A 57,671-nucleotide genomic window follows, 5' to 3' on the forward strand; every position below is an offset into this window, starting at 1 on the left:
CCATTTGGCCGAGACCGAGCTTTTGATTTCGCACTGGAAGATACGTCACCATGCCATTTATGTACCTGTATGCCGCAGGCCTCGCATAGTTCCTCCAGCCTACGAAATTGATCATTAATCAAGGCTTTCAGGGGGCTAACATACATAAGCGCGAAGCCGTCATACGTATCTTTGGCCAGTATCCTTGTGATAAGCGGCAACATCGCTGCTTCGGTTTTTCCAGCCGCCGTCCGTGCCGATACAATAACATCGCCACCAGTCAAGATCGCTGGTATTGCCTGCTCCTGGACGTTCCGCAGTTGTTTCCATTTCTGTTGCCAGATCCAACGTTGGACTTGTGGGGCCAGTAGGTCAAAGGCGGAAGGATGAGAGCTCGTCATTTTCGTCAATCGCCGTTTCTGGCAAAACCAGATCACTTTGTCCCTGATTGTCTTCAGGAAGGTCTACAACCTCAATCAGATCGGACCATTGAGTGTCGGGGTTCTGTTCTATGATTGCTAGCAGATCTACGAAGGCTTTGATCGTGTTTCGGGGTGTACGGAAATACGCATCGCCGATTGTATTCGCACAATGATCCATGAACACGGCAAGTGCTTCGTCTGGAACCAAGTAGTTTTCTGACTGACCACTCGCAAAAACGTCGCGGAGCCGCTCTAACAGGTGGTACATCTCTTCCTGTGTCAAGCTTGGCAACCGAATGACCGGACCCGTGTAATCAGCAAGATTGCTCGAAGCGAAGCTGTTTTCAGCAAGTCGGCTTTGGAGAGCTTCGTAAGAGTAAAGCCCACGTCGCGTGTCTAGGAGAAACTCAGGGGTTCCGCCCAAGATAAACCCGATGCCCTCCGTTGTGCCCTGCAGAACGTCATTTAAGATTCGAAGAATTTGCTCGTAATTTTGCTTTCGTGCCTGTGAATTTTGGAGTTTGTAGAGATTTACAAGTTCATCAAGACAAACCAGAAGGCCACCAAATCCTGCAACGCGGACAAATTTTGCAAGCAGTCTTAGCGCGTCATAGAATGAGGCATCATCCAGAATGGTGCGAACACCGAGATCCGCACGCGCCTCGGTTTTTGTTGTGTATTCACCACGAAGCCAGCGCAGAGCAGAGTCTTGCAGTTCACCATTCCCCTCTTCGTAACCTCGGGCGTACGCGGCTATCACTGATGCGAAATCATAGCCTGCAACCATTTCACGGATATCGGCCAACCCATCTTTGATTGCAGTTTCAATCGGAATCTTCTTGGCGAACGCAACCTCATTTGCTTTCTGGATATAGCTTTCAAGAATGTTTCTTAGTGCGCCGCCTTCGGGAGCTGTGCGTGTAGCCAGACTGCGAACCAATTCCGCGTAAAGCGAGCGCGCCTGCCCGTTCGTCGCATGTATACGTCGATCTGGCGACAAATCGGCCTGACATACCGCTAGTCGACTCTGCAACGCTATCTGTCGAACGAGGAATAGAAAGAAAGTTTTTCCTGCTCCGTATGATCCGATCACAAAACGAATGCTCGATCCACCCTCTGATACCCTCCGGATATCCTTGATCATAGCCTCGATCTCACGCTGACGACCGACCTGTATATGCTGAAGGCCCATGCGTGGAACCACCCCTGCCCGCAGCGCATTGATGATCGTATCGCGATCACGAAGCTTGATCAGTGGCTTGCTTGTCGACATGAACTCTTCCTAACTCGATATATGTAATTCAATTGCCTGAGGGCAAAACGTCTACGTTAATCAACACTGGGTCGGTACCTTCAATGATTAATTCATCAAAGGTATCCAAACTCCATTCGTTAAGTGCTTCCTTCGCGGCACCTGGCAGCATTCCAGCCTGACGTATCAACACTTCAAAATCGGCAGCCGACCACGAACTCTTCTGTGAAAGTTCAGAGAGCAAAGTGCCATATCGATGTTCAAGCCCTTCAAAAATCTCGCTTTTCTGCTTTGTATCCGAGGTTGAAATGTCATTCTCGGTGATCTCTTCTTCTTCGAAGATGTCGGATAACACATTCGACGTAATCGTGGTTTCAGCACGAATACGCTGCAGCCTATTCAAATCAATACCTCTGCTTGGTGCATCAGCAACGGCAGATTTTGACTCTCTGGAGGAGTGGACATTTGTCGACGTGCCATCATGCAACTGAGCGTAAAGTTCGTTGGATGAAATGCCCATACGCTTGAAGATGAGTTCAAGCTTCCGCACTTCTTCTTTATGCAAGCTTCCGTCAGCAGAGGCAGTAGCAATAAGTTCTTCAGCAACAGCGTTCTTTGAGGCTTCAGGTATATCTTTAAGGCGCTTCAACCAATCATCCAGACGAGAGGGGTTTCGTTCGGCCAGACGGATTTCAGCCGCTAATCGGCAACATTCATCCTCTTGGATATTAACGTCCTTTTCGATCTGCTCTATGAGCAATGCATGTTCCCTTTGATGAAAATGTCCATCTGAAAACGCAACAATCATACCAAGCATTACACTGAGTTGTCTGGTACGATAAGCAGTGCTTGCCTCTGATAACCTGTCGTTGATTTGCGAGAAAACTAAAACTTCATCCGTCAACGTACCGGTTTTAGACGTGAAACCAGGATCGCAACTTATCCCAAAACCAAACGAAGCGCATACTGCCGACAATTCGCGCAATTTCGCCTTCGATACTGTGGACCCAACATCTACACCAACGGTCTCCGCGAGCGCCTTGATTGTTGTTGGTTCCTGCTTCAGAGCAAGTGCTTCAATTAAATCGAGCGGTCGACCTTCAATAGTGAGCGCCATTTGCCGTCGGATCGCGTCCGGAAGCTTGGACGCCGCTAAAAGATTTGGCTTTTGATCTGCAATCCGTCCGAGAGCCCTGCTGTAATCGTCGAGTGCTTCGGTACACTTTTCCAAAACGTCGCGCGCTGTCGTAAGGGGTTCCGCCCGATCAGACACATCAGGAATCTTGCCACCTCCTATGTCAATATCACAGGAGAATGTGCCACTGCACGCCTGATATCTCTTTTTCAAGCTCTTTGTGCGGCCCGGCTTAAGAACATATCCGTTCGGAAACAGCCGATTGATTTCTTGCGCGTAAAGGAGTGCAAGTTCCTGGAACGCCCTCTTCGCTGGTGTGCGAACCCGCGTCTCAGGATGACTTATCGCAAAACGCAGTAGCAAATCTGGTTCAAAAGGCAGGCCGTCTCTTACTCGTAGTCCAAGGCTAATCTTAATCGCGGTTGGAACTTCATAGCCATTTGCCTGCAACCCCGAAGGAACGTCAGCAAAGTTTCGCCCCGACTTTATTTCGACGACGGATAACAAATCAGACGCATATCGGCGGAAGGAATGATTGGAACCGAAAATATTCAAAAGACGGTGAACTTCGTCGGCCACGACATCAAAATCAGCGTTTCCATCATCCAACATCAATCGGCGTTCAAGCCCGTAGAAGTAGAGGAAAACATAGCCAATATATGTATCGGGGTCCGAGCGATCACTTGCGAGCCAAGCCAAGTATGAATGACGCGCGGAAGGTGACATGTATTCGTAAGACGGCCAATACCCCATAGTTTCGCCGAATGCGTCACCAACATTCGCTATCTGATGAGACGGGTCTACCAGACAGTTTTCCTGTTCGTATCTTTGACCGTGCTTTGGCAGGTATTTTCCAAAGTAGAACATGCCATTAGTTATTTTGAACGGGCCTACCTGCACCTCTGTACCAGGCCGCACCCAATTGGCGACGCGAGGCACGGTAGTTTCGGCGGTCCGGAGACGTCTGTCATCCACTTTCGAAAAAGTGCCGTTCAGTACATTTTTATTAACCCACTCGTGAACACGGCGATTGTGCAGATCAATAGGCGAAGGTGATGGAATTACCGGAGACGAGTTTTGTCGCTCTGACGGTTCAATGACCATAACCAATTCATCATTATAATTGGCATTCACCTTAGCTTTTTTCATCATCGGTTCAGTTCTAACAGATGCCGCAGCCGAAAATTGCGGATCAACGTCATTCAACCCCGCCATTTTGTGTCTACGCTTGCGCGCCCATGCCCAAAAAGCAGCAATCGCACACAAAGCGAGGAATACTTTAAATCCTCCGTTCGTCTCGACTGTGTTTTCAGGTAAGCGTACAACATTGCGCCCAGGCTCCTTCCAGTCTCCTGATGACTGCAACGGCTGTGAATTAAGCGTGGGTTTCGGTTCAATTACTTGCAGTCTGTCTTTCTTCGTTGCAGCTTCGTCCCCTGAAACAGTCGGGGGCGCAGACGTTCCTGCGACTGGTTGCACTTCTTTTGCAGGAAACAATGCTTCCAAAGTTACTGAGTTAATGACGCCAGTAACAGAAAGTCCCTTCTGTGATTGAAATGCTTTCAAAGCCTCGATGGATTTTTTACCCCAAATCCCATCAACGCTTCCTAAGCTATAGCCCTGCTCGGTAAGCGCCGCCTGAATCTCTTTAGGCGTTTTTGATTGTGCACTGGCCGAAAACCCAGAGCCGCAAAGAAATCCGACTATTACCAATAAGCAAAAAAAAGCCCGCACAAACGACTACCCCATACCCGCATGAACGCATACTATACACGTCGAGGATGCAGAGCCAATAGGTGTATTCTCGTGGTCGATGCTGATATTTTATTCGACAGGCGCGGAAAACTATAGCGGTCGCCGGTCATCACCCGAAGTTGCAAATCTAGGGTGTTAATCCAATTTTTCACCACTCTCCAATGGCCCACCGCCGATCAGTATATCTTTGACCTTATCAGCGTCAGCGTCTTCGACGGATTCTATTCTATAAGTTTTCCCATTCGCCACTAAAAACTGCGGACCACTTAAAGCGACAGAAGACAGAACATTACTCGCATCTGAAATGAACTCATCAATCGTCCAAAGCTTTCCAGTCTTCATAAGAAGTACATCCAACGGTTCATAGCGATGGCATTTTCAATGCCATCGTTCAGGAATACTAATTTTTATTTTACAAAATTCCTGTCAATTGCCCCGATACTAGTTTCCATTAACCACGCTTGCGAGTGCTGTATGAAAACGCATGAGCGCCTGCTACTAGATACCTGTATCATAAGCCAATTTGCTTACAAGAATCCTCCGCATCAGCTTATCACATGGATGAAGAGTTTTCCGGACAATTATTTTGTGATCTCTGTTTCGACCGTAATCGAGATACAGAAGGGAATAGAAAATCTCCGGCTCTCGGGTTCGCCCCGCGCGGATGCATTGGAGGAATGGCTAGACCGATTGCTCGCTAGTGACCTCGTTTGCCTTGATCAAGACGTCATCACTGCAAGAATAGTCGGACAGATGATCTCTACGCCAGCCTTGAAATCTCTGTGGGTCCCAGACGCAAAATCCAAGAAGCCGAAATTTGGTCAAGACCTGCAAATAGCAGCGGCTTCCATACGTCACCAAATTCCGATAGCGACAGAGAACATCAGCGACTTCCTTCGCATTCATCAATGTTACAAACTGCCTGGACTGTGCAATCCTGCTACAGGTGAATGGTATGCTGGATCGAAAAAAGCAGAAATAGTGCCTTGACTCCCAGATTTTGTTCCTGTTATGTTCCCATCATGAAACACGCGCTCACCCATTCCCCATTGCTGACTATGCTCCCTGTTGAGCTTGTCGCCTGCGCGCGTCGAATACGTACCTTCTGAGTTTTTGAACCCCGCAGTTCATAGACGGCTTGCCGTCCTCAGGAGCAATGCAATGTTCCATTCCATTAATGATGTCCTAGCTGACGCACATCTTCGTGCGGCCAGCAACTTATTTGCACCTTCAGTTGTTTTAAAGTGCAGGGGCCGCGCGCTCTTTCGATCACAGAAGGCTCGAAACCTAGCTTGCTATTTTGACCTCAGTCCCGACGTATTGGCATGGTCGTGCCTGCCGATCCTGGTCGGCTCAACACAGACATTTCACATCCCAGACTTCGCAGTTCAGAGAGTGGATGGCGACTACCTTGTCGATGTCCATGACACACCGGAATGGGCTCTTGCGGCGGCAGAGGATGAAGGCTGGTTCTATGACCAGCACACCTACAAAATGATTGAACAAACAATCATTTTTAATGCCGTCGATCTCGTTCCCTTTGCCTCATCTACGGTTTCGCTCGGAGACCGACTTCGACTACTTTCCGCGTTAGACGATGACGGTCCTCTACCTCTTAAACATTGCTGCCAGTTGGTGCGCAATGCCAGCGAACCGATGAGCGCTTTGGCCGCGCTCTATTTTTCTGGAGAAGTTTCATTCGACCTGAATGAAAGAATAAGCCCGGAAACTAGGGTTTCGAGAACTTAATCTCACTTCAAAATCAGAATTATCCAAATCGGCATTCGACGTCCGATAACGAGGAGGCTTACCATGAGCAATCTGAATTATTTAGCTGAAACGATTAATACGCTCGAAAAATTGGTCAATGATCTCAAGATTTTACGCGAGGGCAAACAACCGGACCTGAACCTTCTGGATGACAGCCCACTTCTTAACGACTGGGTTCGAACAACACGCGCCTTGCCTTGCCTGGAGGGAATGGTTCTAGAGCACCCGAAGCTGGGTAGCCGCAGACTGATTACGACTAGCGAACTGTTTTATGTCGATCCGCAGTTGCACTTTGCGCGGACGTATTCCCGATTTTATCGACTTGGTAAACCCGCCAAAGTCAGAGGTCTGCGTTAATTTTTGAGGGCGACGTCTATGACAATGTTTCGAATATCACACTGCAACTGCCGGTCTCCATCTTTCAATGCTGTGAAACCTTGTGAGAAAACAGAATGCAGAATTTTCAACAGACGCCAGAAGCTCTGGCTTTGCGCCTTGCAGTGGCGCATTTTACTCGGCAAATCAGAAGGCGCGGTCTTCAAGATTTGCTCGCGGGCCGGGTGCTCGACCTAGTTATCACATGTGAACATGCCGATGACCTGGAGCTCTTTGAGAAAGCACTTGGTCGGCTGGACTATTACAATTCGAAACGGCCGTCACAGCGAAGCGTTATCCAATTAACTGCCCAAAAGCGAGATCACGTTGATTTTGGTGATGACCATGTCACATACAAGCAGACGGTCTATTTCGCACCACAGGTAACTTCGTTACCACAACAAGTATTGGACTCCGCTGACGATATCATCGAAATGAAGCTCGATGGCTCCCTGTGTGAATCGATTGCGAAAGAAAATCTTCGAACTCCACCTCGTTTTTCCCATCTGCCTGTCCCTGCCCCGTTCTCGTTACGCATTCTGGCTTCGATGATCTGTCAATCATGGAGCGATCAGGACGTTCAACACAAGCTTGATCGCGTGACCAGACGAGCAAAGGCGATCCGCACAAATAGCGAGATCAACCTCGACAATATCGCTGGATATGGGGAAGCAGCGTCTTGGGGAAAAATGCTTGCAGAAGATTTATCTCTCTTCGCCAAGCGAGAACTGGACTGGGAGGATATTGATCGCGGCGTGTTACTCTGTGGCCCTCCAGGCGTCGGCAAAACGCTTTTTGCTCGTGCATTAGCTGGAACCTGCAGAGTACCCTTGTTTGCGCACTCTCTAGCCCAGTGGCAGGCCAAAGGTAGCTTAGACGACCTCCTCAAAGCGATGCTTCGTGCATTTGAGCAGGCGAAACGGGAAGCGCCATGCATCTTGTTTGTCGACGAAGTTGACAGTTTCGGAACACGATCTCAGCTTTCTGGAAGAAATTCCAATTACGCGCGGCAGGTTATCAATGGATTTTTGCAGTGCTTGGATGGTTTGGATGGGCGAGAAGGTGTCGTCGTAGTTGCAGCGACTAACGATATCAATGCAATTGACCCGGCGATCATTCGTTCCGGACGAATTGAACGGCATGTCCACATCACCCTCCCCGATGCAGTGGGAAGGGAGCAAATCCTCAAATACCACTTGCGAGACGCCTTGCCAGGGGAAGACATTTCCGGAATCGCGATTAGGCTTGAAGGTGCGTCAGGTGCAGACATTGCCCGACTGGTGCGAGAAGCACGGAGCCGCGCACGAGCGAGGAAAGCCCCTCTAAGCGCGTCAGACCTCGCCATCAATATTCCTTCTCCGCGCCCGGTATGTATTCAAGACATCCGTCGAACAGCCATTCACGAAGCCGGGCACGCTGTCGTTGCAGATGAATTGTTCGATGTGACAGGCATCAAACCGGTTTCGGTTCATCTGAGGCGAACCTTCCGAGACAGTGATTGCAACCTTGGTGGCACACTGATGCAAATTCGAGCAGATAGAATTCTCACAACCAGAGCCGCGTACGATGCTCAGATTTGCACACTTTTGGCTGGGTTAGCCGCCGAGCAGGTCGTGTTTGGCGAGACGACAGATGGCAGCGGCGGCGGCTCTCATTCTGATCTAGCAGAAGCAACCAGAATCGCTATCCGAATGGAAGCCTCGTTCGGCTTGGGTAACGATCTGGCTTTCTCAGCTACTATGAATTTGTGCGACGAAACCCTGCTGCGTCAAAATTCCCATCTCCATCAGCGTGTGAATGAAATTCTTAAAATCCAGTTTGATAGAGCGGTCGGCATCATCGAGAAAAAAGCGAAAGCCGTTTCTTCAATCGCCGCGAAGCTTGAACGTTATTCGGCACTCAATGAAAGACAACTGAAAAGGATCTTCCTGCGAGAACTGTAATATTTCGGCCGAATTGGCTAATGCGTTGTGAAGGACGGTATTACGATGTCGTGCCAATGCCGTCTGATGCGCATCAGCGCGAAACAGAATTAAGCGAAGCACAGATAGAAAAGCTCAATGGTGATGGGAGAACAGCTTGCAAATCGGCATTTTTTGCGTCGAGAAAATTAGCAAATAACATTGACCGTTACGCTTACTGTTTCATCGGCAGGACGTTAGTTATAATTACGAGCTGGCTCTTCACATCACTTCCAAACCGATTATAAAGACCACGCGGTGCCAATCGTGGGAAACTAGACTGCAGCTAATTCCCTATTCCTCGGAAACCCATAAGGGGCGAGCGACCGCGTCATCAAAAGGCCTTTGATGAAGTAATCCAAAGTCATGGCACCGGGAAAGGTGTAAACATGAATTTCATAGACAAACTAGGCGTCGGCCTGCTGGTTTTTGAGATCGTTTATTGTTTCTTAATCTAACGGCATGAACGCCACACACGTGTTCGGTTCGAGGTGACCACGTGTAAAAAAGAAGGCTCCGTGCTGCAACACGGAGCCTTCACTTTTTTTGTGTAACGTGAACCATAGACAAGCTCAAACTCAGGATACCGCATTCTCTTGCCATGAGTAAACAGAGAATTTTGCGTAGACGAAAACTATGCAAAGGGTGGGTCCCAAAATCGACCGCTACCTCTCGCGTAAATTGCATTGGGATAACCGAGCGCCGGATTCAAAACCTCTGTACTCCCCTGTTGTTCCGTTAACCTTGCAATACAAGTAGAAAAAACAGTCTTGATTTTGGCTTCGGGTTGTGAGATGTCATCAACGCACGTGAATTATGATCACGCTTGGAGCAATACAATGATAACAGCCATATCCAAAGTAGCGAAGGACGCGCACAAGCACTAAATCTTTGATTTAGTGATGGCTAATTATCATTTTTTGATGCTCATCCCGTCCTTCCTCCATTTCTAAAACAGCTTAACTGAACATCGTCATTCCGTTGCTCATCGCAATGGAATGTGACTGTTCATCGCTGTCTCTGCTTGGATCCAACAGGAGGGAATATCCATGAACGGCAATGCCATCTATCTCAGCAAGTACGTGTCTCGACGTCAAAATGGGATGATTATCGCGCCCCAACCCTATCTCGGTCGTAGCATCAATACCAAGGGCAGAGGCTGTCACATAGCGAACGCTCTTTTAAGCGCCGCTCAACTGGACGAGCCATTTACATTTCGCCTTCTGTCGCAGACAGAAAGCTTAGCCCGAAGAAATGTGGGTCCCAAATCGGTAGTGTGATCGATCCATTCAGACTTCGTCTTGTGAATTTCGAAAGTCTGCTCGAACGCCAGTGGGCCACCGTGTTCATCGCTCGCTCTGACCTAAAGGAAATTCGTGAGCAGCAATCTTGTACGTATTTCGGCAACAGGCGACATACGTTTGACTTCATCGTTGAACAATTGGATGGAACCCGCGTCGCGTATGCGGTGAAGTATGAAGAGGATGTCACGCCAGAACTCGAAGACATCCTCAAAGATATTGCCTCCGAACACGGCTCTTTAGTCGCCGATGAGTTTCGTATTCTCACTGAAAAGGATTTGAACCTTATTCAGCTGAATAATGCGCGACACATTCTCGACTGCGCCCTGGATTTCGATTTCGAAGCCCAGTCAATGGTCGAACAGTATCTCAATGATGCTCCTCGGTACCTCTGCCTTCAGCAAATCGCTGATGACACTGGTTTGGGATCGGATGGCTATAGAGCAGCGGTCGCAATGATTTTCTCAAGAAAATTGCGAGCAAATAATACTGAGAGGCTCAGCGGGTCTGTTCTAGTCGAAAATACCTTTAAAAAAGCCGCCTAAAATCCATTTGGGGCATTAATCCGTTTCTTAAGATATTCGGATTAATGCTCCAGGGATGGGCTAGCTTTGGGGGAAGCGTGATGGAAAATCGTTCGTTCCGTTTTGATCGCCATGATCGAATTATGATCGACAATGTGTCGTATCGATCAGAATCCAAGGAAAAGAACACGCATTTTCTCCAAGCCATTGTTGATGGTTTTATCGACGATTTTCTTACAGTTAAGACCGACCAGGACATCTCTTTATTGATGAAAAGCGGTCGTCTCCGCGTAGATGCCGGTTGGTTTTCCAAAACGCTGCATCTTCTACGCGTTCGTCACGACAACTCTAATCTGCGTGATCTCTCTGAAGACGACCTTCGCACTGTCGCCTGGAAGAAGGAGTGGTGCGTACGGTTTCTATCGGCGGCTGGAGCGAAAGATAAGCCCTGGCGTCCAAAGATGACGCCAACAGACATCCGGCAATTCATCGATAACATCAAGTCTGAAATGGACAGCTGGTATCTCAATGAATTCGGAATGCGCCGTAAGCCTGGACGTCAGAGAAAGGGGGAGATCAGGAAAGAATTCGACTATCCCGCTCCCAGCACCCTACGAGATTGGCTCAAGCTATATCGGCAAGCCGGATACAGGGCAGAAGCCTTCAGACCCCTTTATGAAAATTGTGGTAATCGGAATCAGCTTGATGAGCGTGTTCGTCAGATTGTTCAAAACGGAGTCGAGAGTTATTGCACTCTTAATCGTATCAAGATGGCTGACGTCTACGAAGACATAGAGGCTCAGCTATTCCTGCACAACAAGAAGCACGGTTCTGAGCTGCAAGTGAGCGACCGCACGGTGCGTCGCCACATTAATAATATTGATCCATTTAAGAGAGATGCGGGACGTTTCGGGGCCGATTATGCATTGCGCAAATATGCTCCTGTCGGGCGCGGAATTGTCCTCGAAAGCCCACTGGAGCGGGTCGAAATGGACGATTGGGAATTTGACCTGTTCGTCCTGTTGAAGACATCATCCGCATGGAAAAAGCTGGATTCCAAGCAAAAGAAACAGATCGAACGCGTTCGGGTCACCGTAACTGTCGCAATCGATTGTGTGACGCGTTGCATCGTCGGATTTCACGCGACGCCTGCCCCTCCGTCGACCGCTGGAGCAAAAACAGCTCTGCGCTCAGTCTTGCTCGATAAGACCAAAATTGCTGAACTCGCAGGAGCGAAGTCCTCGTGGGATATGTATGGACGTCCAGAATTTATTGTGACTGATGGCGGCCCTGTTTTTAGAGGCGAATTCGAGACAGCTGTCGCTCGCAGTCGGATGAACCGCAGTCTCCCCGACCAGGATCCCAGAATGCGAGGAACGATTGAATCCTTCTTTCGTTCATTCAAACGGCTTTGCAGATATTTTACAGGTCAGTCATTTTCCAATGTCATGGAAAAGGGCGATTATCCAGGTGAAGACTACGCCAGCCTGACCTTCGACGTGTTTTACCGCGCCGCAGTTCGGTACATCGTCGATGTATATCATCATCGCAAACATCGCGGCCTCAACAATGGTACCCCATTCAAAACGTGGGAGATTCTGACAACCCAGCGCGACAGAGGCATGGCACCTCCCTTGAATCAGGAGCAGATTGTTGAAGCATTCGGCCTCGAACACAAATCGAAGATTACGCGAAATGGCGTAACTATTAACTCCTTTAATTATGAGTCTTCTGATTTGACCAAGCTGCATCAGATCATGGGCGAGAAGGATGTGGTTTCGATCTTCGACCCGGACGATCTGGGAACAATCCTCGTCAGAGTTCCGAACAAACATCTGGACAGGTTCCACAATGTTTTTGGCAGCTATATCATCGGAAAGTGTACCGACGCAGCTGTTCATGGGCGCACTTATCTCGACCTTGTTGCCGGTAAGCGCGAAGTTCAGGATTTCCTCAAAGCGCAAGCGTTAGAGGGCAACCCCTACCGTCTGACAGCCCATAACGATTTTCAGGATCAATCGGCTCAGGCGCTCAAAGATGCCGGTATTCCAACCCATCAGTTGTCTCAAAAGAAATACGATCAGATCACGGCAGTCGTATCGCAGAAAACACGCGCCGCTTTAACGTCCCCCACCTATTCTGACGACCCAATGTCGGACGATGATCTTCCCGGCTCCGTAATCGCAGTATCGGCGCGCACGAAACCAAAAGCCAAGCCGAATGCCGATGATGGAAACGCGCAACCAAAAGAACGGCCAGCGCACAAGCCATTTAGCCAGAGCATGAACACTTTCGAGGATGATGATGACTGATCAAGGAAAGACCGACCTTCATGATTTCTCGGATGACGACTTTCTCAACGCGATTACTCAGAGATTTCCTTACAAACAACGCGCAATTCGCGATTCCCTGGAGAAAGTGAAAAGCGTTTATGTTCGCTCTCCGCGCGATAAGGTTCTGGAAAAGGACCTAGATCGATTTCTGGTTTCCATGCTCGCGAAACAGGGAGAGCGTCGAGACGACGGCAGAGCGCTTTTCATTACAGGTGAAAGCGGGGCGGGCAAAACCCGTATGATTGCTCAATTGCTGGAAAAGAATGAACTTCTCCAGCCCATGCAAACGAGTTTTGGCATAGTCAATCCTGTGGCAACAGTTCGCTTGATGGGACCGTGCACACTTCGCTTGCTAGGCAAAAACATCCTGGAGACAATCGGATATCCTATTCGCCAGAGAATGGAACAGGGCGAGCTTTGGGACATGCTGCCAAACCAACTTCGGCAGCGCCGTGTACTTCTGATTTACGTTGATGAAACACAGCACATGCTCCGGCATACCACAGGCGATTCAGAGCGGAAGAACCTTGCCAAGGCCTTTAAAGGCGTAATGAATTACGCTCCTTGGCCAGTCAGTTTTATTATGTCTGGAATGCCCGAAACTGTGGAAATGGCTCAACTCGACGAACAGATTGAACGCCGTTCCAGTTTCTGCAGAATCCCAGAAATCGAGATGCCCGAGGGGCGGCCTCTTATCGAGAGAATTCTCATTGAAATGACTTCTGTCATCGACATGGACGCGACCAAGGTCACGCAAAGTGATCTGCCAGAACGCATCGCACATACGGCCCGATACCAGTTTGGCCGAGTGACCCAGGTGGTGCTCGCAGCCATTCAAGTGGCTTTAGAAGCTGGTCGTACTTCGTTGGGGCGCGATGACTTTGCTCGCGCTTATATCCACCATTCTCAAGCGCGTGGTTACGACGAAATGAACCCGTTTTTAGTCGACGATTGGCAACGACTGAATCCGGGTGCTTTCTTGGTTGACAGCAGAGATTAGCCATGAAACAAGCCCTTAAGGAGCTGGCATGGCATCATCGACTGGAGGAAAGAGAACCTGCTATCGGTTTCGCATCTCGTCTAGCAAACCTTAACGGGAGGCCACTTGGTCGTTTCCTGCGCGATATGCATATTGTTCCGCGCAACCTGGATCGAAGTGACGAAGACGCAATAAAAGATGTTTCTGTCCTCGGCAATGCCAGCTTCCTTGCTTTACTGAAATACTCCCCGCGTCACGTGGACGATCATTTCTGGCAAGTGGGTTCACAGAAACTGAAACGCCTGACCGTCAATCGTACATATTTCAGTGTTTGCCCGGACTGCATTCAAGACGATATTGGACGGTTTGACGGACCCAAGAGCGCGCGTCCTTGGCTACGCGTTTCATGGATGCTGTCGCACTATCGTATGTGCAACGCGCACCAACGATTGTTAGTATCCTTACAACCCTGCCGCAAACCATTCGAGCCATTCGACTTCTCGATTACGATTGCCGACAATTGGTCTTACATCCAGAAAGCTTTGCCAGCGAAGCCGCTGGCGAGGTCCCCGTTTCAGGATTGGTTCACCCGGAGGTTAGACGGGATTGTCGACCGGAATAACTGGCTCGACGATGTAGAACTGTATGCCGCCGCTGAATTTTGCGAAGAACTGGGGCTCTCTGCGCTTTACCCGTCGAAAGTTCGATCCACAGATCTCCAACCAGAAGATTGGATTGTTGCCGCTAACGAGGGATATCAACTTGCAAGTGAAGGTAGCGTGAGCGTCGAAAATCTCTTGAAGGATTTAACGGCGAGAGAAAAGCGCTCCAAGGGTACGTGGGGAGCCAGAGATACCCTCGGCAGAGCGTATGGTCTGTTGCAGAAGCACCATAAAAATTCGGCTTATGCAAAATTTCGGGATTTATTCGCAACTTTCACAATCGAGAATATTCCTATTAAGCCAGGCGTCACGGTGCTCGGTCACAAACTCGACGTCCGAAAAGTCCATACGATTCACACTTCCGCCCTTGCGTCAGGTACACACGCTCTGACTATGCGAAAGCTGTTCGAGCGAGAAGGCTTCGCACAAGATCAAGACAACCTGGTTGATCATCGAACGACAGTCGAAGCCGAACAAATTCAGGAAATCGTCGAGAAGCTAAAAACGGCCCTCTCCGCCCCACAGGTTGAACGGATCACAGGTATTCCAAAGTTACATCTCAGAGCCTTTATCAGTCTCGGTTATCTTTCCACGATCACTGGCTCGGAAAAACGCAGTTACGCGAAGCATCGTATTTCACCCGACGTCATCGAGCCCTTCATGACCAAACTGTTCGCTAACGCTGTCGAGGTTGACAACCCAACGCCGCGACAAGTGCCCATTTCGACGGCCCGCCTGATGGCTACTGCACGATTGGAACAGGTGCTGACGCTCATCATGGAGGATAAGCTGAAATGGAAAGGAAGGCCGCCCGGAGAGCGGAACTACAATACGCTTTTGCTGGACGCGGACGAGATCACACAGCTCGTTCGCGGTGATGAAGAAAGATCAGGATTAACTAAAATCGAGCTGCTGGATTTCATTCCGGGCATCGCGCGAGAAGCAGTGAACCCACTAATTCAAGCTGGCGAATTGGAGGTCGTTGAGGAGTTCAGTCCGGCCGCCAGGAGATTGGTGCCGGTCATCTCTAGAAAAAGCGCGGACGAGTTCAAACGGAAATACGTATCGCTTGGTGAACTCTGCCAAGAGACTGGGTTGCACCACAAGCAAGTCCGATCTTCACTCAGAAAAGTCGGTGTCTCAGAGGCCTTGGATCGTGAGAAATTTAGGTGCTTTTTCTATTTTAGAGATGCGGTTGAAGTGGAAGACGGCATTCAATCATAATCACCAGCCTCCTTCGCCTCGTGGTAATTAGCTTTCAATAAAAACACAGAATCGGATAAGGATTTCTGCTCGCAGGCAGGAATTAAATGAGCGCATAATGATCGAGATTTTTAATGGTGTTAAAGGCGAATGGCAGACAATCCCTGCTGTGGGGTTGCCAGCTGGTTATTCGATTAAAGTTTTTGTACCTTCTGGGAAAACTATCGATAGTGTGAGAAACGCTACGTATCGTGCCATAAAAGGCGACAAAGTACTTTATGAGGGTAAGATCAAAAAGCGTGCCGAATTAAAAATACAACAAGACGATGTGGACCAACGTCGTAAAAATGACGACGATCCAAACGAACCCTTAGGCGGACCTAGAATTAAATGATCTTACTGGCTAGGTACGCCATTTTATTCTTCTTAAAATAATCAATGGTTTCAGCACTCAAAATCCCAGCATCAATTCCTGATACTACATCGGGGTGATCCAGATCCAACAAAGCACCCATTCCAAATTCAGCTTCGATTTTTGTTCCATGATCTATAAAATCGCGGATTGCCTCTAGGCGCTTCGCATATTTCTTACCCTTGAAGCCAAAATGCTTCTCCCAGGCTTCGAACAAAGATTTAGTCGAAGTCACATCAGATGTTTCCGCAGCAAGTTCCATCGTTGCTAAAAGTGATTTCTTCTGTTCTTTACGTGTAGGAATATACATAGCTCTAATCCATATTTTTATAGACTAATACTACCTCAGATACCTGTCGGCGCAATATACCTGTATCGCAAACGACCTCAAAACCGTGATAAGGAAATTCAACAACTGATAAGGTGTTCTCAAAATACGGAACTTTGGTTCCGTTAGATACGGAACTTTGAGTCCGAAAAAATGACCCAAAAAAATATCACAACAAATTCAGTATCTTGCAGATAGGGCGATGCGGAACTTTGAGTCCGACGACACGTTTGTGCGCGGACGCAAAGTTCCGTACTTAGGAACCAATGTTCCGTAATCGATATAGGAATATCAATCGGTTACAGAAAAGCATGATCGATACCGTTCTGGACACGCTAACGCGTGTCCAGAAATGGCAATAAGAACAAAAAGTGAAACAATCGGAATGGTAGTACCAAACAAGGATCACTACCGAATTTGTAAAGGGAATTATCCCACGCCATCAGGCAACCCATAATCGCAGATTTTGAGTGAATACCGTGAAGTGCAGTTCATTCAGACGACTACCTGCATGATTTCGCAGTTCACGTACAAGAATCCTTCTGAAGACTTATCATTTGGCTCAAAATTTTTTCGGAAGATTCTTTAGCAATCGTCATCTGACGACCAATGCAGGGCCTTGACGTAACTAATATATCCATTATTCTGGATATATGGAAAAAGAAGAAGCCATAACCGCATTAGCTGCCCTCGCCCAATCGACACGACTCGATGCATTTCGGCTGTTGGTGAAACATGAGCCTGACGGTCTTCCTGTCGGAGAACTCGCTCGGACGTTGCATGTTCCTCAGAACACGATGTCTGCACACCTGGCGACATTGTCTCGCGCTGGGCTTGTGAAAGGCGAACGTCAGAGCCGTTCGATCATCTACCGCGCTGATCTCGACCGATTTCGCGAACTGACCCTTTTCATGATCAAGGACTGCTGTGGGGGTAGTGCTGAACTCTGCGCACCTCTTATAAAAAACCTGACACCCTGTTGCGAACCGAAAACGGCCACCCAGTAACACAAGGCCGCTCAATTCGGCCTTCCACAAACGGACTGATGTAATGAGAGACCAGATATATAGCGTGCTCTTCTTGGGCACGGACAACTTTGCACGTTCAACTTTGGGCGAGGTAATCTGGAATTTGGAGAATAACTGATGTCCACATTCGAACGTTATCTGACTGTCTGGGTGGCTCTTTGCATTGTCGCTGGCGTAGCTCTGGGCCATTTCTTTCCGACACTATTTCATGCAATCGGATCTGCTGAAGTCGCCAGGGTCAACATTCCAGTCGCTATTCTCATCTGGCTCATGATCATTCCGATGTTGCTCAAGATTGATTTCAGCGCCTTGAGACAGGTCACTGAGCACTGGCGTGGCATCGGCGTCACGTTATTTATCAATTGGGCCGTCAAACCATTCTCTATGGCGCTTCTCGGTTGGCTATTTATCGGCTGGTTGTTTCGCCCTTATCTGCCTCAAGACCAGATCGACTCCTACATTGCCGGGCTGATTATTCTGGCGGCGGCCCCTTGCACGGCAATGGTATTTGTCTGGTCCAACCTGACCAAGGGCGAGCCGCATTTCACGCTGTCACAGGTCGCCCTGAACGATGCGATCATGGTTGTCGCATTTGCCCCTATCGTCGGGCTACTGCTCGGACTGTCGGCAATTACTGTCCCATGGGATACGCTCGTCTTGTCGGTTGTCCTCTATATCGTCATCCCGGTAATCATCGCGCAGATCCTGCGCCGAAGCATTCTCGCCAGCGGCGGACAACGAGCCTTCGATGCAATGCTCAGAACGCTACAGCCGCTGTCCCTGATTGCGCTTTTGGCGACACTTGTTCTGCTATTCGGGTTTCAAGGAGAGCAGATCATCGCACAGCCCATGATCATTGCAATGCTGGCCGTCCCGATCCTCATCCAGGTCTATTTCAACTCTGGCCTCGCTTATCTGTTGAATCGCATTTCAGGCGAGCAACATTGCGTCGCCGGTCCCTCGGCTTTGATTGGTGCTTCAAACTTCTTCGAGCTGGCAGTAGCAGCCGCAATCAGTCTTTTCGGCTTCTCATCTGGCGCAGCACTTGCAACGGTGGTTGGCGTTCTTGTTGAAGTGCCTGTCATGCTCTCCGTTGTCTGGATCGTGAACCGTTCCAAGGGCTGGTACGAACGCGGTGCCAATCAAAAGCCAGTCACCGAAACAGGAAAACTCTGATGTCAGTTACGATCTATCATAATCCGAACTGTGGCACGTCTCGCAACACATTGGCTATGATCCGTGCCAGCGGCAAAGAGCCTGTTGTCATCGAGTATGTGCAAAATCCGCCTTCGCGAGAACGACTGGTCGAACTGCTCACTGCAATGCAGATGACGCCTCGCCAACTTCTTCGCCAAAAAGGCACGCCCTATACCGAGCTGGGATTGTCAGAGCCGAAATGGACTGATGATGAACTGGTCGACTTCATGATGGCGCATCCTATCCTGATCAATCGTCCAATCGTGGAAACGCCACTTGGCACCAAACTGTGCCGTCCGTCAGAACTGGTTCTCGACATTCTGGAAAACCCGGTGTCGTCATTCACCAAAGAGGACGGAGAAGTCATCACCTATCAAAGAAAGTCGCGCTGACATGGACCTGCCGAACCTCGACCAGAATTCCTTCGCATTGCCCGACCTCGATGCTCTACGTGCCGACTTTCCAAAGCATAAGCCTCGTATCCTTTTGCTCTATGGCTCACTTCGTGATCGTTCCTATAGTCGGTTTCTGACGCTGGAAGCGCAGCGCCTGCTCGATGCGATGGGTGCTGAAACGCGTGTCTTTCATGCCAATGGTCTTCCTTTGCCAGACGATGGTTCAGCAGAGCATTCGAAGGTTCAGGAATTGCGCGAGGCAATGCTTTGGTCAGAAGGGCAAGTCTGGACCAGTCCCGAACGTCATGGAGCCATGAGCGCGGTCATGAAATCACAGATCGACTGGATTCCATTGCCGGGTGGAGCAATTCGTCCGACGCAGGGCCGAACTCTGGCCGTGATGCAGGTATCAGGTGGATCGCAGAGCTTTAACGCTGTCAACCAGATGCGTATTCTTGGGCGCTGGATGCGAATGATCACCATTCCAAACCAGTCATCCGTCGCAAAGGCATGGCAGGAATTTGACGACTCTGGACGGATGAAACCCTCATCATTCTATGATCGCGTGGTCGATGTGATGGAAGAACTGATGAAGTTTACACTTCTGACGCGTGGCATCTCGGATCATCTCACAGACCGATATAGCGAGCGCAAGGAAGAAGCGGCCAAACTCGAAAAGCGTGTTTCGTTAAAATCAATATGAGCGCTGTCGGTCGCCCTGCTGGCAGGAGGCCTCCTGGCTCCCTGGTTAGGCAAATGGATTGACCGTTACGGCGCAGGTCGCATCATGACGATAGGTTCGATACTGGCCGCCGTCGCTCTCATACTGTGTTCGCTTTCTTCAAATGCTTTGGTGTTTGCAGGCGCGCTAACGATCATCGAAATCGCCGCAAACCTCCTCCAATATGGAGCAGCCTTCGCATTATTGGTGCAACTAGCGCCAAATGTTGCCCAGCGTAGCATCACCTATCTGACACTGATTGCTTGCTTTGCCTCGACAATTTTCTGGCCCATCACAACAACCCTTCAGCATTGGCTCAACTGGCAACAGACCAATTTGCTGTTCGCTTGCCTCCAGTCGTTTCTCTGCCTGCCGGTACCTTATGTACAAACCTCAACTGTTTCGCTTTCTGATCGGCTTCGCTTGCTGACAGCACTCGATGATGATGGACCGCTAGCGCTAAACATTGTTGCCAACTCGTCCGTAATACAGACGAACCAATGGCGGCAATCGCCGCGCTCTATTTCTCAGGTGAGATCGTATTCAATTTAACTGAGAGGATACAGCCGGAAACACGCGTTTCCAGAACCTGATCCACCTTCAAACTTAGAATACGGAACTTTGAGTCCAACGACATAAAGCAAATAAGAAAAGCCCGCATCATGGGATGATCTTCTTCATTTTGATTACCGATAAAGAATAATATTTTCACCAATACTAATTGTTTAACAAGGCAAAATAATTCAAGAAAATCCGGAACGAAATTTCTATTTATGCATTCTGCTTAAGCAACCGAACGTATAAAGGAGATAGTTATGTTCAGAACTACACTTCTGACGACGACGTGTGCATTGCTGATTGGCGGAGCAGCTTATGCTCAGACAACGGCGCCTGCACCTGCTCCCGCAGAGCCACCAGCGGCAGCAGAGGAAATGCCGGTGTCGTCCAAGGACATGTTTGGCAACCCCACGTCAGGCGAGACCGACAAGGTGGGTTTTCTTGAGCCGAAAGACGGCCAGCTTCTTGTCTCCTCCTTCATCGGACAAAGCGTTTATGAAAGTGATGCAGCCGACGCCAAGACTGTCGGTAAGCTGAACGACCTCATCGCCAGCCCAGAAGGCGAAATCGAAGCCGCAGTGATCGGCGTGGGCGGTTTTCTGGGAATCGGTGAAAAGGACGTTGCCGTCAGTCCGGATCAGCTACAGCTTGCTACGCGCAGCGATGGTAAAAAATGGCTCGTCATCAAGGCAACCAAGCAGCAACTGACCGATGCACCGGCATTTGACCGCTCGAAGCTTTTTGCAGACGGTGTTGCCGATCCCGCTGCGGCAAAGGAGACTAATGCCCCGGCGGCTGATGCTCCGGCAAGCGATACGGCTCCCGCATCGCCGCCGCCGGCCCAGTAGTATCGTCTCAATATTCGATAAGGTAAGTCTACCCCGGCCTCTTGGCCGGGGTTTTGATACAATCAATCATCAATCACGATTGAAATCTTCACATGACTGCTTTAATTACTGCTAGAACACAATAAAGGCATCACAGCACAGCGCTCATCCCTCATCAGGTTAATCTTAGGAAAGTCTATTGTCGGAATTTTTTATTGCTCATCCATGGGCGGAAACGCTTATGGCGCTCGGGGGATTATTTCTTTCAGCTTTCATTGCAAATTTTCTGATCAAGGCGATTCTGCTCAAACTGCTTGATCGTATTGTCCAGAAGACCTCATTCGGACAGGATGAAGAGCTCAAAAAGCACGGCGTCATCAGCCGTCTTGCCAATATCGTTCCGGCCTTGATCATTGCCTCCGGGATCATGGCTGTGCCCGGCTTGCCAGAGGGCGCGATCACCGTCATTCGAAATGTTGCGATAGCCTTCATCATTCTAACGCTGGCCTTGGCGGTTAACTCGGTGTTCGGGCTTATCGATACGCTCTATCACCGCCGCCCGGAGGCAAGATTCCGCCCCATGAAGGGCTATATTCAGGTCACCAAGCTGGCGGTCTATATCATCGCGATAGTTCTCATTATCGCGACATTGCTGGACAAATCACCGGTTATCCTTCTTTCGGGTGTCGGCGCCATGGCCGCAGTGCTGATCCTCGTCTTTCAGGATACGCTGCTTTCACTGGTCGCCAGTATGCAGATCGCTTCGTCAAACATGGTCCGTGTTGGCGACTGGATCGAAATGAAGAACCTCGACGCCAACGGCGATGTCACGGAAATCGCTCTCTATACCGTTAAGGTCCAGAACTTCGACAAGACGATCACCACAATTCCGATCCGTAAGCTCATCACAGAGCCGATGAAAAACTATCGCGGTATGCAGGAATCCGGTGGGCGACGAATCAAACGCGCGCTTTACATCGATCAGAACACAATTCGATTCCTGTCGGATGACGAACGGGCCAGACTTGGCACGGTTGATTGGCTGGCGGATTATCTGCCTAAGAAGGCCAAGGAAATCGCCGAGTGGAACCAGAAGTTAGGCGACCGCGCCAACAACCCGGTCAACAGGCGCCAGTTCACCAACATCGGTACGTTTCGCGCCTATGTGGACAATTATCTGCGCAATCATCCCGGTGTGCATAAAGGCATGACGTTGCTGGTGCGCCAGATGGACCCTACGCCTGAAGGCCTGCCGCTTGAAATCTACTGTTTCACGAACACAACCGTCTGGGCATCCTTCGAACAGATCCAGTCGGATATTTTCGATCACCTTTATGCAGTTTTGCCAGAATTTGGCCTCAGCGCCTTCCAGAACCCGAGCGGCAACGATTTTCGCAAGCTTAGGATCAGCGCGCCTGTCGGACAGCTTCAATAACTTTGGCGTTGAGGCGTTGAACATTGTAGTGCGTGCGTGAAGGTGTCAGGCCAAGACGGACTACGGCAAGATGCATCGATGGAACAATCATCACGCTTTGCCCGTCATGCCCTGACATCCAGAATGCATCTTCCGGAATGCCGTCCTGACCGGCTTTCACACCCGCAATCTGCAGCCAGACTTGTGCGGAGCCGTAGCGCCCTTCGGATTCCAGTGTGGGTTTGCGCATAAATGAAATGAAGTCTGGTGGCAGGACGGGCTTTCCATAAAGGTTCCCGCCATCAGCGAGAAATGCACCAAGGCGCGCCCAATCGCGGGCGGTTGCGTACATATAGGATGAGCCGGCAAAGACGCCTGACGCATCCGTCTCCAGAATGGTGCTGCGCATGCCTAGCGGGCCGAAAAGCGCAAGTCGAGGATAGGAGAGAGCCTCTTCACGGCTGTTAAAGCTATCCATGAAGAGCTTTGACAAGATGCTGGCAGTTCCACTGGAATAATTGAACTTCGTGCCCGGCGCCGATTCCAGTGGCAATGATGCAGCAAATCCGGCCATATCGGTCTCCAGATAAAGCATGCGTGTGACATCAGCCACGGTGCCATAGTCTTCATCGAATCGCAGTCCGCTATTCATCGCCATCAGGTTTGCGAGGGAAATCTTCGCCCGCTCATCGTTCTTCCATTCCGGCAACAGCCCGGTGCTTTCCATTGTCATCCGCCCCTCGGCAATGCGCATGCCGATCAGCGTCGCGATGACGGATTTGGTCATGGACCAGCCCAGCAAAGGCGTATCCGCGTTGAAGCCCGAAGCGTAATTCTCGGCAATCAGTTTGCCGTCGTGGATAACGGCAATCGCCCGCATACCCGGACCGGCCAAAGCTTGATCCTCGATCACAGCCTGTACTTTCGGATCGGTCTCAATCTGGATCGGCTCCGCCGGTACCTGTGGACTGGTCGGTAGCTCCAGCCGCAAATCATCCTTGTGAATATTCGCGCATCCGAGTGCTGGCCGATAAGCTGCGGTACCTGGTGCGAAGAAGCCGAAAATCCGCACTGTCACGCTGCTGCTGTTCTTGTCTATGGAAATATTCAGAAATCGTAGCAGCGGATTGCCCGGCGCCTGAACATCATCTGCAAGGACAATATCAGCGTCCCGATTTGCAATGAAAACGTTCGAGCAGACGATCTTGGCGGCATAACCGGTGCCGACACGCAATAGTTCAGGCGGCCTGATCGCCAACCAGAGAATTACTCCCAGTACGATGGCAAGCAGAAGACAAACGACAGACTTCAGAATGCGCTTCATGCTGCCCCTCGCAAATAATCGCTAAGTCGGATCATACCAAGCCAAGATAGTTTGCCAACTCCCGGGCGGCGGCCCCGCCTGCCCTGTTTGCACCAATAGTTGACGCCGACGGGCCATAACCAACCAGATGTATCCGGGGATCGGCCGCCACTTGTGTTGCCAGACGACCGGTTATGAGGATGCCACCTTCCGCATTGCGCAATTGCAGCGGTGCAAGATGATCGAGCGAACTGCGAAATCCGGTGCACCACAAAATCACATCGAAGGATTGTTCGATTCCGTCGTCCCAGCGAACACCTGTTTCGGTGATTTCGCTGAACATTGGTAAACGGTTGAGCACGCCCCGAGCTCGCGCCGCTTCGATTGCAGGTGTCAACGGCAGGCCCGTCACCGAAACAACCGATCCCGGCGGCAAGCCCCGGCGTACTCGCTCCTCAACCAAGGCTACGACGGCACGGCCCAACTCTGGCGAAAACGTCCCTTCCCGAAAAGCAGGCTCTTTGCGTGTGACCCATACGGTTTCCGTCACGCGCGATATTTCATCCAGAAGCTGTACAGCCGAAATGCCTGCACCGACGACCAGAACGCGTTTGCCCCTGAAGGCTTCTGCCGTCTGATAATCACGCGTGTGCAACTGTTGGCCCTTGAATAGTTCCGCACCCGGATAGGGTGGGATATAAGGTGACTCCCACGTGCCCGTCGCATTGATGATCCCGCGAGCGGAATAATCTCCGTGATCCGTCTCCACACGAAGCCGCTCACCGCGGTCGCAAACAACTTTCACAGTCACGGGACGATGCACGGGAAGGTTGAATGCATCCTCATAAGCGCGGTAATATTGCGGGACGGCAACCGACGCGCGCACCTCGCCATTGGTCGTTTCGACAATATCCTCGAATTTCATACCAGGGAGATCGTGAATGGCGTTGGCAGTTCTGAGCGTCAGAGAAGGCCAGCGGAACTGCCATGCTCCGCCCGGTCCTGCGGCCTTGTCGAGAACCACGAATTGCCGTTCGCCGACGAGGCCGAGCTTGCTCAAATGATAGGCCGATGAGAGCCCCGCCTGCCCTGCTCCGATGATCACAATATCAACCTTGCGAGCGATCTTGACATGGACATTGTCTGTTGGTTGCTGATCAGCGGGCTGTATATCTGACATGATGCGCGATAAGCTTTTCGAAATATGATCCGTATCCGTAGATATGTACTGGACGACGTCGCTAAAAGTCCGTCTGCTAGATCGTGACGCTACGTAGTCGCTTGTTGCGCCCTTCCCATATACTCACGACCAGCATGATAATCGTCGTTAATACGCCCATTTCCAGTAAATCCACCGCGTAGCCGACCGGAATTGCTGCCAGCAGTGCCAGAACACCGAAGATATGTGATACCGGAATGACGCCGTACACGTCCTTCTTATAGATGGCGCTACCGATCAAATAGATCGCAGGCCCGGCCACAAGAACAAGAACATATGCCGTTTTCAACGGATCGTGCGGGTGGGCCATTACAAGATCATTTCCAACTGCGGTCGCAATGATCCCCGCAACCAGAAGAGCGTGGACATAATGAAAATAAGCACCGATGCGCCCTGGATCAGCCGAATGGGTGATTGTGTCTGTTGCATCCTTGCTGGAAGTACCAAAGTAGAGCCACCACATCGCAAGCGTGCCCAGAAATGTGGCCAGCAGAGCCGACATGAGGGCCAAATTCCAGGTCTCAGCATTTGCAAGTGTGGCGCCGGTAGCCAAAACCGTTTCGCCGAGCGCCACGATCACGAACAACTGGCAACGTTCCGCCAGATGCCCACCCTCGATAGTCCAGTCACTGGTATGGGAGCGTCCAAGACCCGGCAGTGCAAAACCGAACATCGGCGATAAATATTCGCAAAGCACGGCTATAAGCCAAAATACCATACGAGCTTCATGTTGGACGAAACATCCGGCGATCCAGAAGACCGCGGCAATAGTGAGCCAACCGAGCATTCGCCGATAATTGGCACCAAGCGGATGTTTTCGACCGAGCACAAACACCACATAGGCGGTCCGGCCAACCTGCATTGACACATATGCCAGTGCGAATATCCAGCCTTTGTCCGCAAAGGCTCCGGGAATTGAAGAGGCTATAACGAGGCCCAGCAACATGACGCAGAACAAAAGGCTGCGTATCTGTGGTGTTTCAGGGTTGAACCAATTGGTCACCCAACAGGTATATTGCCAGCCCAGCCATACCGCGAACCACAGGGTCAGCGTTTCGATAACACCGGTCAGCGTCAGATTATGCAAAAGCTCGTGGCTGAGTTGCGTAACCGCGAACACATAAACCAGATCGAAGAATAGTTCTTCGAATGTAACCCGTGCATGGTGCCCGTCTCGTTGTCTCAAAAGCGGATGCGCGGTGACGGCAGAAGCTGTATTCATGCGAATGTGCCTTCCCCTCAAACGGCAGGTATTCGATGCCACTCTTCTGCAGTTTAGCTTGCAGTCGGCCAACCGTATATCCGAATGTACTGATTTCCACTTGAAGAAGTCAGGTGTGGATCATCTCGCCCTGCGCGTGTTCCCGGCTTTGATCCATGCGTCGATTCCATCGGCCGCAGCACAGCCCATCGCGAAACAGGCAGTAAGAAGATAACCGCCGGTCGGAGCTTCCCAATCGATCATTTCCCCAGCAACGAAAATGCCAGGAAGCTTCGGTAACATGTAGCTTTCATCGATTTCGTGCCAACGAATGCCACCTGCTGAAGAAATCGCTTCGCCAAGCGGGCGTGGGCGAAGGAGTGGAATGGAGCAAGCCTTGATCGTAGCGGCCAGCGCTTTCGGGCTTCTGTCACGCGTGTACTCCGTCACCAGAGCAGCTTTGACGCCCGTCAGGCCGCCAGCTTTGCGCAAAAGATTGCCAAAACTCAGCTTTGAATCCTGCCTCGCAATATCGCTCTTCAGCCGTTCGAGAGTTCGACCCGGCACAAGATCGAGCGTCAGAAACGCTTCGCCACATTCCTGCAAGCTGTCGCGTAACGCTGCGGAATGCGCATAGACGAGGCTTCCCTCAATTCCGCCGCGTGTAATGACAAATTCGCCTTGCGTCGTGCCTGCACCGGACGTTGCAGTGACTGATTTCACCGGTTCGCCGGCAAAACGCTCAGCAAAGAAATTGCTCCAAGCAACATCAAAGCCACAATTCGCGGATTGAAATGGCGCTATATCAATTGACTTCTGTCGAAATTCATCGATCCAGAGACCATCGGAACCGAGCTTCGGCCAGCTTCCACCGCCAAATGCAAACAGAGCAGCGTCACATGCAATCGTCTGAACGCCATCTGGGTTCTCGATACGCAGACTATTCCCATCGAAGCCAAGCCAGCGATGTCGAGTGAGAATAATAACGCCTTGATCCTCCAGTCGTTTTCTCCAGGCGCGCAGAAGTGGCGACGCCTTCATCGCTCTTGGAAAAACACGCCCCGAAGAGCCGACAAAGGTGTCGGCACCCAATTCATTCGCCCATGCACGTAATTCGGTTGAACCAAAAGCGGCCAAGGCTGGCAATATACGGTCACTGCTTGAACCGAAACGCTTCGCGAAAGCTGCGAAATCCTCGGAGTGCGTAATGTTTAAACCGGACTTGCCAGCAAGCAGAAGCTTGCGACCAACCGTGGGCATCTGCTCATAAACTGTCACGCTGTAGCCCCGCGCAGACAGTCGTTCGGCGGTCATCAGTCCGGATGGGCCGCCTCCGAGAATGGCGATATTGCCATTAGGCATCATGGTCGAAGCCTCGACGAAGCATTAATCCTGCTTCTCCAGCATTTCCTTAACTGTGGTAGCCAACTGTTTGAGCGAAAACGGCTTTGGCAAGAATCCGAACTTGGCATCGGCTGGAAGATTGCGTGCAAATGCATCTTCCGCATAACCCGACACGAAGATGAACTTGATGTCAGGATACGTCTTGCGCAGTTCACGCAGAAGCGTTGGACCGTCCATTTCGGGCATGACCACGTCAGATACGACGATATCGACCTCGCCGCCAAGCTCTGCCATGACTTCAAGTGCCTCAACGCCGGATGCCGCTTCGTGGACCGTATATCCGCGCGACTGGAGCGCACGCACGCCGCCCATACGGACTGCATCTTCATCTTCCACCAGAAGGACGGTTGCCGAACCGGAAAGATCGGTTGCTTTCTCGACCTTCTTTTCCTTTACAACGACTGGCGCATCGTCGGCGCGTTTTTCCTCTATGAGACGCGGCAGGAATATCTTGAACGTCGTTCCTTTTCCGACTTCGGAATCACAGTAGATGAAGCCGCCAGTCTGCTTGATGATGCCATAGACCATCGACAGGCCGAGTCCGGTGCCCTTGCCCACTTCCTTCGTCGTAAAGAACGGCTCGAAAATCTTTTCAAGCACTTCTGCTGGAATGCCAGTTCCGGTATCTTCAACTTCAAAGACCACATAATCCGCTTCTGGCAGATCGCGATAGTGAAGCCTTGCGGTCTCCTGCACCGGCACATTGCGGGTGCGCAGCGTGATTTCACCACCCTCCGGCATGGCATCGCGGGCATTGACCGCCAAATTGACAGCAACCTGCTCGAACTGTCCAAGATCGGCCTTGACCGGCCAGAGATCGCGTCCATGATCGATCTTCAACTCGATATCCTTGCCGACAAGGCGCGCCAGCAGCATGCGCAGGTCTGCGAGAACATCTGTCAGATCGAGCACTTCTGGACGAAGTGTCTGACGACGCGAGAATGCCAGCAATTGGCGCACGAGCGAGGCCGCACGGTTGGCGTTCTGCTTGATGTTCATGATATCAGGGAAGGACGGATCGGATGCGCGGTGATTGGTCAGCAACAAATCCGACGACATGATGATAGCTGTCAGAACGTTGTTGAAGTCGTGTGCGATGCCACCAGCAAGCTGACCGACGGCCTGCATCTTCTGGCTTTGCGCCATCTGGTTTTCGAGGGCCTTTTGCTCGGTCGTTTCAACAGCCGAAATGATCGCCGCTTCTTCTGCCCTTTCTCCGCCAAGGTCGGTTACGGGGCTCATATAAAAGCGTATGTGCCGCTCCTCGTTGCCAGGCAACACCGTATCCACGGGTGAAATGCTTGCCTGTCCTGCAAAGGCGGCGGCTAGTGCTCTGTTAAATGTCTCACGGTCGCGTTCGTGCACGACAATCTCAAGCTTCGCATTGCCGTCAATCGCATCGCGATCAACGACGGGAGCGAAAATATCGAGGAAACGCGCATTGGTGCGCAGTATATGCCCGCCGGAATCAACGGCAGCGATGGCCATCGGAGCCGAATTGAAGAAACGCGTGAAGCGTACTTCGGCGGAGCGCAGCGCCATCGATGAATCTTCACCCTCCGCACGATCCAGAACGATGGTACGGCTCGTACCGCGCGTTCCATCGCGCGCGGCCTGAACACGGTGATAAAAACGGACTGCAAGGCTCTGACCGTTACGCTTGATGAGATCAAGATCGATGACGGTGTTGCGGCTTGTGCCCGGCTCGGCTTTCACCGCTTTGATGAGCGCCATTCCGCTACCCGCCACGATATCATTGAGCGTCAGCGATCCCGGTGTGAACTGGGTCAGATCGACACCGAGCCATTCGGCAAGAGTAGCGTTGAGATAGATGATCCGGCCCGAAGGATCGGCGGAAAAGAAACCCGCTGGCGCGTGATCGAGATGATTGATGGCTTCCTGCAGTTCCTGAAAGAACCGCTCCTGCTCAGCACGCTCATCGGAAATATCTGCAATCTGCCAGGCAACGAGGGGACTTTTGAACTCTTGCCCCGCCTCGATAGGGCGTGCCTTGATGCGATACCAGACCGGCGCCAGCGAACCATGTCCCTCGCGGGAGAGACCACTGGCAAGACGCACTTCCTCCTGTGCTGACAAACCGTCGCGAACAGCATTTGTCAGACGGTAAATGGCATCGGATGCCGCCGGTTCTGCGGTCAGCACATTATCAAGCGAGCGAACCCCCTCGGCATTGGCAACGCCGGTCATCACGGCATAAGCCTCATTGGCGTAAACGATCTGGCCACGCGCATCGGAAATAACCGTGCCTTCCGGCTGTGAATCCATGAAGGAATGAGCGAGATTCTGCTCACCGTTCTTCTGACTGAATTGAATGAGACCGGTTGCTGCGCCAAAAAGGTAAAATACGCCGACCATTGACAAAACGCCCATGAGAACAAGGGCAAATCCATCTCCAAGCTGGTCACGAAACAGAAAATAGGCAATTGCGGCGACCGTAATCAGAATACCGACGACCAGTAGTCGAAGGGCTCCACTGCGGTTGCGCTTGGGCATTACAAGCGGTTTCGGGTAAGCGTTGTCCGTCTGTCGCGACATCAAGCCATCTGCCTTTTCATGTTGCGTGGCTGGGTATCGACGGGCATCGAGATGCCGTGCGTGTTTTCGATCAGCCAAGACGTCATTTCAATCATCCGCATATCCGATTTTCTCGAATGCACTTTTCTGCACGCTTCAGCTATCGCGTAGAGAACGCACAGCCAATATGTCAGGGTATATCCGATTCGCAGAATGCGTTAATCGGCGCACAGTACAAGCATTGCTGCACTGAAACGGTGCAAATTGGACTTTTTTGCACCGTTTTGCCTGGGGATCATATATTTCCCGCATTTCCAAGGAACATTCCCAAGGCTTACAAATTCAACTACTGTACCAACTATGTGATGATGCGGAATGCTAGGGGAAGCGCAGTCTCCACACATCGCAGGTTTTAGTTTATTGTATAAAGAGGGTATCCGCATGAAGGAATGGCTCAGCGGCATCGTTGGAGAGAGCGCGGCTAATATTGTCGGCTTCATCCTAATATTTGCGATCATTCTTGGCGGAATTTTCGTTGTTCTCAGTATCATTCGCCGTTTCAGCAGCGGGACCTTCGTCTCCAACGGACGCACGCGGCAGCCCCGCCTTTCGGTAATGGATGCCGCAGCCGTCGACAGCAGGCGTAAGCTTGTTCTTATTCGCCGCGACGATGTGGAACATCTGCTGCTCATTGGCGGACCGACCGATGTCGTGGTCGAACAGAATATCGTCATGGAATCACGCGCCCATGCGCGCGTGCAGACTTCGCGCATAGAGCCTGAACAGATCGAGCGCTTCAAACAGCATGAAGCAGCCCTAACCAACGACAAGGCAGAGCGCCCTGCTCTTTCATTGCAAACACCGCAATCTGAAGAGAAGGATGAAGCGATCCAGCTCACGTCCGCAATCGAAACGCCAGTTTATCGTAAGCCTGAACCAGTACGTGAAGAGCCGGTTCAGCCCACTGCATCGCCCGCGCGCGTTCCGCCACAAGCCCCCACCGCGCCAATCCCACCACGAGCGCCTGTGCGGGCTGAAGCCACTGCCACTCAGTCGGCTGCTCCTCATCAGCAGCCGCGTCAGGTACCGAACTATCCAACGCAGCCACGTACAGTGTTGCCGCCGCGTCCCGCTCAACCGCAGCCGCAATCAACACGTGCACATCCGGCGTACCCATTGAGCCAGGTTTCTCGTGGTGTTTTGAGCTCGACTTCGTCGGGTGCGAGCACCGCTGCTGGCGTCGCAGTAGCAGCATCGGTTGTTTCTGCAAATCTTGGCAGCATCGTCCCAGAGCGTGAAACGACGACTACGGACAAGTCTTCAACACTTGATGTAACCGGCCCGACAGTTTCTTCGACAGCAGCTCCGGCATTCAGCACTCCATCAGAACCGAAACGCGTCGAGCCTGAAATCACGGTTACCGAGCCAAAGCGGATAGAACCCGATACTGCTGCAGTAGAAACGCCGGCCGATGAGTTGGCGGGGCTCAGCGGTGCTTTAGACGACGCAATCGCTGCTGACGGCAATGTGAGGAGCCCGACTGACAATGATGTCGAGGAAGCGGCCTCATTCGATACCGAGTTTTTCGAGAATGAGCTTTTGAATTCACTTGATATTTCCGCAACGGATGACTCTGTTGAAGACAAGGCCAAGGACGATATTGAGGACGAGATGGAAAAGCTTCTTGGTGAACTGACCAAGGATGAAATTCGCAGAAGTTGAGATTTGAGTTAGAATTTATCTCGACACAAAGAAAATAGGCTGCGGAAACCGCAGCCTATAATTTTTCAAACCGTCTCGAAGCTTGCCGCATCGATCCAAAAATCAGACCGATTTATGGAACGTACGATGCGAAGATTCAATAACCAGAGCGTATACGCTTTAATCGTCGCGATAGACTTTTTCACGACGCTCATGGCGCTCCTGCGCTTCGATGGATAGCGTCGCAATCGGACGCGCATCAAGCCGCTTCAAGCTGATAGGTTCTCCTGTTTCCTCGCAGAAGCCGTATGTTCCTTCATCAATGCGGCTCAGTGCTGCGTCGATTTTGGAGATCAATTTGCGCTGTCTGTCGCGAGCTCGTAGCTCAATTGCCCGATCCGTTTCGGAGGATGCCCTGTCCGCCAGGTCGGGATGGTTGGCATTTTCCTGCTGTAGCGCTTCAAGCGTTTCACGCGCTTCTCGCAGAATATCATTCTTCCACGCAACCAGTTTCGTGCGGAAGTAAGACTTCTGCCGTTCATTCATGAACGGCTCGTCTTCAGTGGGCCTATAGTCAAGGTCAATCAATTCACTCATTCTGAATTACCCCACATCTAGGAGACGCGAGCGGTTATATAGTTCCATAGCAACAAGGACACAACATCAAACAAGCGTACTTCACTACTTTTTAGTTCATCAATTTTGTATGATTTTGCATTAAAATTATGCAATTCAAAACAGCACGCGAAAAATTTCTCTCTAGACTTCCAGAATGACTTCAATCAATTACCAATAATGTGAGTGTATTTTTCAGTCAAAGCCAGCAACAACATCGAGAGGCAAATACCGCCTAATAATTAAGCAGACCACACCTGTGAATATTGCTGACAGGCATCAAAAAATCGGGAGAATGAGCAATCAGGGTGCTCATTTGCGCTCCAATTATGGCAAGAAATGCCACAAAAACACAGCTTGGAACGTTACAGATGAGTCGTTTACTTCTCCTAAGACATGCCAAGGCCATGTGGACAAAGCCTGGAATGAAGGATTTCGACCGCCCGCTGGACCAGGAGGGAAAAGCTTCGCTCGACCGGCTTGCAAGGACGATGAAGTCATTGGAGCTTTATCCAGATCTGGTGGTCCTTTCCGGTTCATGCAGAACCAGGGAAACCGCGTTCGGCCTTATTGAGCGTCTGGAAATTGAGGTCGAAACAATCATTGATGACACGATCTATAGCGGCGGTGCCGCCGACTATATGCAATCCATCCGCAAACATGGCCATGCGCCGACAGTCATGCTCGTGGGGCACAATCCCAGCATGGAGGATCTGGCTCTAGCCTTGTGTGGTGATGGCAACAAGGACAGCCTCCTGAAACTACGCGCAGGCTTCCCAACGGCCGCACTGGCGAATATCAACTTTCCGGCTTCGCTTGATGAACTCGAACCTGGCGGCGGTTATCTTGAAAGCTTCCTGTTTCCTCAGTAGTTTTTTCAGAAGTCCCGCAACATTCCTTGCCAAGACTACTGACGCAACCCTATCTATATCGCTGATAGATCATTGAATTCGGCGAGGGATAATTGGCTAAGCTGACAAGTATTGGCGACGAAGCAAAGATCGCACTGGATACGTTGGCAGATCGTGCGACCGGGCTTTTGTCTCCGTCATTGCGGCTCGGCGTGACCGGTTTGTCTCGCGCCGGAAAGACAGTCTTCATTACAGCTCTCGTGCATAATATGCTCCATGGCGGCAGGTTGCCGATGTTTGAAGCCTATAAATCCGGACGTATTTCACGAGCGCTGCTCGAACCGCAACCGGACGATGCAGTCCCTCGCTTTCAATATGAAGAGCATCTATCGGCTTTGATTGATGAGCGTATCTGGCCGGACTCAACGCGTGCAATCTCGCAATTGCGTCTGACGATCGAATATGAATCGGCTTCTGCCTGGGGACGATGGCTGTCGCCAGGCAAACTCTCGGTTGATATTGTCGACTATCCCGGCGAATGGCTGCTCGACCTGCCCTTGCTTGGCAAATCCTATGCCGAATTCAGTGCAGATTCTTTTGCTCTGGCCCATGAGCCGACACATAAGGATCTGGCTCAGGCATGGATTGCCGAATCCGCTCTTGTTGACCCCTCTGAAAAAGCCGACGAGCTGACCGCGCGACGGCTGGCCAAGAGCTTTACGGCTTATTTGCGCGCGGGAAAAGCCGATGAACGAGCGTTGTCGACCCTGCCACCAGGGCGTTTTCTGATGCCTGGCGATCTTGAAGGTTCACCGGCACTGACATTTGCTCCGCTGCCTGATCTAGAACCAGACGATCTGAAGGCCGGCTCGCTGGGCGCAATGATGGAACGGCGTTATGAAGCCTACAAAACCTATGTCATCAAGCCATTCTTTCGGGAGCATATCGCCCGGCTCGACCGGCAAATTGTGCTGATCGATGCCATGCAGGCGATGAATGCTGGTGGCGCCGTCGTTGCTGATCTGGAGCGTGCACTTACCGATATTCTGTCCTGCTTCCGACCGGGACGTTCGAACCTGCTGACTGGATTGATCCAGCGCCGTATCGGCCGCATTCTTGTGGCTGCAACGAAAGCCGATCATCTTCATCATGAAAGTCACGACCGTTTGCAAGCCATCGTGCGGCGTCTTGTGGAGCGGGCCATTGAGCGAGCCGATTTTTCAGGCGCGGATATCGATGTTCTCGCAATGGCTGCGGTCCGTGCTACCCGCGAGGCCACTGTGACGCAGGGCAAGGAAACTCTGCCTGTCATCGTCGGCACACCGCTGAAGGGTGAAAAGATCGACGGCGAAGTGTTCGACGGTGATACAGAAACCGCTATATTTCCCGGTGACTTACCTAAAAATCCCAATGCAATCTTTGAAAAGTCTTTTGCACAGGATGAACCCACCATCCGTTTCGTCCGTTTTCGTCCACCGCGGCTTGAACGTACCGCCGAAGGCGTAACTCTTTCCCTGCCTCATATCAGGCTGGATCGCGCCTTGCAGTTTCTGATTGGGGATCGCCTCGCATGACAGAGAAGACGCCGCGTAAACCTGCTTCATTCACAATCGGCCAACCGTCCATCAGTCCAGAAACAGTAGACGATGCGCCGCGCCGCCCCCGCGCAGTGCGTGACCTTGATGTCGTTGTCTCGCAGCCGGATGTTTTCGCACTCAGTGAAGAAGAAGCTGCAGAGCTGGAGGTACTCGATCCGTCGTTTGAAGCACCTGAACGCAAGGGCTGGTCGCTCAGTAGAATACTTTTCGGGGCGCTCGGCATTCTTGTTTCATTCGCCATAGGCATCTGGACGGAAGATCTTATCCGAGCATTATTCTCGCGCGCGGATTGGCTGGGCTGGACGGCTTTGGGTGTCGCTATAATCGCGCTTGCAGCCTTCATTGCCATCATCGTTCGCGAACTGATCGCGTTGCGTCGCCTCACTTCTGTGCAGCATCTTCGCAAAGACGCCGCAGACGCGGCGGAACGGGACGATATGGCTGCGGCCAGAAAAGCGGTGGACGCGCTACGCTCTATTGCAGCGAGCCTGCCCGAGACAGCGCGTGGACGGCAACTTCTGGATGGACTGACCGACGATATTATTGACGGGCGGAACCTGATTCAGCTTGCCGAAACGGAAATTCTTCGACCTCTCGACCGAGAAGCACGCGCGCTCATTCTGAATGCGTCAAAACGCGTTTCAATCGTCACCGCAATCAGCCCGCGTGCACTGGTCGACATCGGTTATGTCATTTTTGAATCGGCCCGGCTAATCCGTCGGCTTTCACAACTCTACGGCGGTCGTCCCGGTACACTTGGTTTTCTGAAGCTTGCCCGCCGGGTCATTGCACATCTGGCCGTGACAGGGACGCTAGCTATGGGAGATAGCGTTATCCAACAGCTTGTCGGCCATGGCTTGGCATCGCGGCTTTCTGCCAAGCTCGGCGAAGGTGTCGTCAACGGTCTCATGACGGCGCGTATCGGCATTGCTGCCATGGACGTGGTGCGCCCGTTTCCGTTCAACGCCGAAAAGCGCCCCGGAATCGGAGACTTTATCGGCGATCTTGCGAGGATAAGCGGCGAGCGGACCGACAAAAAGCGCACTGGAAAAGAGTGACGTGTTTCCGAAGCGTTAACCATTCGCGACGATTATGAGCAGATAGAAATCTGCGCCAGAATCGAACGATGCGGTGTATTGGCACGCCCCCAGAATTGTGCCCTCCCCCTTCAATCGGCTTATGGCAGCGTCGGATTATCCGACGGTTTGCGAGGCGCGACTAGCTTTTGGTCGTGACATGCTGAAAAACAACGATTAGGAATGACGTCCGATCAAGGTCGTGAATCCGGGACAGAGCTGAATATGAAGAATTGCATCGCCGCCTGCCTGACGCTGCTGCCCGTGTCATTTTCTGCCGCGCCGGTTTTGGCCGCCGACAAAGACAAGCAGTTCTTTCAAACGATCGAAGGCCAATGGTCAGGACCGGGCGAAATCGTCGCCGGAAAATACAAAGGCACGAAATTCGTCTGCAATCTGGCCGGATCGACACCAGATGAAAATGTTGGCATGACGCTTGATGGCACCTGCCGCGTTGGCGTCTTTTCACAACCGATGAAGGCCACCGTAACGCGTGTTGGCTCCGCTTATTCCGGCAAGTTCAATGACGGCGCTGCGGGCAAAGGCCTTGATGTTACGTCGGGTTCCGTCAGTGGCAATAAAGTTGTTTTCGGCCTGAACCGCAAGCAGCTCAACGGCGCCATGCTGGCACGTGTATCCGATCCGAACACGATGAATGTGACGGTTTCCGTTCGCGTCGATAAGGAACTGGTTCCGGTCATTGGCATGAACCTGAAGCGCGTCGATAATATCGCTGTCGGCAGCATCGCCAAGAACTGACGAAATTTTTATTCGCGCCACCAGCCCGCATTCGTGCGGGCTTTTTCTATTCCGGATTGTTCGATATCGGCATTCCAGGCCGCAACTGTTCTACCCGCCACTTCAAGAGACGGTGCAATATCGTTCAAAGGCACGAGAACGAAAGCTCGCTCGTGCATACGCGGATGCGGAAGCTCCAGGACAGCATCTGTCATGACGACAGCCCCTCCTGTTTCATCCTGCATTGCAAGTATATCGATATCTATGATGCGCGGGCCCCATCGTTCCAGCCTGACACGCTTCAAAGAACGCTCCACATCGAGACAGGTCGCAATGAGTTTCAATGGTTGCAACGCGGTTTCAATTTCAGCACAGGCATTGTGAAACCACGCCTGATCCGTCTTTCCCCACGGGGGCGTGCGATAGACCGCTGAAACTGCGATGATATCCGTGTCTGCTCGTTCGTCCAGTATGCGCAAAGCCTTGCCCATCGAGGCGACAGGATCATCGATATTGCCGCCGAGCCCCAACCAGGCCCGATAACGTTTTTCGGCAATCACTGCGGATAAACCACAGTTACTTCAACATGGTCCAGCACACCTGGAACAGGCGCATTCGGCTTGCGCACAGTGATTTCAGCACGCTTCACCTGCGGAAACCGCGCGGATAGCGCTTTGGCAACGTCGAGAGCCAGCGTCTCGATCAGATAGCGCTGACGGCCCGTGATGATGTCCTGAATGACCGCGAACGCGATACCGTAATGCACAGTGCCGTCAATATCGTCATCCTCCAGCGCATTCCCCGGATCGACATCCAGAATTGCATCGACGTAAAAACGCTGACCGAGCTTGTGCTCTTCATCGAAAACGCCGTGGTGCGCAAAAAATGCGCAGTTCATCATTCTAATCGTGTACACGGCTTCACTTTCTATTTTCACTGCGCCTGCATTGCAGAATATCATCTGCAACGGCAAGTGCATCTCTATTAAAAGCGACATTGTGAACACGGAAGATGTCGGCGCCTGCCAAACGCAGCGCGACTGACGTTGCTGCTGTTCCTATGTCGCGGTCGAGCGGATTGTCTCTGCCGGTCATGCCGCCGATAAAACGCTTGCGCGACGTACCGACCAGCACGGGAAATCCGAATTTCTGCAATTCCCCTGCTCTGGCCAACAGCGCGACATCCTCATCCTTGTTCTTGCCGAAGCCAAAACCCGGATCAAGCACGATACGGGAATCTTCGATACTTGCCTTTTTTGCTATATCCAGAGAAACATTGAGGAACGAGAACTGATCTTCGATAACATCGGCAAGAACGGGACGATCCCTGCTGGTGTGCATGATGACCAAGCCCGCGCCGCTGCTTTTAGCGACATGGGCGATTTCCGGTTCGCGTTGCAAACCCCAGACGTCATTCACGATATGCGCCCCGGCATTGACCGCAGCTTGCGCCGTTGCTGCGCGGTATGTGTCGACGGAGATTATGCAGCCATATTTCTCGACCAAAGCCTCGATTATCGGAACGACGCGAGCGATTTCCGTTTCGGAATTGACTGCAGCAGCTCCGGGGCGTGTCGATTCTCCACCCACATCGATGATCGTCGCTCCGTCGGCGAGCATTTGACCCGCCACATCGACAGCCTTTTCAAACTCATTATGATGGCCGCCATCGGAAAAGGAGTCCGGCGTGACATTCAATATGCCCATGATAACGGACTTGTCTCCCAGGCGAAGGCTTCGTCCGTGAGCAAGATGCCATTCTTTCGTCATAGCGAAATGTTCTTGTGCCATTTCCCCGTACCATTTCATTGCGGCGTGGATGCAACCAACCCCGCCTGAAGTCATTTCGTGAAGGGCGTTATAGTTCTCTTGACGATTGCATGCCATGCTCGCGGCAGCAAAAAGCGAATTTCTTACCGGTTTTAGAAAGAGGTCCAGGACATGAATTTGAGGAAGAAGGTTCTGGCTCTTGGCGCAGTTCTTGCCATCGTCGCTCCCCAGGCGGAGGCGGCCGCGATCTATCGGGAGTTCAGCTACTATAATGTCAGCGGTAAAACAGCAGCCGACCTCGACAAAGCTCTTTCCCGTAATGGCCCCTTCCTTAAGAAGACTGGTCAGCATCATCCTGGTGCTGCAGAAATCCGTTTCGATGCAAAAGTGCGTTACGGTCGTGAGTCCGGAAAAGCATGCAAGGTTCAGGATGTCTATGTTAATGTACATGCAAAGGTTTCCCTGCCGCGCTGGAAGCAGCGTCGCAAGGCCACGCCGGAACTGGCCTTGATCTGGGATACTTTGCTACAGGATATTCGCCGTCACGAAGAAAGCCACATCGTCATCGCGCGCAGCTTTGCAAGCCAGATGGAACGGGACATACGCGGATTACGCAGCCGCACGGATTGTGCCGTGCTTCGCACTGACATTGATAAAGTGACTGCGCGTCTCATGGAAGCGCATGATAAGGAGCAGCAGCGGTTTGACCGTGTTGAGACGATCAACTTCGAAAATCGTTTCTCACGTTTGCTGACGTATCGCATGGAACGTGCCCAGCAGGCTTCCAAATAACGCGGCAGCACCAAAACTAGCGCAATTCGCGCCGTATGGCCTGCGTCATCAAAGCGGCTTCATGAAATCCCGACAGGATCAGCTTCAATTTTCCTGGATAGTGGCAGGAATCTCCAATCGCGTAGACCTTCGGACTTGAAGTTCTGAAGGTCTCTGGATTGACGGTCAGCATATTCCCTGTCTTCAGCAATGAAAGCTCGATCAACGGGTCGGGACGGATAACCTGCCCGTCCACTGCAAATGCACCGAGACCTGACGCAATCACAGCCCCGCCTGCTTTGAATCTACTACCACCACGCGTAAGAACAACGACCCCGTCGCCATCGACAGAGATGCCATCCACCACCTGATTGAAATGAAAAACCGGATTATATGGCTCGATCTGTTTGAGAAGCCGTTCAATCAGCTCCTCGCCCATAATTTCAGAGAAACCGGGTACATCATAAATAGGCTTGTCGGCATAGAGCGCCGTACATTGACCGCCCGGTCGATCACGGGCGTCTATGAGATGGCATTTGAAACCAAACAGTCCAAGCTGAAACACGCAAAAAAGTGCGACAGGCCCGCAACCGATTATGACAATATCATTCTGCGGTTCGGCGTCCATCGCACTACCATTTCTTCAAGGGATTAGTTCTGGCGTTCAGGCACCTGCACGATGAGACCATCAATATCGTCGGATACCCGGATTTGACATGAAAGGCGCGAGGTGGGGCGAACTTCATAAGCGAAGTCCAGCATGTCCTCTTCCATAGCGTCGGGGCTGCCAACAGTGTCGATCCAGTCCTCATCAACATAGACATGACAGGTTGCGCAGGCGCAGGCCCCACCACATTCCGCATCGATACCGGGAATGCCGTTGCGAATGGCAGCTTCCATCACGCTGGATCCGTTGTCGGCTTCAACTTCGGTCCGGGTCGCACCGTCGGATGATACGAATACAATCTTCGTCATTTTCATTCCTTGAAACACGCAAATTTCGCGCGATCTCTATCTTCAGCGTCTGTCGTCGCCTCGGCAGGAAAACGCAAATAAACTCGAAATGGCAGATACGGCGTTCTGTAAATAGTTTCAACCATGACCGCATCCATGCCTGCAACTGCGCCAATATGCCGTGCATCTTTCGATGTGTTTCCATACCTGACAAACCTGACAGTTGTCCTGATGACCGGAAAACTCGTCCTTGCCGTTAGCGGAAATTGCATCATATGATGTGAATGGGGAGAGAGTGAAGAACAATGGATAGAATCCTGCACTGGCGACAATGCAATCATAAGGTGATAAAATCGCCAATAAACACGCATTAAGGGCTTTTTTATTAATAAATTCGCAAAGCTTTTTCGAGCGTGAGAAACAGCCATAATTGATTTCCACAACTTGCTGGTAAATGCGGGAAGCCCGGAAATGTCGAATTTTTATGAATTGAGCCGATTTCCGTTAACCTTGTATTTAAAGTTTTAGGTATCGGCGAAAGACGCCTATTTCCTTAACAGGCGCGAGCCGATACGATGCAAAATGGCGGAGAAAGTTTTGTAACGGCCTTTTTATGGTCCGGCCGTCGCAGTAATGAGTACGAGGTAGGCGAACAATGGCTTCCAAATCCAAGGCACAGAAGCTCGACCTTGAGGTTGAAAAGGCACTGGAACAGGCACTCGATATCGATTTCGGCGACGATCTTGATATCGACATGGACTTGAGTGCGTTCGATGAAGGCTTCTCCGTCGATGATCTGGAAGAGCAGATTTCGCGCGCCGCAGAAGAACTGGTTGCCGAACAGAAGACCAAGACGGTCGAAACGCCTGCTGTTTCCCCTGTGGAAACTGCTGCGAAAGTGGCTACCATCACCACCGCGTCTGTGATCGCTACACCTGCTGCGCCACCGATCCCTCCAGTCGTCAAAGCTGCCGGACCAGTTTCGCAAACTACTGCCAGCGTTCAGCACAAGCCCGCCAACACCTCGAAAGCTGCGATGCCAGCGCCTGAGCCTGTCAGCAAGCCTGTTTCCGCTGCACCTGTTACGACCGCTGCCAGCGGTGCATCGTCTACCTTCACGCCGGCAAACGACGATTCCCGCAGCGAGAAAGCGATTATCGCAGCGCCACGCCGGGTGACAGAAAGCTCGTCGAAACTTTTCTGGACAACAACCGCAATCAGCGTGCTTTGGGCCGCTGGCGGTGTTGCGCTGAGCAAAGCCATCAATCCCGATGTCTTCTCAAGCCTGCAAGCCACCAAAGATTTCTTCACTTCGCCCGCCGGTCTTGGCGTTGTTGCGGGCGTAGCATTGCCGGTCGCCATGTTCTGGGGCTTCGCACAGCTCGTAAAGCGAGCGCAGGAAATGCATACGGCAGCACGCAGCATGTCGGAAGCTGCCATGCGACTGCTCCAACCGGAAGCCGTGTCTGGCGATCGCGTTTCGACACTCGGGCAAGCCGTGCGTCGCGAAGTCGCCGCCATGAACGAAGGTATCGAACGTACGTTGGCACGAGCTGTCGAGCTCGAAACGCTCGTTCAATCGGAAGTCAATCAGCTTGAACGTGCCTATAGCGACAATGAAGTTCGTATCCGTTCGCTCGTTAGTGATCTGGGCAACGAACGCGAAGCCGTTGTCAGCCACGCGGAGCGCGTACGTTCCTCTATCTCCGGTGCACACGAACAACTGAAGGAAGAGCTGTCGAGCGCTTCCAACATCATCCGCGACAATGTTCTCTCCGCTTCGCAGCAGTTGAGCACCCTGCTTGGCGAATCCGGCGAACGTCTTATCGGAAGCATTAATGAAAGCGGCGGCGCCATTGCCGAGGCCATTGAAACGCGCACAGGTGACATCGGTTCCCGCATCACTACATCGGGCGAAGCCTTCGCAAACCTGCTCGACACACGGATCGCAACGCTCGATGAACAGTCGCGCACTGTATCCGACCGTCTAACCGAGGCCCTGGACGAACGCACGACCGGTATTGCCAATCTGCTTGGTGGTGCGACGCAGTCCATGGTCAGCGAGTTTGACACTCGCCTTGCCAATCTGGAAACCACCCTTTCCGATCGTGGCCGTTCGCTTCTGTCCGAATTTGAAGCCCGCGCACATGCTCTCGACAGCAGCACCGAAAAGCTCAATGCGGCACTGGAAACCCGTTCGCGCCAGATCAACGAAAATCTCATCGCCCGTACCCGTGAAATCGCAGAGACCTTCTCCAGCGGTCGCACGTCTCTCAGCACAATGATCGACGAAACCAAGACCAAGATCGGCGAAGACCTCACTTCAATTGGTGAAAGCGTCGGCAGCATTCTTGGCGAGAAGGCCGACGCCTTCGCTGGTAAGCTTGCCGAAAGCCGTGATATTCTCGCAGCATCTCTGGAAGGCGAAACCGAGCGTGTTTCCTCTGTCATCCGTGGTCATGCCGATACGCTTGCCGCACGCACGAGCGACATCGAAAATGCCGTTAATGTCAGTGCATCTGCGCTCAACTCCGTTGCCGATAATCATACGGCAATTCTGGAAGAGCGGACCAATGCGCTGCGTCAGACGATGGAAAGTCATTCCGCGCTACTCGATGCAAGTTTTGCGGACCACGCCCGTTCGTTGGAAGAGCGCTCCACCGCACTTCACGGTGTCATTGCCGGTAATCAGGCCATGCTTGCACAACTGATGGATGAGCGTGCGGCCGCAATGCGCGATAATTTCAACGAAAATCGTGAAGTTCTCGCTCGCACCTTTGATGAACGCGTGAATGCACTTCAAGCACTTATCGTCGATAATCAGGACACACTCGCACGTATTCTCGACGAACGCGCAAGCAGCATGAATCAATCTATTGGTGCCGGTCGTGATGCATTTGTTGCTGCCTTGGGTGAGCATGTTCGTCAGGTCGAAGAGCGCACAAATGGCCTTCATACCATCCTGAACGATCACAACAGTGCCCTTTCCGGTATTCTGGACGGTCACGAACGCACAATCGAAAACCGTGCAGTTGAAATTCGTTCGACACTGGGTGAAAGCACAGCATCACTGAGCCAAACGCTGCAGGATCACAGTGACATTCTGGAGCAGCGCACAACCAACCTGCATAACGCAATTGCAGACAGCAGCTCGACCATCAGCCGCGCATTCGAAGGCCAGACCGGCATTATTGAAGAACGCACGCAAACGATGGAAAAGGCGCTTACCATCGGCGTCGACAATGTCCGCCGCGCACTCGAGCAGAGCGCTGGCATTGTTGCAGGCACGCTGCGCGAGAAGATCGGCGAAGCCGCAAGCACGCTTTCGGCTGAAGCAGCCAAGGCTGGCGAAGCTCTGGACGGTTTCGGCGAAGAATTCAGCGCCCGTCTGATCGACAATCTGTCCGGTACGGAAGCACGCCTCGGCGACCGCGCCGATGTGATTGCCAGCCGTCTTGGCGAGATCGAAAGCCGCCTCACCGGCGAGCTTGGCTCAATTGAAGCCCGCATCGCCAATACGGCTAGCAGAACGAGCGAAACGCTTGCCGGTCACAGCGAAGCCTTTGCTGCGAGTGTTGCCGACAACCTGGCTGGAACGGAAACCCGCCTCAACGAACGCGCCAGCGCGATCGCAAGCGGCCTTGAAGCAATCGAGAACCGCCTCACCGGTGAACTCAGCACGATTGAAGCCCGGATCGCAGATACGGCTTCCAAGACAAGCGAAACGCTTGCCGGTCACAGCGAATCCTTCTCGGCCAGCGTTGCCGACAATCTCGCTGGCACCGAGGCGCGCCTCGCAGAACGTGCAGATGCCATTGCAACTCGTCTGGGTGACATCGGCTCCCGTATCACGATGGAACTCGGTTCCGTCGAGGCGCGTATCGCACAGGTCACTGACACGACTGCAGTTACGCTTGAAGAACGTACTCGCGAACTCAATGCCGTCCTCGCCGCCCGTTCGCAGGAAATCACCAAAATCCTCAATGATACGGCAGAACCGCTCGTACAGCGGCTTGCTGATAGCGGTCGTGGACTGGCTCAGCAGCTTGAAGAAGCAACTCACGCCGCAACCGACAGGCTTCGTTCGGAAAATGCTGCTCTCGTCAATGCACTTGCGAGCCGCACGGCGGAAACGATTGCAGCCGTCCAGCAGGCCAAGACGGGCCTTTCCGACAATGTCAGCGAACTGATCGACCGCCTTGCTACATCGAACGGCGAACTGGGCAAGCTGATCGATTCCGCAACGCGCAATCTCACCGATATCGATGGTCGCCTTGTCGACACGACGTCGAGCTTCGTTGAGAACACCAACCGCGCAGCGCAGATGTTCCAGGCTTCCACCGGCCTTATCGACGGCAATATCGGTACGCTGCGCGCCATCTCCGACAGCACACTGTCGCAGATTGCAGACATCGCCGATCGCTTCGAAGAACATGGAAAGGTTCTCTCTTCAGCTTCCGACATGATCAATACGGCCCAGAATGGCCTTGTCAGCACGCTTGAAGATCGTCACCAGGCACTCGACAAGCTGGCGTCCGGTTTGGTCGAGAAGTCCGAAGGCGTGGAAAAGCTGATGCAGTCCTTCGAAGAGCTGGTGACCTCCGCATTCCAGCGCGCAGAAGGCCAAACCCGCTCGTCGGCAGAGAAGATGCGCGAAAGCGTTTCGGAGATCGTTGAACAAGCCGCGCAGAAGTTCTCCGCTGCCACCGACGATATCCGTCGTACCGCGAACGAAATCCGCACCGAGCTCAACACGACCCGTGGTGAACTGAAGCGCGGTGTTCTCGACATGCCTGCCGAGGCCAAGGAAACGACAACCGCGATGCGCAAGGCCGTGAGCGAGCAAATCAACGCGCTCAAGGAACTGGCCGAAATCGTCAATAAGTCCGGCCGTCTGGTAGATGTCGGCGAAAGCCGTGCAGATCGCCCGACTTCACGTCCAACACCGGCTGCCCCTCGTCCAGCGCCGGTTCAGGCACCGGCAGCACAGACAGATGTTGCGATCCGCCAGCGCGCCTATGATGCGCCGACGGCTCAACCAGCACCAACAACTGCACCAGCAGAAAAGCCGCGTGGATGGGTGTCCGATCTCCTTGCCCGCGCCTCCCGTGAAGAAGATGAAGCCGTACAGCCGAAGGCACAGCCGACCGCCACGCCTCGTTCACCAAGCCACGTCGTTGAATCGCTGAACTCGCTTTCGGTGGACATTGCACGCGCTATCGACCACGAAGCTTCAGTGGAACTGTGGGACCGTTACCGCCGCGGCGAACGGAACGTTTTTACCCGCCGTCTCTATACGCTGAAGGGTCAGCAGACCTTTGACGACATCAAGCGTAAGTATCAGACGGATGGTGAATTCCGCCGCGCTGTTGATCGTTACATGGACGATTTCCAGCGCCTGCTCGAAGATGTCGCCCGCAACGACCGTGACAACATGGTAACGCGGACCTACCTCACATCAGACACCGGCAAGGTCTACACCATGCTTGCTCATGCAAGCGGTCGTCTCCGCTAAAAGCTGAACTCAAAAAAAACGCGGCCTTCGGGCCGCGTTTTTGTTTGTCCAACCGGAATAGATCGCGGCTGGTCTCGTAAGGGCAACATTTCGATCTGATTGAATCAAATAGGCGCTCGAAATAAAAAAGGTCGGCGATATTAGCCGACCTTTTTACCATTCCGGTTTGCCTCGGTTTAAAGCGCCGTCACCGTCCAGCTTACGATTTCGCTGGCAGTCCGTTCAAAAGCCGCGTTGAGCGCCTTCACATAGGCGGCGTTTGTTGTGCCACTCACCGGGACGGCTGTACGGAATACGCGGGTCGCACGAACCTCGCCGCTTTTGTCGTTCATCAGCCGGACGGCCAGTTCGACCACAGCAAGCTTTGGCGAGGCATAAGCCTGAATGCCGAACATCCGGACGTCGGTCAGGATTTGATAGTTGATCGCCAGCCCATCTCCCGGACGGCCAATCCCGCCAAACACGCCTGTATTTTCATAAGCCTGCACCAACCGCGACTGCACGATATTCGTCAGTCGGTCACCCCATTGAGCGCCTTTGAGATATTCGATGGAGCCGGGCGCGGAACTGACAACGATGTTCTCGCTGTCGAGTGCCTTGAGTGCCGTTGGTGTTGGAACCAGCAACTGTGTGTTCTTGCGGCTTGGCGCAGTCACGCCGGGTTGTGGTGCCGACAGATTGAACGTGTCCAGCGGCGTTGTGGTGCCACACCCTGCCAGAAGTGCGGCGAGCAGGATCGAAATGGAACCTTTATGACGGAATATGCGTCGTGATTTCATGTCACTGGAACCGGCTTTGGAAATCAATGACGCTTCCTCCCATCATATTGAGGCACGCTACCCGGCCCGCCGAAGATAAGCCGCTGGGGATTACGCTCAAGTTCGGTAACAGCTTGTTCTATGCGCTGTATAGCGCGGCGGCTATCAAGAACCACGCCCTGCACTTCACGCAGGCCCTGGCCTGAAAAACGTTCGAGATTATTGGCAATCGGCCCCAGCCGCTTGTCAAGATTGTCGGACGTCTGACGGATGGATTCCAGTGTTGCCGTTGCTTGTGCAACAACACCATCCTTGTCGTCACTCGACAAGAGCTTGTCAGTTTTCGCCAGAATGCTGTCAACACGCACAGAAGCCGCATTCAAACGAGCCATCATGTCCTTGGCGTCCGTGACGATCTGGTTGATGTTTCCGGTGTTCTCGCCCAGTTCCTGTATGATGTTGGCGTTCTTTGCTAGAGCATCCGTGAAAGTCTTCGTATTGTTGATCGTATCCGTAAGCGGTCCACGGGCCTCCTTCACGAAACCTTCCAACTGCCCGAGTACCGAGTTCGCCCGCGCAGCAATATCCTGCGCAGTGGCGAGAAGATTGTTGACAGCGGACGGATCGGCATCGATACGCGCAACCGTGTCTTCCTTCGCAGCCTCGGTCAAAAGATTGGGCTCGTCGAGACGGCCGCCTTTCAGTTCTATATAGGCCTGCCCCGTCAAACCCTGAAAACCAAGAGTTGCCGCAGTTGAGCGGGTAATTGGCGTCGTCGCATTCACACGTGTCTGGACAATAACCATCTCGGGATTGGTTTCATCGAGGTGCAAGCGACGCACGTCACCGACCTTGATGCCGTTGAACAGAACCTGGCTACCGACTGTCAGTCCGGTCACCGAACCGGGAATACGAACGTCGAGAGGTATGGAATCTCGTGCCTCGCCGAAACGGGCGATCCAGTACACGAACCCGAAAGCCATAAGGCTGACGATTAGCGTAAAGACGCCTACGAGTACGTAATTGGCTTTAGTTTCCATACTTTATCCAGTCTGCAAGCGGCTGCCAGGCCGCCGTCTCGTTGGCGCCGAGGGATCAATCTGGCGCGCGCGCTTGCCCCGAAAATAGGATTTAACCCACGGATCGTCTACCGTCAGCATGTCTTCAATGGTGCCACTAACGAGCACCTTCTTGTTTCCAAGAACAGCTATCCGGTCACAAATTGCAAAAAGGCTATCGAGATCATGCGTGACCATGTAGACGGTCAAGCCCATGGTATCCCGCAGATTGGCGATCAAATCGTCGAACTCCGCCGCACCAATGGGATCAAGACCCGATGTCGGTTCGTCGAGAAAAAGAATGTCAGGGTCCAACGCCAGCGCACGCGCAAGCGCGGCACGTTTGATCATACCGCCGGAGAGTTCGGACGGAAATTTTTCGGCTGTATCAGGCTTCAATCCGACAAGATCGATTTTCAGTCGCGCTAGCTCATCCATCAGTTTCGGCGAAAGGTCGAGATATTCGCGCATCGGAACCTGAATATTTTCAAGCACGTTCAATGCCGAAAACAGCGCGCCATGCTGGAACAGAACCCCCATACGCATATCGATGGACATCTTTTCCAGTTCATTAAGCTGATCAATGTTGCGACCAAGAATCTCGATCTCACCCGACTGCTTTTTGTTGAGACCGAGGATAGTCCGCATCAGCACGGATTTTCCTGAACCCGACGGACCGATGAAGCCGAGCACTTCACCGGGGTAAATATCGAGCGACAGCTTGTCGAGCACCGTCTGGCGCCCAAACGAAACCGTTACGTCGCGCACCGAGATCATCGGCACGGCCGTTTGGCGATTGTCTTCGTCCTGCGGTTGCGACCGGTGGTCGATGCCGTTCTCCATAACCATTCTTTAACCGAGCTTGGCTTCGGACTGAACCGCTGAACACGATTCCGGGGTCAATTTTCTGTGCAACTGTGTCTCAAAGAACCCATTAAAAACAAAGAACATAAGTAGTTTCTAAAAATTGATTGCCGCATAGAACATCGCGAACATACCATCCACGACAATAACGACAAAAATAGCTTTCACAACTGAAGCCGTAACGCGACGGCCCAGTGATTCTGCGCTTCCGCCGACCTTCATGCCTTCTACTGATGCGAGAACTCCAATGATCATGGCCATGAACGGAGCCTTAATGAGACCCGCGAAATAAGTGTTCAACGCGACCGCATCATGCAAACGACTGATAAAGGCTTCTGGTGAAATATTGGAATAGAACCAGGCGACACCACCTGCCCCGACCAGCGCGGCGAGATCTGCAATGATCGTGAGCAATGGCAAGACTATAACAAGCGCGACGAGCCGGGGAAAGACGAGAACTCCAACCGGATTGAGGCCGATAACCGTCAAGGCGTCAGTCTCTTCACGCATTTTCATGGAGCCGATTTCAGCCGTAATCGCGCTACCTGAACGGCCCGCAATCATAATGGCCGTCAGAAGCACTCCGAGTTCGCGCAAGACCAAGATGCCAACCAGATCGACAACGAAGATTTCCGCTCCAAAATAGCGCAACTGAAATGCGCCCTGTTGGGCAATGATAGCGCCGACGATCGTCGACATCAGAATAATGATGGGAATCGCACCAACGCCCATACGATCCATCTGTGTGACAATAGCCGCAAATGGGATACCACTGCCGCGCCCATACTTTAGTTGGGCTCCACGGATGGTCGCACCAAGGATATGCATCGCCATTTTGAAGTCGTTACCCATCGAGATAACGCCGCCGCCAAGAGCAGCAAGAAAAGCGATAAGGAAAAACGGTTTCTTCTGATGCGGTACGTCAAGCGCGCGCTCGACAGCGCCCCCAACCTCTTCCATCAGAGGGAGCCAGGATTGGCGAACGCCTTGCAATTGCGCGTCGGCATTTCCCGCCACCAGCCTCTGCCGCATCCGTTCAATCAACCAAGCACCCGCAGTATCAAGACCGGATACCCCGGAAACATCGATTATCGTTGCCTTGTGTTCGTCCGCTTTCTCAAGACTGCGCATCTTGTCATCGACGAGATTGACACTCTGCGACACCCAGCGGCCGCTTAATCGGATATGACGCGCACCGTCTTCCTCCGCCAGATCAATCTTTGGCACAGGGTTATCGGTAACTCTTGCTTTGTCGGCGGTGTCGGTCAACATGGCCTACCTCATATACGAGTCGTTGAACGACCGAAATACTGCGTCCCAGAGGCTATCTCTATGCACAATACCTTGAATATCATCGTAGAACGCTATCCCATCGCCGGAAAATTCACAATCTCCAGAGGTTCCAAGACGGAAGCCGCTGTCGTTGTGTGTGTGATCGGCAACGGTTCCCATCAAGGACGTGGCGAATGCGTTCCCTATGCACGCTATGGGGAAAGCATCGAGAGCGTGAGCGCCCAGATAGAGGCCGCTCGTTCTGCCATCGAACATGGTGCCACGCGACAGGATATTCAGGCATTGATGCCTGCGGGTGCGGCGCGGAATGCAGTCGATTGTGCTTTGTGGGACCTCGATGCTAAACAGTCCGGTAAAAGTGTTGCCGACATGCTCGGCACACCGACCCGCCCCCTGGAAACCGCTATTACCGTTTCGCTCGGCACACCTTCCGAAATGGCGGAATCGGCAGCAAAGGTTGCCCACTATCCCCTCATCAAGGTCAAGATGGGCGGCGAAAACGATATCGAAAGAATTCACGCGGTCACAAGAGCGGCACCGAACAGCCGAATTATCATCGACGCAAACGAAGGTTGGACAGCAAACAATATTGCCGAAAACATGCGTGCAGCAGCCAATGCAGGCGTCGTTCTTATTGAACAACCCATGCCAGCAGACAGCGATCAGCTTCTTAGCGAAATCGAACGACCTGTCACTATCTGTGCCGATGAGAGCGTTCATACATCGATCGGTCTGGAAGAGCTGGCCAAACGCTACGACGCAGTCAACATCAAGCTCGATAAGGCGGGTGGACTAACCGAAGGTCTGGTCATGCGGGACAAGGCAATCGAACTCGGCCTTCAGGTCATGGTCGGCTGTATGGTCGGTACATCGCTCGGCATGGCGCCTGCTGTCCTGCTCGCCCAGAGAGCCAACGTAGTCGACCTTGACGGCCCGCTGCTCCTCGCCCATGATCGCGATCCTGGATTGCGCTACGAAGGCGCTCTGGTTTATCCGCCAGAAGCGATTGTCTGGGGCTGACGCGCGCATTGATAGCTCTCGTTTGCGGTTCCGTAGATCGGAGCGAGAGCCTCCTCGAAAATGTCCGCGCAGACATCCCAGGTGAATTGTCTGAGCACTTGCGCGGGTTCAAACGGTTCCATTTCCAGGGCTGACAGACATGCCTCCCCGAGATCTTCAGAAAGAACACCCGCACCGGTTGCTCCAACGACATCCCGTGACCCCGGCACCGGATAGGCAGCGACCGGTAGTCCAGAAGCAATCGCTTCAAGCAAAACGAGACCGAACGTGTCTGTCCGACTTGGAAAAACAAATACATCTGCCGCGGCATATGTTTTTGCCAATGCTTCACCTTCCCGTTTTCCAACGAACACTGCTTCGGGAAACCTTGCTCGAAGGTCATTGAGAGAGGGACCGTCTCCAACGATCAGCTTTGTACCGGGAAGATCAAGTTCCAGAAATGCTGGCAGGTTTTTTTCCGTGGCGACACGCCCCACACAAATGAACACTGGTCGGGCCAGATCCTTAACCACTTCCGGTCGCGGATAAAAAAGCGTGCGATCCACACCCCGCGTCCAGAGATCGAGCCGGGTAAAACCACGGACTTTGAGATCATCCAGAATGGATTGGGTCGGCACCAGTGTGTGCTGAGCGGCATTGTGGAAACGCCGCAGGAATGCATAGGTCCAGCGTGGCGGGATAGGAAAGCGCTCTTCCAGATATTCTGGAAACCGCGTGTGAAAGCTTGTTGTGAAGGACCAGCCCATTTTCAGGCAAGCGCGCCGCGCCATGAACCCAAGCGGCCCTTCGGTTGCAATATGCACATAATCCGGCCGCATTGCCGTTAAGCGTCGTTTAAGCGCACCTGGCGTCGTCAAGGCGAGCCGGATTTCCGGATATGTCGGACAGGGTACAGATCGATAGTCGAGCGGCGATATGATCGTGACCTCGTACCCGCGTTCAATCATCAGATCAGAGCATTTGGTCAGCGTGCGTACGACGCCGTTGACTTGCGGATGCCAGGCGTCTGTTACGATGACAATTTTCTTCATCAGCGGAAGGTCGCCAGTTCGCGAACTGGTCGAGGCAGCTTAATCACCCTGCTCTCCTCGTGCTCTTCGCTATCGGTGTTGATGTTCCCTGTCGTCGAGCGGCGATCACGGCGTTCTGTCCATTCGATAAGCTCCATCCGGCCATCAAAATGTTCAATCACGGCTGTGCAGCTTTCCACCCAGTCGCCGGTATTGATGTACTCGACGCCATTCATGCTCTCGATCGTGGCATGATGGATATGACCGCAGATCACACCGTCAACTCCGATACGCTGCGCTTCTTCAGAAACCACATTCTCGAACTGACCAATGAAATTGACCGCTTTCTTGACGCGGAATTTCGCCCAGGCTGAAAATGACCAGTAGCGCAGGCCGAAAAAGGAGCGAACACGGCTCATAACCGTATTTATCCAGATAGCCGTATCATACGCCCAATCGCCCAGATAAGCGATGAAGCGGGCATTGCGCACGACTACATCGAACTGATCGCCATGAATAACGAGAAACTTGCGACCGTCCGCAGCCTCATGAATCGCACGATTCATCACTTCGATGCCGCCGAAATGCGTCCCTTGGAAATTCCGCAGGAACTCGTCATGGTTGCCGGCGATGTAGATGATGTTGGCACCCTTGCGGCTCTTGCGAAGCAGCTTCTGGACCACATCATTATGTTCCTGAGGCCAATGCCAATTGCGTCGTAGACGCCAGCCGTCGACAATATCCCCCACCAGATAGATCGTCTCGGCTTCATGATAACGGAGAAAATCCAGAAGCAGCTCGGCCTGTGCGGCTTTGGAACCGAGGTGCACATCCGAAATGAAAAGGGTTCGGAGTTTTCTGGGCTGCGGAGCGTCGGTGCTCATTTGGTTGTCCCCTTCAATGGCAACCTGATCTGAGCGCAGAAAACCCGATTCATGTCACAGACATATGACGGTTCGCTTTAAGGCGCGGAAAGCAGTGTCCGCGCCTCCATTAACCTCCGCTTTACGCGACGAGCTCCCCTTTTGGGCCAACATAGCGTGATTGCGGACGAATAAGCTTGTTCGTCGCCATCTGTTCGCGACAGTGCGCCACCCAGCCCATGGTTCGTCCCATAGCGAAAACACTGGTGAACGCTTCGCGGGGAAAACCTAATTGTTCAAGCAATAGTGCGGTATAGAATTCAACATTGGTTTCGAGAGAACGATCGGGCTTGTGACGTTTGAGAACCGCGATGGCAGCCTTTTCCACCGCTTCCGCCAACTCAACCCGGTTTTCTCCTCGTTCATGTCCAAGGGTTTCGATGCGCTTCAAAGCACCTTTCAAAGCATCGGCGCGCGGGTCACGTACGCGGTAGACCCGGTGACCGAACCCCATCAGCCTTTCCCCATTGGCAACGGCTGATTCAAGCCACCGTTCGGCGTTAGCTGGTCTGCCAATAGCATCCAGCATATCGAGTACCGGTCCAGGGGCACCACCGTGCAAAGGTCCTTTCAACGCACTGATCGCGGCAAGCATAGAAGATGTCAATCCGGCCTGCGTCGATGCCACGACGCGCGCAGCGAAGGTCGAAGCGTTCAATCCGTGGTCGGAAACCGTCATGAGATAAGTGTTTAGCCCTGCAACTTCCGCTTCATCAGGCATTCCCGCATTCATCATGCGAAGAATGTCCGCGCTATGAGGCAGCGTCGGGTCAGGGTGAATGGGACGACGTCCCTTATGCCCGCGCAGAATAGCTGTCGTGAAGACCGCCGGCGCTGCCATCAAATGCAAGGCGGCAGCCAGATCGTTCTCATCTGGAATACGGGCCATCAACGCACGAAGTGCTTCTATAGGCGGTAGCTCCATCAATGTGTCATCAAGCGCCTCCGTATGATGGAACACCTGTACGCGTGCTTCGCCAAGCGCCTTTTGAAGTTCTGCGCCCCTCGGCAAATCCTTAAAAAATCCGTCCCATAAAAGCTCAATCCCGTCTTCAACGCTGCTTTGCGGAACGAGATCGTCCAGCGACCGACCGCGTATGACCAGTCTGCCCGCAAGACCATCGATGTCGGACAACACGGTTTCGGCAGCAATCACATCTTCAAGTCCGCTATTCATGACAATTCTCCTTGGTTTGCCTAACGACATTGAATCCAAGTATAGTTGACGTCAATCTTGATGAAATCGATCAATGTAGGGTGCAATAATGGAGTGGCTGACAACGGAAGAGGCTCTTGCCGTTCTTCAGACAAAACCCCAGACTCTTTACGCAAATGTGAGTCGTGGCCGCATCCGTTCCAAGCCATTGCCTGATGATCCCAGACGCAGCCTCTACAGATCGGAGGATGTCCATGGTCTGGCTGGTAGACGCCCAGGTCGCAAGAGGGACAGTGTTGTAGCCGCCGATACCATTCGTTGGGGCCTTCCGATCATGCGTTCGGGCATTTCGACCATTATCGATGGCCGCCTGCTCTATCGCGGCTGTGACGCCGCCGAACTGTCGGAAACAGCTACACTGGAAGACGTGGCTGCATTGCTGTGGCAGATGAATTTTGACAGTATTAGCGGCGGTTACACCAACGTGAATCTTGACGACTGCCAGACCAGTAACGCGCCACTGGAGCGGCTTTTTACTGTTTTCGGGGTTCGCGCTGCGAATGATTTGCCTAGTTCTGGACGCTCCACAGCGGTCCTGCAACGGGAGGCTTTCGGTTTGTTGCAGCTATTCCACGATACCGTTCTTGGCGTTCCTTCATCCAATATGCCAATGCATGAGCGTATCGCTTTAACCTGGAAAAAGCCGCAAGCTAGCGATGTGATCCGACGTGTTCTGGTGCTTCTCGCAGACCATGAATTGAATGCATCGGCGTTCGCCACGCGCGTTGCTGCATCGACAGGAGCGCCGCTTTCTGCAGCAGTTCTTGCCGGATTATCAACATTGATCGGCCCACGACATGGACGCGCTGCCACCGCGGCAACAGCTATTGTTGCGCAGACGCGACAAATGGGAGCGGACGCGGCAATCAAGGACCAGCTCAGGCAAGGTATACAATTTCACTTCTTTGGCCATCCTCTCTATCGCGAAACTGGAGATATTCGCGCCTCGGCATTGCTGGAATATCTGGAGCTACCGGACCCGTATCGCGACCTGGAACAAAGCGCTGCGGACATACTCGGCGAAAAACCGAATGTCGATTTCGCACTTGCAGCTATCACAGAAATCTATGATCTCCCGCCAGACGCGCCACTGTTTCTGTTCGCGCTCGCACGCATCGCGGGATGGCTTGCCCATGCACTGGAACAAGCTGATAATGGATCACTTATCCGACCGAGAGCGGAATTCACTCCGCCCCTTGAATAGAGACGTTCACCAAATATTGTTCGCGAGGATAGCGCTTTATACCTGTAAAAGGTGGACATATACACCCGTGAACCAGAATCCGGTTGATCGGAGCGCTTGCTTGGTGGCATGTCTTAAAAAACTTGAACAAAATGCGAGGATCGAGCCGTGGACTTGGGCCTGAAGGGTCGAAAAGCAATTGTGTGCGCTTCCAGCAAAGGCCTTGGACGGGCCTGTGCAGAGGCACTCGCCGAAGCCGGGTGTGATTTGGTTCTCAACGGGCGCAATGAGGAAACCCTCACCGAAGCAGCGGAGAAAATTCGCAAGACATTCGGCGTAAACGTTAAGGCCGTCGCTGCAGACGTATCTACCGCTGAAGGACAGGCAGAACTGCTTTTGGCCTGCTCCGCGCCGGACATTCTCGTGAACAATAATGGTGGTCCAGCCTTCAAGGATTTCCGGCTCCTTGATCGTGACGCCATCCTTCAAGGTGTGACACAAAATATGGTTACACCCATAGAGTTGATCAAAGCTGTGATCGATGGGATGGTCGAGCGCCGTTTTGGCCGCATCGTCAACATCACATCGACCTCAGTATACGCTCCTATTCCCGGTCTGGATCTCTCATCGGGAGCCCGCGCAGGCCTGACGGCATTTCTTGCTGGCGTCGCCCGTACGGTCGCCGCATCCAATGTGACGATCAACAACATCCTTCCCGGTGCGTTCGACACGGATCGTCTTCGTAACGGTTTTGCTTTCTCCGCCCAGAAGAACGGCACAACACCAGACACGGAAGCGGCGAAGCGCGCATCATCGATTCCCGCCGGACGGATTGGTCAACCGAAGGAATTTGGTCAGGCCTGTGCCTTTCTTTGTTCGGAACATTCCGGGTTCATTACCGGGCAGAATCTCGTTATCGATGGCGGCGCATATCAGAGTGCGTTTTAACAGCACCAAACGATAGATCTGCAAATTTGGAAAAACTCATTCTCGAAAACGGGCCTACTGAGATTTGAGCCGATAGACTAAGAACAATAATGGCCCGGTGTGCGGAAGCGGCATACAGAATCTGTATGCGAATACCGCGCCTCCACGTGCAAACGAGCTCTTGCCCTGCACGAAAGATTTTTGGAAAGCGATGCGACCATGACCAAGAAAACACCTTCCACTTCCCGTTCGGATTTCGATGAAGCAGCTCTGTTCTTCCACCGTTATCCCAAGCCCGGAAAGCTGGAAATTCAGGCGACAAAGCCCCTTGGCAACCAGCGCGATCTGGCGCTGGCCTATTCGCCCGGTGTAGCGGCTCCCTGCCTCGCAATCCATGAAGACCCAGCAACGGCCGCCGAATATACGGCCCGCGGCAATCTCGTTGCTGTTGTATCGAACGGAACTGCGGTGCTTGGTCTCGGTAATATCGGAGCGCTTGCGTCCAAACCGGTCATGGAAGGCAAGGCTGTCCTTTTCAAGAAATTCGCCGACATCGACGTGTTTGACATTGAAATCGACGCCCATGAAATCGGTCGCATTGTCGATGTTGTTGCCGCGTTGGAGCCGACTTTCGGTGGCATCAATCTCGAAGATATCAAGGCGCCGGAGTGCTTCGAGGTTGAAGAACAGCTTCGCGCGAAAATGAACATCCCTGTTTTCCATGACGATCAGCACGGCACGGCGATCATCGTCGCGTCGGCGGTTCTGAATGGTTTGGAACTCGCCGGCAAAAAAATCAGCGACGCAAAGATTGTTACCTCCGGTGCTGGCGCTGCGGCTCTTGCTTGCCTCAATCTCCTCGTCAACCTTGGTGCGAAACGCGAGAATATCTGGGTCTGTGATCTCGAAGGCGTTGTCTACGAAGGCCGTAACACGCTGATGGATCGCTGGAAGGAAGTTTACGCCCAGAAAACCGACGCACGAGTTCTGGCTGACGTCATTGGCGGCGCCGACGTTTTCCTCGGCCTTTCGGCAGCCGGTGTGCTGAAGCCCGAACTTCTGAAACAGATGGCTGAGAAGCCGCTCATCATGGCGCTTGCCAATCCCAAGCCTGAAATCATGCCGGAAGAAGCCCGTGCGGCCCGCGCTGACGCCATGATCTGCACCGGACGCTCGGATTATCCGAATCAGGTCAACAACGTTCTCTGCTTCCCTTACATCTTCCGCGGCGCGCTTGACGTCGGTGCGACTGCAATCAACGAAGAAATGAAACTCGCGGCTGTTCGCGCCATTGCCGCGCTTGCCCGTGAGGAACCTTCGGACGTTGCTGCACGCGCTTATTCAGGCGATACGCCCACGTTCGGGCCTGACTATATCATTCCTTCGCCATTCGATCAGCGTCTTATCCTGCGTATTGCCCCGGCAGTGGCGAAAGCCGCGATGGAAACAGGTGTTGCGACGCGCCCGATCGAAGACATGGAGGCCTATCTCGACCGCCTGAACCGCTTCGTCTTCCGCTCCGGTCTCATCATGAAGCCGGTCTTTGCTGCGGCCCGCGCGCAAGAAAATCCGAAGCGCGTCATTTATGCCGATGGTGAAGATGAGCGCGTGCTGCGTGCGGCACAAGTCGTGATCGAA

50 protein-coding genes and 1 pseudogene (2 of these 51 only partly in view) are annotated in these 57,671 nt (G+C 52.5%); 27 read left to right on the forward strand and 24 right to left on the reverse strand.

Features of this window, described 5'->3' with window-relative positions; translation table 11 throughout:
- From FIB18_RS13965 to FIB18_RS13980, 4 genes are all read right to left on the reverse strand, one after another.
- A protein-coding gene (locus FIB18_RS13965) for a DEAD/DEAH box helicase (RefSeq protein ID WP_140021460.1) crosses the window boundary here: on the reverse strand, positions 1-380 show its 5' end (the start). 1,843 nt of this gene lie to the left of the window's left edge; the window shows 380 of its 2,223 coding nt (coding positions 1-380); it begins with the start codon at positions 378-380; the stop codon falls past the left edge of the window.
- A complete protein-coding gene (locus FIB18_RS13970) occupies positions 352-1,674 on the reverse strand; it encodes an ATP-binding protein (RefSeq protein WP_140021295.1) in 1,323 nt (440 codons plus the stop codon). Before FIB18_RS13970 ends, FIB18_RS13965 begins: the two co-directional genes overlap by 29 nt.
- A gap of 28 nt (positions 1,675-1,702) precedes the next feature.
- Positions 1,703-4,522, reverse strand: a complete 2,820-nt coding sequence (locus FIB18_RS13975) for a TerB N-terminal domain-containing protein (RefSeq protein WP_140021296.1) — start codon at positions 4,520-4,522, stop codon at positions 1,703-1,705.
- Between the two features lie 156 nt (positions 4,523-4,678).
- Positions 4,679-4,885 (reverse strand): hypothetical protein, encoded by a 207-nt coding sequence (locus FIB18_RS13980; RefSeq protein WP_140021297.1) that lies wholly within the window; start codon positions 4,883-4,885, stop codon positions 4,679-4,681.
- Positions 4,886-5,017: 132 nt separating this feature from the next.
- Here FIB18_RS13980 and FIB18_RS13985 point away from each other — a divergent pair, with 132 nt between their 5' ends.
- From FIB18_RS13985 to FIB18_RS14025, 9 genes are all read left to right on the forward strand, one after another.
- Positions 5,018-5,533, forward strand: coding sequence for a type II toxin-antitoxin system VapC family toxin (locus tag FIB18_RS13985; RefSeq protein ID WP_140021298.1), 516 nt, complete (start codon positions 5,018-5,020; stop codon positions 5,531-5,533).
- A gap of 171 nt (positions 5,534-5,704) precedes the next feature.
- Positions 5,705-6,292 (forward strand): hypothetical protein, encoded by a 588-nt coding sequence (locus tag FIB18_RS13990; protein ID WP_140021299.1) that lies wholly within the window; start codon positions 5,705-5,707, stop codon positions 6,290-6,292.
- 63 nt (positions 6,293-6,355) lie between these two features.
- On the forward strand, positions 6,356-6,670 hold the full coding sequence (locus tag FIB18_RS13995) for a DUF6634 family protein (RefSeq protein ID WP_140021300.1): 315 nt from the start codon (positions 6,356-6,358) through the stop codon (positions 6,668-6,670).
- Positions 6,671-6,765: 95 nt separating this feature from the next.
- Complete coding sequence (locus tag FIB18_RS14000; RefSeq protein WP_140021301.1) at positions 6,766-8,631, forward strand: AAA family ATPase; 1,866 nt, start codon at positions 6,766-6,768, stop codon at positions 8,629-8,631.
- A gap of 1,294 nt (positions 8,632-9,925) precedes the next feature.
- Positions 9,926-10,495, forward strand: coding sequence for a PDDEXK family nuclease (locus tag FIB18_RS14005; protein WP_140021302.1), 570 nt, complete (start codon positions 9,926-9,928; stop codon positions 10,493-10,495).
- 80 nt (positions 10,496-10,575) lie between these two features.
- The gene (locus FIB18_RS14010; RefSeq protein WP_158295710.1) at positions 10,576-12,786 is read left to right on the forward strand and encodes a Mu transposase C-terminal domain-containing protein; all 2,211 of its coding nucleotides are present in this window, start codon (positions 10,576-10,578) and stop codon (positions 12,784-12,786) included.
- Positions 12,779-13,807, forward strand: coding sequence for an ATP-binding protein (locus FIB18_RS14015; protein WP_158295711.1), 1,029 nt, complete (start codon positions 12,779-12,781; stop codon positions 13,805-13,807). The genes FIB18_RS14010 and FIB18_RS14015 overlap by 8 nt, the downstream gene beginning before the upstream one ends.
- A gap of 2 nt (positions 13,808-13,809) precedes the next feature.
- On the forward strand, positions 13,810-15,672 hold the full coding sequence (locus FIB18_RS14020; RefSeq protein ID WP_140021305.1) for a TniQ family protein: 1,863 nt from the start codon (positions 13,810-13,812) through the stop codon (positions 15,670-15,672).
- Positions 15,673-15,769: 97 nt separating this feature from the next.
- A complete protein-coding gene (locus FIB18_RS14025) occupies positions 15,770-16,045 on the forward strand; it encodes a hypothetical protein (protein WP_140021306.1) in 276 nt (91 codons plus the stop codon).
- Here FIB18_RS14025 and FIB18_RS14030 read toward each other — a convergent pair.
- Positions 16,038-16,373 (reverse strand): hypothetical protein, encoded by a 336-nt coding sequence (locus FIB18_RS14030; protein ID WP_140021307.1) that lies wholly within the window; start codon positions 16,371-16,373, stop codon positions 16,038-16,040. The genes FIB18_RS14025 and FIB18_RS14030 overlap by 8 nt on opposite strands.
- A 671-nt stretch (positions 16,374-17,044) precedes the next feature.
- Here FIB18_RS14030 and FIB18_RS14035 point away from each other — a divergent pair.
- The 7 genes and pseudogenes from FIB18_RS14035 to FIB18_RS14065 all read left to right on the forward strand — a co-directional run bounded on the left by FIB18_RS14035 (position 17,045) and on the right by FIB18_RS14065 (position 22,552).
- A complete protein-coding gene (locus tag FIB18_RS14035) occupies positions 17,045-17,398 on the forward strand; it encodes an ArsR/SmtB family transcription factor (protein WP_140021308.1) in 354 nt (117 codons plus the stop codon).
- Positions 17,399-17,536: 138 nt separating this feature from the next.
- On the forward strand, positions 17,537-18,595 hold the full coding sequence (arsB, locus tag FIB18_RS14040; protein ID WP_140021309.1) for an ACR3 family arsenite efflux transporter: 1,059 nt from the start codon (positions 17,537-17,539) through the stop codon (positions 18,593-18,595).
- Positions 18,595-19,008 (forward strand): arsenate reductase (glutaredoxin), encoded by a 414-nt coding sequence (arsC, locus tag FIB18_RS14045; RefSeq protein ID WP_140021310.1) that lies wholly within the window; start codon positions 18,595-18,597, stop codon positions 19,006-19,008. Before arsB ends, arsC begins: the two co-directional genes overlap by 1 nt.
- A 1-nt stretch (position 19,009) precedes the next feature.
- Complete coding sequence (gene arsH / locus FIB18_RS14050; protein WP_168436469.1) at positions 19,010-19,714, forward strand: arsenical resistance protein ArsH; 705 nt, start codon at positions 19,010-19,012, stop codon at positions 19,712-19,714.
- A pseudogene (locus FIB18_RS25205) lies at positions 19,715-20,110 on the forward strand (arsenite efflux MFS transporter ArsK); the annotation flags it as partial.
- Between the two features lie 437 nt (positions 20,111-20,547).
- Positions 20,548-21,138 carry a PRC-barrel domain-containing protein gene (locus tag FIB18_RS14060; RefSeq protein WP_140021311.1) on the forward strand — a complete coding sequence of 197 codons (591 nt, stop codon included), beginning with the start codon at positions 20,548-20,550 and terminating at the stop codon, positions 21,136-21,138.
- A 220-nt stretch (positions 21,139-21,358) separates the two neighbouring features.
- Positions 21,359-22,552: a mechanosensitive ion channel family protein gene (locus FIB18_RS14065; RefSeq protein WP_407921861.1), complete on the forward strand. Its 1,194-nt coding sequence runs from the start codon at positions 21,359-21,361 to the stop codon at positions 22,550-22,552.
- Here FIB18_RS14065 and FIB18_RS14070 read toward each other — a convergent pair.
- The 5 genes from FIB18_RS14070 to cckA all read right to left on the reverse strand — a co-directional run bounded on the left by FIB18_RS14070 (position 22,524) and on the right by cckA (position 30,214).
- Positions 22,524-23,855 carry a serine hydrolase domain-containing protein gene (locus FIB18_RS14070; RefSeq protein ID WP_140021313.1) on the reverse strand — a complete coding sequence of 444 codons (1,332 nt, stop codon included), beginning with the start codon at positions 23,853-23,855 and terminating at the stop codon, positions 22,524-22,526. The two genes, FIB18_RS14065 and FIB18_RS14070, sit on opposite strands and share 29 nt — an antisense overlap.
- Before the next feature lie 31 nt (positions 23,856-23,886).
- Complete coding sequence (locus FIB18_RS14075; protein ID WP_174977434.1) at positions 23,887-25,014, reverse strand: NAD(P)-binding domain-containing protein; 1,128 nt, start codon at positions 25,012-25,014, stop codon at positions 23,887-23,889.
- 76 nt (positions 25,015-25,090) lie between these two features.
- Positions 25,091-26,275, reverse strand: a complete 1,185-nt coding sequence (locus FIB18_RS14080) for a low temperature requirement protein A (RefSeq protein WP_140021314.1) — start codon at positions 26,273-26,275, stop codon at positions 25,091-25,093.
- Positions 26,276-26,395: 120 nt separating this feature from the next.
- Positions 26,396-27,616 carry a TIGR03862 family flavoprotein gene (locus FIB18_RS14085; RefSeq protein ID WP_140021463.1) on the reverse strand — a complete coding sequence of 407 codons (1,221 nt, stop codon included), beginning with the start codon at positions 27,614-27,616 and terminating at the stop codon, positions 26,396-26,398.
- A gap of 24 nt (positions 27,617-27,640) precedes the next feature.
- A complete protein-coding gene (gene cckA, locus FIB18_RS14090; protein WP_140021315.1) occupies positions 27,641-30,214 on the reverse strand; it encodes a cell cycle histidine kinase CckA in 2,574 nt (857 codons plus the stop codon).
- 420 nt (positions 30,215-30,634) lie between these two features.
- Here cckA and FIB18_RS14095 point away from each other — a divergent pair, with 420 nt between their 5' ends.
- Positions 30,635-31,915 (forward strand): flagellar biosynthetic protein FliO, encoded by a 1,281-nt coding sequence (locus FIB18_RS14095; protein WP_140021316.1) that lies wholly within the window; start codon positions 30,635-30,637, stop codon positions 31,913-31,915.
- 159 nt (positions 31,916-32,074) lie between these two features.
- Here the strand turns inward: FIB18_RS14095 and dksA are convergent, their stop codons facing one another.
- Positions 32,075-32,491: an RNA polymerase-binding protein DksA gene (gene dksA, locus FIB18_RS14100; RefSeq protein ID WP_104756279.1), complete on the reverse strand. Its 417-nt coding sequence runs from the start codon at positions 32,489-32,491 to the stop codon at positions 32,075-32,077.
- A gap of 389 nt (positions 32,492-32,880) precedes the next feature.
- Between dksA and FIB18_RS14105 the strand changes: the two genes are divergently transcribed.
- From FIB18_RS14105 to FIB18_RS14120, 4 genes are all read left to right on the forward strand, one after another.
- Positions 32,881-33,381, forward strand: a complete 501-nt coding sequence (locus tag FIB18_RS14105; protein ID WP_140021317.1) for a SixA phosphatase family protein — start codon at positions 32,881-32,883, stop codon at positions 33,379-33,381.
- A 92-nt stretch (positions 33,382-33,473) separates the two neighbouring features.
- Positions 33,474-34,934, forward strand: coding sequence for a YcjX family GTP-binding protein (locus FIB18_RS14110; protein ID WP_140021318.1), 1,461 nt, complete (start codon positions 33,474-33,476; stop codon positions 34,932-34,934).
- Complete coding sequence (locus FIB18_RS14115) at positions 34,931-36,016, forward strand: YcjF family protein (protein WP_140021319.1); 1,086 nt, start codon at positions 34,931-34,933, stop codon at positions 36,014-36,016. Before FIB18_RS14110 ends, FIB18_RS14115 begins: the two co-directional genes overlap by 4 nt.
- Positions 36,017-36,259: 243 nt before the next feature.
- Positions 36,260-36,793 (forward strand): hypothetical protein, encoded by a 534-nt coding sequence (locus tag FIB18_RS14120; RefSeq protein ID WP_140021464.1) that lies wholly within the window; start codon positions 36,260-36,262, stop codon positions 36,791-36,793.
- 8 nt (positions 36,794-36,801) lie between these two features.
- Here FIB18_RS14120 and folK read toward each other — a convergent pair whose 3' ends face one another.
- The 3 genes from folK to folP form a co-directional block, all read right to left on the reverse strand.
- Positions 36,802-37,263: a 2-amino-4-hydroxy-6-hydroxymethyldihydropteridine diphosphokinase gene (gene folK, locus FIB18_RS14125; protein ID WP_235894900.1), complete on the reverse strand. Its 462-nt coding sequence runs from the start codon at positions 37,261-37,263 to the stop codon at positions 36,802-36,804.
- Positions 37,264-37,328: 65 nt separating this feature from the next.
- Positions 37,329-37,688: a dihydroneopterin aldolase gene (folB, locus tag FIB18_RS14130; protein WP_140021321.1), complete on the reverse strand. Its 360-nt coding sequence runs from the start codon at positions 37,686-37,688 to the stop codon at positions 37,329-37,331.
- Positions 37,689-37,692: 4 nt separating this feature from the next.
- Positions 37,693-38,541: a dihydropteroate synthase gene (gene folP, locus FIB18_RS14135; RefSeq protein ID WP_140021322.1), complete on the reverse strand. Its 849-nt coding sequence runs from the start codon at positions 38,539-38,541 to the stop codon at positions 37,693-37,695.
- Between the two features lie 171 nt (positions 38,542-38,712).
- Here folP and FIB18_RS14140 point away from each other — a divergent pair, with 171 nt between their 5' ends.
- A complete protein-coding gene (locus FIB18_RS14140; protein WP_140021323.1) occupies positions 38,713-39,333 on the forward strand; it encodes a DUF922 domain-containing Zn-dependent protease in 621 nt (206 codons plus the stop codon).
- Between the two features lie 16 nt (positions 39,334-39,349).
- Here the strand turns inward: FIB18_RS14140 and FIB18_RS14145 are convergent, their stop codons facing one another.
- From FIB18_RS14145 to FIB18_RS14155, 3 genes are read right to left on the reverse strand one after another with little or no spacing between them, the layout of a single operon-like run.
- Positions 39,350-39,940: an NAD(P)/FAD-dependent oxidoreductase gene (locus FIB18_RS14145; protein WP_140021324.1), complete on the reverse strand. Its 591-nt coding sequence runs from the start codon at positions 39,938-39,940 to the stop codon at positions 39,350-39,352.
- 23 nt (positions 39,941-39,963) lie between these two features.
- Positions 39,964-40,287 (reverse strand): 2Fe-2S iron-sulfur cluster-binding protein, encoded by a 324-nt coding sequence (locus FIB18_RS14150; RefSeq protein ID WP_140021325.1) that lies wholly within the window; start codon positions 40,285-40,287, stop codon positions 39,964-39,966.
- A gap of 2 nt (positions 40,288-40,289) precedes the next feature.
- On the reverse strand, positions 40,290-40,694 hold the full coding sequence (locus tag FIB18_RS14155) for a hypothetical protein (RefSeq protein WP_140021326.1): 405 nt from the start codon (positions 40,692-40,694) through the stop codon (positions 40,290-40,292).
- Between the two features lie 1,091 nt (positions 40,695-41,785).
- On the opposite strand from FIB18_RS14155, the gene FIB18_RS14160 reads away from it, so the two are divergent.
- Positions 41,786-45,781: an apolipoprotein A-IV repeat region-like domain-containing protein gene (locus tag FIB18_RS14160; protein WP_407921862.1), complete on the forward strand. Its 3,996-nt coding sequence runs from the start codon at positions 41,786-41,788 to the stop codon at positions 45,779-45,781.
- 176 nt (positions 45,782-45,957) lie between these two features.
- On the opposite strand, the gene FIB18_RS14165 is transcribed toward FIB18_RS14160, so the two are convergent.
- The 4 genes from FIB18_RS14165 to FIB18_RS14180 all read right to left on the reverse strand — a co-directional run bounded on the left by FIB18_RS14165 (position 45,958) and on the right by FIB18_RS14180 (position 49,733).
- Positions 45,958-46,560, reverse strand: a complete 603-nt coding sequence (locus FIB18_RS14165; RefSeq protein ID WP_407921863.1) for an ABC-type transport auxiliary lipoprotein family protein — start codon at positions 46,558-46,560, stop codon at positions 45,958-45,960.
- A 23-nt stretch (positions 46,561-46,583) separates the two neighbouring features.
- A complete protein-coding gene (locus FIB18_RS14170; protein ID WP_140021329.1) occupies positions 46,584-47,579 on the reverse strand; it encodes an MlaD family protein in 996 nt (331 codons plus the stop codon).
- Between the two features lie 3 nt (positions 47,580-47,582).
- Positions 47,583-48,446: an ABC transporter ATP-binding protein gene (locus tag FIB18_RS14175; RefSeq protein ID WP_140021330.1), complete on the reverse strand. Its 864-nt coding sequence runs from the start codon at positions 48,444-48,446 to the stop codon at positions 47,583-47,585.
- Positions 48,447-48,557: 111 nt separating this feature from the next.
- Positions 48,558-49,733 (reverse strand): MlaE family ABC transporter permease, encoded by a 1,176-nt coding sequence (locus FIB18_RS14180; protein WP_140021331.1) that lies wholly within the window; start codon positions 49,731-49,733, stop codon positions 48,558-48,560.
- A 60-nt stretch (positions 49,734-49,793) separates the two neighbouring features.
- Between FIB18_RS14180 and dgcA the strand changes: the two genes are divergently transcribed.
- Entirely contained in the window at positions 49,794-50,774 is a 981-nt protein-coding gene (dgcA, locus tag FIB18_RS14185) for an N-acetyl-D-Glu racemase DgcA (RefSeq protein ID WP_140021332.1), read from the forward strand.
- Here the strand turns inward: dgcA and FIB18_RS14190 are convergent.
- The 3 genes from FIB18_RS14190 to FIB18_RS14200 all read right to left on the reverse strand — a co-directional run bounded on the left by FIB18_RS14190 (position 50,744) and on the right by FIB18_RS14200 (position 53,884).
- A complete protein-coding gene (locus FIB18_RS14190; RefSeq protein WP_140021333.1) occupies positions 50,744-51,805 on the reverse strand; it encodes a glycosyltransferase family 4 protein in 1,062 nt (353 codons plus the stop codon). The two genes, dgcA and FIB18_RS14190, sit on opposite strands and share 31 nt — an antisense overlap.
- A complete protein-coding gene (locus FIB18_RS14195) occupies positions 51,805-52,668 on the reverse strand; it encodes a UDP-2,3-diacylglucosamine diphosphatase (protein ID WP_140021334.1) in 864 nt (287 codons plus the stop codon). The genes FIB18_RS14190 and FIB18_RS14195 overlap by 1 nt, the downstream gene beginning before the upstream one ends.
- Positions 52,669-52,789: 121 nt before the next feature.
- Positions 52,790-53,884, reverse strand: coding sequence for a citrate synthase/methylcitrate synthase (locus tag FIB18_RS14200; RefSeq protein ID WP_140021335.1), 1,095 nt, complete (start codon positions 53,882-53,884; stop codon positions 52,790-52,792).
- An 88-nt stretch (positions 53,885-53,972) separates the two neighbouring features.
- Between FIB18_RS14200 and FIB18_RS14205 the strand changes: the two genes are divergently transcribed.
- The 3 genes from FIB18_RS14205 to FIB18_RS14215 all read left to right on the forward strand — a co-directional run.
- On the forward strand, positions 53,973-55,127 hold the full coding sequence (locus FIB18_RS14205) for a citrate synthase (RefSeq protein ID WP_140021336.1): 1,155 nt from the start codon (positions 53,973-53,975) through the stop codon (positions 55,125-55,127).
- Positions 55,128-55,274: 147 nt separating this feature from the next.
- Entirely contained in the window at positions 55,275-56,054 is a 780-nt protein-coding gene (locus FIB18_RS14210; RefSeq protein WP_140021337.1) for an SDR family oxidoreductase, read from the forward strand.
- 198 nt (positions 56,055-56,252) lie between these two features.
- Positions 56,253-57,671 carry the 5' portion of an NADP-dependent malic enzyme gene (locus tag FIB18_RS14215; protein WP_140021338.1) on the forward strand. 906 nt of this gene lie beyond the right edge of the window, so 1,419 of the gene's 2,325 nt are visible here — the first part of the coding sequence; the start codon lies at positions 56,253-56,255; its stop codon lies beyond the right edge, outside the window.

This window comes from Brucella pecoris, from assembly GCF_006376675.1.
Taxonomy (GTDB): Bacteria; Pseudomonadota; Alphaproteobacteria; order Rhizobiales; family Rhizobiaceae; genus Brucella; species Brucella pecoris.

Coding starts and splice junctions, on each gene's coding strand:
- FIB18_RS14080 (WP_140021314.1), bottom strand. CDS start 26,275: ATGAATACAGCTTCTGCCGTCACCGCGCATCCGCTTTTGAGACAACGA.
- FIB18_RS14160 (WP_407921862.1), top strand. CDS start 41,786: ATGAACGAAGGTATCGAACGTACGTTGGCACGAGCTGTCGAGCTCGAA.
- arsC (WP_140021310.1), top strand. CDS start 18,595: ATGTCAGTTACGATCTATCATAATCCGAACTGTGGCACGTCTCGCAAC.
- FIB18_RS14115 (WP_140021319.1), top strand. CDS start 34,931: ATGACAGAGAAGACGCCGCGTAAACCTGCTTCATTCACAATCGGCCAA.
- FIB18_RS14105 (WP_140021317.1), top strand. CDS start 32,881: ATGAGTCGTTTACTTCTCCTAAGACATGCCAAGGCCATGTGGACAAAG.
- FIB18_RS14180 (WP_140021331.1), bottom strand. CDS start 49,733: ATGTTGACCGACACCGCCGACAAAGCAAGAGTTACCGATAACCCTGTG.
- FIB18_RS14070 (WP_140021313.1), bottom strand. CDS start 23,855: ATGAAGCGCATTCTGAAGTCTGTCGTTTGTCTTCTGCTTGCCATCGTA.
- FIB18_RS13970 (WP_140021295.1), bottom strand. CDS start 1,674: ATGTCGACAAGCAAGCCACTGATCAAGCTTCGTGATCGCGATACGATC.
- FIB18_RS14010 (WP_158295710.1), top strand. CDS start 10,576: ATGGAAAATCGTTCGTTCCGTTTTGATCGCCATGATCGAATTATGATC.
- FIB18_RS14200 (WP_140021335.1), bottom strand. CDS start 53,884: ATGAATAGCGGACTTGAAGATGTGATTGCTGCCGAAACCGTGTTGTCC.
- FIB18_RS14075 (WP_174977434.1), bottom strand. CDS start 25,014: ATGTCAGATATACAGCCCGCTGATCAGCAACCAACAGACAATGTCCAT.
- FIB18_RS14020 (WP_140021305.1), top strand. CDS start 13,810: ATGAAACAAGCCCTTAAGGAGCTGGCATGGCATCATCGACTGGAGGAA.
- FIB18_RS14000 (WP_140021301.1), top strand. CDS start 6,766: ATGCAGAATTTTCAACAGACGCCAGAAGCTCTGGCTTTGCGCCTTGCA.
- FIB18_RS13980 (WP_140021297.1), bottom strand. CDS start 4,885: ATGAAGACTGGAAAGCTTTGGACGATTGATGAGTTCATTTCAGATGCG.
- arsH (WP_168436469.1), top strand. CDS start 19,010: ATGGACCTGCCGAACCTCGACCAGAATTCCTTCGCATTGCCCGACCTC.
- cckA (WP_140021315.1), bottom strand. CDS start 30,214: ATGTCGCGACAGACGGACAACGCTTACCCGAAACCGCTTGTAATGCCC.
- FIB18_RS14155 (WP_140021326.1), bottom strand. CDS start 40,694: ATGGCTGTTTCTCACGCTCGAAAAAGCTTTGCGAATTTATTAATAAAA.
- FIB18_RS14060 (WP_140021311.1), top strand. CDS start 20,548: ATGTTCAGAACTACACTTCTGACGACGACGTGTGCATTGCTGATTGGC.
- FIB18_RS14015 (WP_158295711.1), top strand. CDS start 12,779: ATGACTGATCAAGGAAAGACCGACCTTCATGATTTCTCGGATGACGAC.
- FIB18_RS13985 (WP_140021298.1), top strand. CDS start 5,018: ATGAAAACGCATGAGCGCCTGCTACTAGATACCTGTATCATAAGCCAA.
- FIB18_RS14195 (WP_140021334.1), bottom strand. CDS start 52,668: ATGAGCACCGACGCTCCGCAGCCCAGAAAACTCCGAACCCTTTTCATT.
- FIB18_RS14170 (WP_140021329.1), bottom strand. CDS start 47,579: ATGGAAACTAAAGCCAATTACGTACTCGTAGGCGTCTTTACGCTAATC.
- dksA (WP_104756279.1), bottom strand. CDS start 32,491: ATGAGTGAATTGATTGACCTTGACTATAGGCCCACTGAAGACGAGCCG.
- FIB18_RS13995 (WP_140021300.1), top strand. CDS start 6,356: ATGAGCAATCTGAATTATTTAGCTGAAACGATTAATACGCTCGAAAAA.
- folP (WP_140021322.1), bottom strand. CDS start 38,541: ATGACGAAAGAATGGCATCTTGCTCACGGACGAAGCCTTCGCCTGGGA.
- arsB (WP_140021309.1), top strand. CDS start 17,537: ATGTCCACATTCGAACGTTATCTGACTGTCTGGGTGGCTCTTTGCATT.
- FIB18_RS14030 (WP_140021307.1), bottom strand. CDS start 16,373: ATGTATATTCCTACACGTAAAGAACAGAAGAAATCACTTTTAGCAACG.
- dgcA (WP_140021332.1), top strand. CDS start 49,794: ATGCACAATACCTTGAATATCATCGTAGAACGCTATCCCATCGCCGGA.
- FIB18_RS14095 (WP_140021316.1), top strand. CDS start 30,635: ATGAAGGAATGGCTCAGCGGCATCGTTGGAGAGAGCGCGGCTAATATT.
- FIB18_RS14145 (WP_140021324.1), bottom strand. CDS start 39,940: ATGGACGCCGAACCGCAGAATGATATTGTCATAATCGGTTGCGGGCCT.
- FIB18_RS14190 (WP_140021333.1), bottom strand. CDS start 51,805: ATGAAGAAAATTGTCATCGTAACAGACGCCTGGCATCCGCAAGTCAAC.
- FIB18_RS14165 (WP_407921863.1), bottom strand. CDS start 46,560: ATGAAATCACGACGCATATTCCGTCATAAAGGTTCCATTTCGATCCTG.
- FIB18_RS14065 (WP_407921861.1), top strand. CDS start 21,359: ATGGCGCTCGGGGGATTATTTCTTTCAGCTTTCATTGCAAATTTTCTG.
- FIB18_RS14175 (WP_140021330.1), bottom strand. CDS start 48,446: ATGGTTATGGAGAACGGCATCGACCACCGGTCGCAACCGCAGGACGAA.
- FIB18_RS14140 (WP_140021323.1), top strand. CDS start 38,713: ATGAATTTGAGGAAGAAGGTTCTGGCTCTTGGCGCAGTTCTTGCCATC.
- FIB18_RS14150 (WP_140021325.1), bottom strand. CDS start 40,287: ATGACGAAGATTGTATTCGTATCATCCGACGGTGCGACCCGGACCGAA.
- FIB18_RS14120 (WP_140021464.1), top strand. CDS start 36,260: ATGAAGAATTGCATCGCCGCCTGCCTGACGCTGCTGCCCGTGTCATTT.
- FIB18_RS14205 (WP_140021336.1), top strand. CDS start 53,973: ATGGAGTGGCTGACAACGGAAGAGGCTCTTGCCGTTCTTCAGACAAAA.
- FIB18_RS13990 (WP_140021299.1), top strand. CDS start 5,705: ATGTTCCATTCCATTAATGATGTCCTAGCTGACGCACATCTTCGTGCG.
- FIB18_RS14085 (WP_140021463.1), bottom strand. CDS start 27,616: ATGCCTAATGGCAATATCGCCATTCTCGGAGGCGGCCCATCCGGACTG.
- FIB18_RS14025 (WP_140021306.1), top strand. CDS start 15,770: ATGATCGAGATTTTTAATGGTGTTAAAGGCGAATGGCAGACAATCCCT.
- FIB18_RS14035 (WP_140021308.1), top strand. CDS start 17,045: ATGGAAAAAGAAGAAGCCATAACCGCATTAGCTGCCCTCGCCCAATCG.
- folK (WP_235894900.1), bottom strand. CDS start 37,263: ATGGGCAAGGCTTTGCGCATACTGGACGAACGAGCAGACACGGATATC.